This is a genomic window from Mycobacterium timonense, assembly GCF_025821985.1.
GTDB classification, from domain to species: Bacteria; Actinomycetota; Actinomycetes; order Mycobacteriales; family Mycobacteriaceae; genus Mycobacterium; species Mycobacterium avium.
In genome coordinates, this window is the sequence record NZ_JACKSY010000113.1 from 1 (window position 1) to 57,671 (window position 57,671).

Genomic DNA, 57,671 nt, shown 5'->3' on the forward strand with positions numbered 1-57,671 from the left:
TGTCGGTTCCGGTCGAAAAGTGAGCAGGTGATTCCGGTCGAAAAGTGAGCACCCTTCGATTGGAGAGTGATCACTGTGGAGGATTGGGCCGAGATTCGCCGGCTGCATCGGTCGGAGAAGCTGTCGCAAGCGGCGATCGCGCGACGGCTGGGCCTGTCGCGGAACACCGTGGCCAAGGCGCTGGATTCGGAGTCTCCGCCGCGCTATGAGCGGGCGCCGGTGATGACGTCGGCGTGGGCGCAGATCGAACCGGCGGTGCGGGCCGTGCTCAGCGAGTATCCGACGATGCCGGCGACGGTGATCGCCCAGCGTGTCGGGTGGGCCGGTGGGCATTCCTGGTTCAGTGAGAACGTCGCCCGTATCCGATCCGAGTATGCGCCGGTCGATCCGTGCGACCGGTTGGTGCATCTGCCCGGTGAGCAGGTGCAGTGCGATTTGTGGCTGCCGGGCCGGGTGGTGCCTGACCATGCGGGGGTGTTGCGGTCGTTTCCGGTGTTGGTGATGGTGGCCGCCTATTCGCGGTTTATCGCCGCGGTGATGCTTCCCTCGCGGGTCACTGGGGATCTGCTGGCCGGTATGTGGCTGCTGCTGTCGCAGTGCATCGGCGCGGTTCCGCGAACGCTGTTGTGGGACAACGAAGCTGGTATCGGTCAACGTGGCCGGCTGGCCGAGGGGGTGGCCGGGTTCTGCGGAGTGTTGGGCACCCGGCTCATCCAGGCCCGACCCTACGATCCCGAAACCAAGGGGCTGGTGGAGCGCGCCAACGGTTACCTGCGCTCGTCGTTTCTGCCCGGACGCCAGTTTGGCTCGCCCGCACAGTTCAATACCCAGCTCGCCGATTGGCTGGCCCAGGTGGCCAACCCGCGCACGCACGCCACTACCCGCATGATCCCGGCCCAGGCTCTGGGTGCTGATCGGGCGGCGATGGCGGGGCTGCCGCCGGTGGCGCCGAGTACGGGCACCACGATGACCACCCGGCTGGGTCGCGATTATTACGTCAGCATCGGCGGCAACGCCTACTCGGTGCATCCGGAGGCGATCGGCCGGATGATCAGCGTGAGCGCATCGCTGGATCGGGTGGTGGCCCGCTGCGGGGACCGTGTGGTAGCTGATCATCAACGGCTTTGGGGCACAGCAGGATTAGCGTCAGACCCCGAGCACCGGGCCGCGGCCTCAAGGATGCGGGAGACCTTCCGCAACCGCCCAGCAGTGGCTGCTCATCTCGACATCGAAGTCCAAGTCGCTGATCTGGGCACCTATGACGCGGTGTTCGGCACTGGGGAGGTCGCCTGATGGCCACCAAACGCGCCCCGGCCCCCGGTGAAGCCGACAAACTGATCGCCCATCAAGCCCGGCTGCTCAAAGCACCGCGNATCGCCGCCCACTACAGCCGCCTGGCTGAGCAGGGCCGCGCCGCGGGCTGGTCGCTGGAGGACTACCTGGCCGCCGTGCTGGCCGTCGAGTCCAACGCCCGCGCGGAATCCGGGGCCCGCCAACGCATCCGTTATGCCGGTTTCCCGGCGATCAAAACGATCACCGACTTCGACTTCACCGCCCAACCCCACGTCGATCGCGCCCAGATCGCCCGACTGGAAGCCGGCGGCTGGCTAGCCGAAGCCCGCAACATCGTGCTGCTCGGCCCACCAGGCACCGGCAAAACACACCTGGCCACCGCGCTGGCGATCGCGGCCGCCCAAGCCGGCCACCGCGTCGCATTCGCCCCGGCCACCGGCTGGATCACCCGCCTCGCCGAGGCCCACCGCATCGGACGATTGGATGCCGAGCTGCGCAAGATCTCGCGCATCGGGCTGATCGTCATCGACGAAGTCGGCTACATCCCCTTCGACACCGAAGCGGCCAACCTGTTCTTCCAACTGGTGTCGACCCGATACGAGAAGTCATCGATCATCTTGACCTCCAACCTGCCGTTTTCNCGCTGGGGCCAAGTATTTGGCGAGGCCACCATCGCCTCGGCGATGATCGACCGCATCGTGCACCACGCCGACGTCATCGCCCTCAAAGGCGCCAGCTACCGCATCAAACACACCGCAATCGAGTCCCTGCCCTCCGTCGAAGCCGACCGTCAGGCAGACTCAACCCCGTAACCCCTGCTCACTTTTCGACCGGAAGAAACTGCTCAGAATTCGACCGGAAGCGACAGGCACACCGCAATCGAGTCCCTGCCCTCCGTCGAAGCCGACCGTCAGGCAGACTCAACCCCGTAACCCCTGCTCACTTTTCGACCGGAAGAAACTGCTCAGAATTCGACCGGAAGCGACAGGCGCCCCGTTGGGTTAACGACGATTCGTGTTTCGGCGAGGCGCCGGAAACCGTCGAGCATGCCCGCGACGGGAAGCTTGAGCTGCGACGATGTGGTGCGCTTGTACCGATGCGGAGCCGGTGGCGACCCGATGGGGTCACGCGCGTCGCCGCTCCGCATCCGTCTGCGACGCGGGCCGGCACACGCGGGCGCCGGCCGCGCGTTCGGCAGCCGTCCAGCAAACTGTGCGCACGGCGCGGGCCCGGCGCCGGGCGGGCGACCGCCGAGCGACGAAGTGCCCGCCTTCTAGCGACAAACCGGCGGCCGGCGGGGCGGGCGAACGCGCCGCCGATGGGGCCCATCCTGGCACCGCTCACCGCATCGCCCGGGCACCCGGCCACTCCACTGTTGGCGAACGCTGAAAGCCTCATCACCTGCGTAGATTTGCCGCTGAGTTAATCGCTAGACCGCGCGTCGCGGCCGGGGAGCCGACGCATTGCGACACGGTCACGGATGCATACCTATCAGCTCATCACTGGTCACATTTGCCCCGCTGCTCACTATCGTCACAGGAGCCAACTATGGACGTCAACGCGGTGTCCAACCCCCTCGAAAGGTGTTACATGTCGGCGTTTCTGCGAAGTGTGTCGCTATCGATGGCGTCGGCGGCCGCTGTCGGATTCGTCCTCGTGGTGGGACCCGCGCCAACCGCGAACGCCACACCGTGTGGGGCTCCCGAAGCCAACGTGGACCCGCCCGCCGCGCCGCCGGCGATGCCCGCACCGCAGCCGGTTGTGCAGCCGCCGACCGGCCGCAGGCCCACCCACACCAACGACCAGGCGCCGCTGCCCAAGCTGGGTCCGCTGATCTCGTCCTTGCTCAAGCCGAGCGCACCGGGCCGGCAGTACTCCGCACCGGTGCACCCGCGGGCCGAGGGGCCCGGGCCCGACCCGTCCGCACCGATGTATCCGCAAGCCGAGGTGTTGCCGCCGGGACCCAACCCGCCCACACCCGGCGGGGCGGTACCGCCGAATGCCAACCAGCTGCGCCCGAACGCCGCCCCGATGCCGCAGCCGCAGCCCCAGCCGCAACCCGCGCCGGGTCCGCCGCCCCCGTCGATCGCGGGCGCCCCGACGTCGCTGGTCGACTGGGTGACCGGACCCAACGGCCCGAACAAGACCCTGCAACGTTTCAGTATCTCCGGCACCGACCTCGGGATCGCTTGGGACAACGGCGATCCCGCCAACCGCCAGGTGCTGATGGCCTTCGGCGACACCTTCGGCTACTGCAAGGTGCACGGCCAGCAATGGCGCTACAACACGCTGTTCCGCAGCAACGATCACGACCTTTCGCACGGAATCCACATCGCCGACGGCGTGCCCAACGACAGGTACTCCGGCTCACCGGTGTGGGCGCCCGGGCTTTCCAAACAGGTCGTCAACACCATCCACAAGGCGGCGCACGAAACCGGCATCATTCCCACGTCGGGCATGTCGATGGGCAGAACCCAATACATGAGCTACATGTCCATCCGCCAGTGGGGCCGTGACGGCGAATGGTCGACCAACTACTCGGCGATCGCGCGGTCCACCGACAACGGCCAGAACTGGGGGATCTTCCCGACCTCGATTCGCACGGCGTCGCCGGATGCCATTCCGGGAGCCGGGTTTACGCCCGGCAACGAGAACTTCCAGATGGGCGCGTTCCTCAAGGGCAACGACGGCTACATCTACCAGTTCGGGACGCCCTCGGGGCGCGGCGGGGCGGCATTCTTGTCCCGCGTTCCGCCGAACCAATTGCCCGACCTGACCAAGTACCAATACTGGAACGGCGACAACGGTGGGCACTGGGTGGCAAACAACCCCGGTGCGGCGACGCCGATCTTCCCCGGCCCGGTGGGCGAGATGTCGGCCCAGTACAACAGCTATCTCAAGCAATACCTGGTGCTCTACACCGACGGCGGCAGCAACGACGTCGTGGCGCGGACCGCGCCGACCCCGCAGGGGCCGTGGAGTCCCGAGCAGCCGTTGGTGTCCTCGTTCCAAATGCCCGGTGGCATCTACGCGCCGATGATCCATCCCTGGTCCTCGGGGCGAGACCTGTACTTCAACCTGTCGCTGTGGTCGGCATACGACGTGATGTTGATGCACACCGTTCTGCCGTAGAGCTGTCCCATCCGGTGGCCGAGTGAGAGGAGGGCGACGATGATCGCCTTGGAGTATCACGACGACAGTTGCGGCCTGGCCGACCCGCTCACTCCGCTCGCCGCGGCGGCGCTGCCCGACGACGTGCCCGCCTCGTCGGCGGCAGACGTCACCGGGCGCCGGGACGACGACGGTGCGGAGGGTCACACGGTGTTCGACGGTCACCGTCCGGATTTCTGGACTATAGGCAGGCCAGGGCTGCGCGACATCGAGGTGTGCATCGAGAGCACCCGCGCGGACGGCGCGATCAGCCTGGGCCTGGTGGTCAACGGCCTGGATTGCAGTGGTGTTCCGATTGACCAGGCGCTTTCGCTCGCAGACGCCCGGGGGGATGCGGGCGTCTGCGGCGTCAGCTGCCGGGGAGGCGGGCACCTCAAGGCCAGTTAGGCCGCGGCGGAACGCATTTGGTGCGACGTCGCCGTCACGGCGGGGGCAACGGGATCCACCGCTTGCCGTCCGTCGTCCATCCGCACGGCAGGTAGTTCCAGTGCGCGGGCGGGCCGAAATCGAAACTCAGACACTTCGGTGCCAGGGGTGGCGGGGTCGGCGACGGCGGTGCCGGCTGGTTCTCGGCGTGAGCGGTGGCCCCGCTGAGAGTCAAGGCCCCAACGGCGATCAGTGTCGCGACTAGCTTCCGCATCGCAGGCCCGGCAGGTGTTATGCCCCGACGAGGCGACGGCCGCTACGTTTCTTCCCGCACACGCACCTCACCGATGGTAGTCCTGTTTCCCGCGGTTGGTGGGACGTGAAGTGCTTCAGGCCCCCGGCTGTTGGGTGGCGGGCGGCCGGGCGAATTAACCACGTCCGCCGCCCGCAAACGATTTCTCGTGCTACTCAGCGTTGTCTGTGCGATGAGCGAGCCAGGCGGCTGCTCGTTGGGAGGCTCTCCGATAGGGTTCGGGTACGGTCACGAGGCGGCTTGCAATCACTTGCGGGTCAACGAGATCAGCAGCGATCAGTGCCTGAACGAAGTTCTGGTCTTTCTCCCGTAGTGCGCACAACTTCGCAACACACAAGTCTTCCTTGTCGAGGCACCATCCGATGTATTGAGGTTCGCCCGATGGGGCGGCGGTGTTCTCGTTCTGCACTTTGACCAGCCGATCGCGCCATCCGTCGGGCAGCGCCGAGGTCTGCAGGTCCACGCCGTCGATACTGAAACCGTGAAGTCGCTCAAAGGGGGAGAACTCGCCCGCGGCTCCCTCGAGTTCATCTGCAAGACGGGCGATTTCGCCCGTGTCGTCGGTGATGGGCAGGACGTCGACTTCCACCGACCTGGTGGCGTAGAAGGGCAGCTGGTCCTCGGTGTAGGTGCCGAGGATCGCTTGGGAGCCGACGATGATCACTTCAGTCAGTCCGGCGATTTGGCAGGCGGCCCGGATGGCGTGCTCAAGCTGGTCTCGCCGCATCAGCGCACCGTGCGCAGAACGCGGATGCGCTCCTCATCGGGGAGCAGTCCGCCCATCGGTGAGACTTCGCGCATTTCGATGCAATCGCGGCCGAGTCCGGTAAGGACGCGATGAAGGCCGGGGACGTCACCGTCTCTCACGAGCGATTCCCAGCGGTCGAGATTTCTCATGTGTGGTTGGCCGGTGACGCCGGACCTCAACCGTCGCAAGTTGCGCTCGATCACGGGTTTCCATTGGGTGAGGGTCGACCGTGTCAGGTGTCTGGCCAGCTCGCGGTGCAGTTTCCACGAGCGGCGTTCTGAGCGTGTGAGCGTGGGAGCGACTGGTTGGCGGGTGATTTCGAGTCGGTACCCCATACAGGACAGCAGTCGGTCGAGCTGCTCATCGCTGAGTTCGACCTTGTCCGAGAGGAACTGGCTGATGCTCGGCTGGTGCACACCGCTGAGCCGAGACAATTCGGACTGGGTGGTGCCGGTTTCGTGCATCACCGTCCGTAAGACGTCGCTCTGCCCGCTCATGCCAAACTATAGCATTTTTTACTATAGGTGCGGCGGGTCTTCCTTGGTGCGAGTGCCGCACGATGAGGCCCGCGCTTCGACGCACTTCCAGCTAGGGAATCCAAGATCGCTGCATTTGATGCTGTCGGTGAAGGTCAGGGGGTGTCACCGATCAGCCGAAACAACTGTCACGCATCAACCGAAACACTGTCAGGCATCACCCGACATAGATCCGTCAAGCATCAGCCGAAGTCATACAATCCCACCTGTGCCCCACCTGTGCCCCCGGCAGGATTCGAACCTGCGACACCGGCTTTAGGAGAGCCGTGCTCTATCCCCTGAGCTACGAGGGCGGACGGCCCGAGCTTACCGGGGCGGCGCGCCGAGAACCGAAATCCGCCGTCAGCGCAGTTCGGCGATGACCTTGGCGAAGTTGTCGATGTGGTTGTCCTGCACGGTGAAGGACGAGACGCCGTACTTGTCGCGGTAGGCCGACAAGGTGTCGGCGATGTCGCGCGGCGAACCGCTGAGCACCGACGGCATCGACAGGATCTGCTCGTCGGTCAGCTCGGGCGAGTAGCTGCGGGTCAGCTTGAGGTCGGGCTCGGTCTCACCGACGCGCGGCATGGCCGTGATGGCCAGATTCAACTCGAGCGAGTCGAACCGATCGCCGGCCGCGTTGCGGACGAACTCGACGCGCTCGGCGAACGGGTCCTCGACGTCGCGCACCTTGGCGCCGGTCAGCCCGATGATGTCGGCATTGCGGGCGGCGATGGTCAGCACCCGGTCCCCGTTGCCGGCGATGATCAGCGGTGTCGACGGGTGGTGTTCCTTGAGGTACTTCGTCATGTGTTCGAGGTAGTCGACCCGCTCGCGGGCGCTGGGATACGGGATCTCGGCGGCTTCGAACTCTTCGCGGACATACCCGGTGCCCAGCCCGATCTCGAGGCGGCCGTCGCTGAGCAGATCCAGGGCCTGCATGTCCCGGCTGAGCAGGGCCGGCTTGTAGAACGCGGAATTGAGCACGTACATGCTCAGCCGCAGCGTCGTGGTGACCATGGCGACCGCGGTCAGCGTCGGGAACGGCGCCGCGGCGCCCAAATGGTCAGGTACACAAAGGATGTCAAAGCCGGCGTCTTCGGCGCGCTTGGCCTTGTCGAGCAGCGCCTCCCGCGACTTGTAGAACCGCATGCTCATTCCAAAGCGAAAGTCCTTGGCCACCAACACTCTCCGTTCAATGATCCGACATTGACCAACAACGGGCGGCATCCGCCAACCCCTGGATCAGGGCGCCGGTCACCGGCGATAAGCCGTCGTCGCCGGGCAGCGGGCTGCGCGGGCTGAGCCCCCGGACCCGCGCCGAGAGCTCCAGCTGGACTCCGCCGTCACGCACCCGATTCACCGGGTTCGCCGGGTGCAGGCCGCGCAATTCGGCGGGGATGTCCTCGAGGTCGGTGATCACCCGGTAGCCGGCCAACCGGACGTGCCGGGCCAAATGATCGGCCAGCGCCCGGTTGCGGCCGCCGGCCAACAGTTGGGTGCTGCGACCGTCGCGGCCATACCCGTGCAGCGACACCGCAACGTCGACGTGGTCGAGGAACTCGGCCAGCCGCGGCGACTCGGCCGGGTCGAACCGGGCCGACGGCAGGTGATGCGGATAGGCGGCGGGATGGCGCACCACGTACACCGACGCGCCGGCGGCCGCGGCGGCGCGTTCGGCGATCACGTCGGTCATCTCTTCCAGCCCGCCGCCGTGAATGGCCAAAAACCCGAAGCCCGAACGCAATTGGCTGGACTCAGTCACGCCGGTAACACGCAGCAGTGCCGAAAGCGATTGCGGCCCAATCCCATTCGAAGGCGACGTGGCTCGCGGACTGGGCCAGCCGGCGGGGTCCCAGCGGCGCAAGAAGTCGATCCAGCGTTGCGGCAACCCGTGCTGGGTGGCGCCGTCGACGATCTTGGGCAGGTAGCCCGGCCGCGGCGGGCCCGGTGTCACCCGGTGGTCGATGTACACCCAGGCCGGCGCCGGCCCGTCATCGGTGTGCACGGTGAGCCGGTCGCGCCGGTAGCGCACCGGCACCCCCTCGGCGCTGTCCAGGGTCGCCAAGTCGCCGTCGGAGATCCGCCACACCACGCCGTGCACCTGGTTACCGGCCAGCGGTTCGACGGTGGCCACGCCGCGCTGATTGATCAGCCAATCGTGATCGGCCAGCACCGCGGGCCGCGGATCGGCCGCGTCGGGACAGCGCTGCGCCATCTGCCGTGCGCACAGGTTCGACCCGTATGCGAAGTAGAGGTGCCGGCGGGCCGGCATTCAGCCGGTCACCGTCAGCCAGATGAGCACCATGTTCAGCAGACTAATCAAGATGCCCACGCCCCAGCCAAGGATCGTCGTGATGCGGTGGTTGGCGTCGGACCCCATCAGCTCGCGGTCGCTGGTCAGCTTGATCAACGGCAGCACCGCGAACGGTATCCCGAACGACAGCACCACCTGGGACAGCACCAGGGCGCGGGTGGTGTCGTATCCGACCGCCAGGATCAGCAGCGCGGGGCACAGCGTGATCAACCGGCGCACCACCATCGGAATCGAGCGGTGCAGCAGCCCCTGCATGATCATGGCGCCGGCGTAGGCACCCACCGACGACGATGCCAGCCCGGAGGCGAGCAACCCCACGGCGAACATCACCGCGATGGTCGCGCCCAGCGTGTTGTGGATCGCGGTGTACGCGCCCTCGATCGAGGCGCTCACGTCGCGGTGCTGCAGGTTGGTGGCGGCGATCAGCAGCATCGCGGCGTTCACGGTGCCGGCCACCGCCATCGCCAGTACCACGTCCCAGCGGGTGACGCGCAGCAGCAGGCGGCGGTGCGGCCCCTCGTCGGGGTGCCCGTGCCGGTCCAGGACCAGCCCCGAATGCATGTACACCGCATGCGGCATGACGGTGGCGCCCAGGATGGCGGCGGCCAGCAGCACGCTCTCGGTGCCGCGGAACCTCGGGAGCAGCCCGGACAGCACCGCCTCCGGGGGCGCGGTCTTGACGAAGAAGCTGGCCGCGAACCCGATCGCGATGACCAGCAGCAGGCCGGTGATGACCCGTTCGAAGAGGATCTGGCCGCGCCGGTCCTGGATGCCCAACAGCAGCAGCGCCACCACGCCGGTGATCAGCCCACCGGCCAGCAGCGGCAACCCGAACAGGATGTGCAAGGCGATGGCCCCGCCGACCACCTCGGCCGCGTCGGTGGCGATGGCCACCAGCTCGGCCTGAACCCAATAGACCAGCCGCGCCGGACGGCTCATCCGCTTGCCGATGGTTGCGGGCAGGGAGCGCCCGGTCACCAGCCCGAGCTTGGCCGACAGGTACTGCACCAGGCCGGCCAGGACGTTGGCGGCCACGATCACCCACAGCAGCAGGTAGCCGTATTGCGAGCCGGCGCTGACGTTGGCCGCGACATTTCCCGGGTCGACGTAGGCGATGGCGGCGACGAACGCGGGCCCGAGCAGGTACCAGTTGCCCTTGAGCGAGCCCTGGGTGCGCTGCGCCAACGTCGACCTCGATTCCCATCAGGCGAATAAGAAAGTGAGGGTAGTCGAACATTGCCGCCGTGCCGTCGGCGGCCACGGCGTTTCCGTCGTCCCGGCTTACTCCGGGCGGTAGAGGCCGCGCCCGGTGATCAGCGGCAGGTCCAGCGTCGTGACGATGCCCGGCGGGGCCGCCACCACCGCGGGGATCGCGTTGACCACCCGCATCGCGGTGGCCACCAAGCCGGCGTGGTTGTGATCGCCCTTGCGGCTGCTCAGGCAGATGTCCATGGCATACGACGGTTCGCCGGTGACCTCGATGCGGTAGGAGCCGCCGTGCTGCGCGGGCTGCGGCCAGTCGGGGCACAGGTCCTCGCGCAGCCGGGTGACGTGTTCGAGAACGACGACGGGACGGCCGTCGACCATCCCGAACACCTCGAAGCGCAGCGCCGCGGCGGTGCCCTTGGCGATGTGACCCGCCGCGATGTCGAAGTCTTCGGGTGCGGGCACCCGCACGTGCTGCTGGGTGACCTCGTCGAGCGAAACACCCAGTCCCGCCGCCAATTGCCGCACCACCGATCCCCAGGCGAGGCTGAGCACGCCGGGCTGCAGCAGCATCGGGACGTCGTCCAGCGGCTTACCGAATCCCATCACGTCGAACATGACCGCGGCGCTGTCGTAGGTCGCGTAGTCAACGATCTCCATGCACCGGATCTGCTGGATGCTCTGGCAGGTGCCGGCGAGCGCCAGCGGCAGCAGGTCGTTGGCGAAGCCGGGATCGATACCGTTAACATACAGGCTCGAATTACCTTGCTGCGCAGCCTCTTCCAGCGGTTTGATCAGCTCGTCGGGGATGACCTGCCACGGATACTGCAAGAAGACCGGACCGCTGCCGACGATGTTGATGCCGGCGGCCAGGACGCGCCGGTAGTCGTCGAGCGCCTCGGGCAACCGATTGTCGGCCAGCGCGTTGTACACCGCGCAGCGCGGTCCGGTGGCCAGCACCGCGTCCAGGTCGGTGCTGGCGAGCACCCCCGTCGGCTGCGCCGGCCCGGCAAGTTCTGCCGCGTCTTTGCCGGCCTTGGCGTCCGAGGACACCCAGACGCCGGTCAGTTCGAATTGCGGATCCGTGATCAGCGCCCGCAGCGCATGGATACCGACGTTGCCGGTGCCGAGCTGGACGACGGGTATGGGCATGACATGCTCCTCAGCGGTCGGGGGTCACAGGTCCGGGACGGGGATGTCGAGGTTGGGGTAGGTCAACCCGCCGTCCACCTCCAGCGTCTTGCCGGTCAAAAACTCCCCGGCCGGGGACGCCAAATACACTGCGGCAGCGGCGATGTCGACGGGGTCGCCGAGACGGCGCAGCGGGGTGGCCTTCTCCATCGGCGCCCGCAGCTCGTCGTTGGAGGCCACCACGTCGAGCGCGGAGGTGAGGATCGAGCCCGGCGCGATCGCGTTGACCCGAATCCGCGGGCACAGATCCAGGGCGGTCAGCCGGGTGTAATGCGACAGCGCGGCCTTGGCCGTGCCGTAGGCCGCGAAACCCCGCCCGGCCAGCCGGCCCATGGTCGAGGTGATGTTGATGATGTTCCCGCCCCCGGAGTGCTCCAGCATCAGCGGCACGGCCGCCACGGTGAGTGCGTGGGCGGTGGCGACGTTGAAGGTGAAGGCGTCCTTGAGATCCTTCGTCGAGGTGGTCAGCAGCGTGTTGGGCATGGTGCCGCCGACGTTGTTGACGACGATGTCTAGTTTCCCGAAGGCCTCGACGGCCCGGCCGGCCAGCTCCGCGGTGGACTCGGGATGCGCCAGGTCGGCGGCCACCACCTGCGCCCGACGACCGGCGGCGCGGACCTGCTCGGCGACGGCTTCTAGTTGCGATTCGGTGCGCGAGGCGATCAGAACGTCCGCGCCGGCCTCGGCGAAGGCAACCGCGATGGCCGCCCCGAGGCCGCGGCCCGCACCCGTGATGACGGCGACTTTGTCGTCGAGGCGGAACCTGTCAAGGATCATGGCGGTCTCTTTTCTTTCGGTGTCAGCCGACACGGTAGCAAGCCACGCCGTCCCAGATCCGGGCATTTCTGGAACAGGTTCTACTTTTCCTCCGGCGCCGCTCACGCGCCGCCCGGCGCTACCGCCGGTCGCGCGCGGTGCGCACCGGCGACGGTGCCGCACCCGCGGCCTCGGGAAACGGCTTGAGGGTCAACCTGTTTGGTGCCAGGGCGCCGCGTGCGGCTCCGCTCGGCGAGCCGACCGACCGCCCGCGGCGGGCCGATCCGTAACACCCTCGCTTCGCTTTGCTGTCATGCCCCGGCGATTCGGCGTCGCCGCCTGGCTTCTGCCGACGTCGACGCGGCGTGTTGCGCCGTTCAGCGAAGGCCGCCGAACAGTTTGCTCATAGTTAACCTTGTTACTGTTAGCTTCGTGGCTGCGAGGCGGGCTGGTCGGCACGCGGTTGCCGGTGGACCGGCGGCGAACATGTTTCATCCCTACCGTGAGGAAGCGAATTGAAACTCAACCGATTTGGTGCCGTGCTGAGCGTCTTGAGCGCCGGCGCGCTGGTGTTGTCGGGATGCGGAAGCGATAACAACGGGGCTGGCGCCGGCGCCGGCGGCTCGTCGTCGAGCAAGGTGAGCTGCGGTGGCAAGAAGGCCCTCAAGGCCAGCGGCTCGACCGCCCAGGCCAACGCGATGACCCGATTCGTCAACGCCTTCGAACAGGCCTGTCCCGGCCAGACACTGAACTACACGGCCAACGGTTCCGGTGCCGGGATCAGCGAATTCAACGGCAAGCAAACCGATTTCGGTGGTTCCGACTCGCCGCTGGCGCCCAGTGAATACGCCGCGGCGCAGCAGCGTTGCGGCTCGCCGGCCTGGAATCTGCCGGTGGTTTTCGGCCCGATCGCCATCACCTACAACGTCGCCGGGCTGAACTCGCTGAACCTGGACGGCGCGACCGCCGCCAAAATCTTCAACGGCGCCATCACGACGTGGAATGACCCGGGGATCCAGGCGCTCAACCCCGGCGTTGCCCTGCCCGCCGAGCCGATTCACGTCGTCTTCCGCAACGACGAATCCGGCACCACCGACAATTTCCAGAAATATCTCGATGCCGCCGCCGACGGCGCTTGGGGCAAGGGCGCCGGCAAGACCTTCAAGGGCGGCGTCGGCGAGGGAGCCAAGGGCAACGACGGCACCTCGGCGGCGATCAAGGCCACCGAAGGGTCCATCACCTACAACGAGTGGTCGTTCGCTCAGGCGCAGAAGCTGAACATGGCCAAGATCATCACGTCGGCCGGTCCGGACGCGGTGGCGATCAGCGCCGACTCGGTGGGCAAGACGATCGCGGGAGCCAAGATCTCCGGCCAGGGCAACGATCTGGTGCTCGACACCCTGTCGTTCTACAAGCCCACCCAGGCCGGGTCGTACCCGATCGTGCTGGCCACCTACGAGATCGTCTGCTCGAAGTACCCCGACCCCCAGGTCGGCACGGCGGTCAAGGCGTTCCTGCAGAGCACCGTCGGCGCCGGCCAGAACGGTCTGGCCGACAACGGCTATATCCCGATCCCCGACGCCTTCAAGTCGAGACTGTCTGCTGCCATCAACGCGATCACCTAACCTGAGGTGGTCGTGACACGAGGAACAGCAACCGCGCAGCTGCCCGCACCGACGACGCTGAACGCGCGGGTATCGCGGCGGGGCGACCGGCTGTTCAAGGCGATCGCCGCCGCCGCCGGGTTCACGATCGTGGTCGCGATCGCGTTGATCGCGGTGTTCCTGTTGCTGCGTGCCGTTCCGTCGTTGCGCGTCAACCACGCGAACTTCTTCACCAGCGCCCAGTTCAGCACCAGCGACCCGCATCGGCTCGCGTTCGGCATCCGCGACCTGCTCATGGTCACGGTGCTCAGTTCGCTCAGCGCGCTGGTGCTGGCCGTCCCCATCGCGGTCGGTATCGCGGTGTTTCTCACCCAGTACGCGCCCAGACGACTGGCCCGCCCGTTCGGCGCGATCGTCGACCTGCTCGCCGCGGTGCCGTCGATCATCTTCGGGCTGTGGGGGATTTTCGTGCTGGCCCCCCAGCTCGAGCCGGTGGCGGCGTTCCTCAACCGCCACCTGGGATGGTTCTTCCTGTTCAAAACCGGCAACGTGTCGTTGGCCGGCGGCGGCACCATCTTCACCGCCGGCGTCGTGCTCTCGGTGATGATCTTGCCGATCGTCACGTCGGTGTCCCGCGAGGTCTTTCGGCAGACCCCGCACATCCAGATGGAAGCCGCACAGGCCCTGGGCGCCACCAAGTGGGAGGTGGTGCGGATGACGGTGTTGCCGTTCGGCCGCAGCGGCGTGATCGCGGCCTCGATGCTCGGGCTGGGCCGGGCCCTGGGCGAGACGGTGGCCGTGCTGATCATCTTGCGGTCGGCGGCCCGCCCGGGGCACTGGTCACTGTTCGACGGCGGCTACACCTTCGCCTCCAAGATCGCCTCGGCGGCCGCGGAGTTCAGCTCGCCGCTGCCCACCGGCGCCTACATCTCGGCGGGTTTCGCGCTGTTCGTTTTGACGTTCATCGTCAACGCGCTCGCGCGGGCGATCGCCGGCGGCAAGGTCAACGGATGACCCGGGCCGTCGACGCGCTCGACCGGCCGGTCAAGACCGAGGTGTTCCGGCCGCTGAGTGTGCGGCGCCGGATCACCAACAACGCCGCGACGATCTTCTTCCTCGGCTCGTTCGTCGTCGCGCTGGTGCCGTTGATCTGGGTGCTGTCGGTGGTGCTGGAACGGGGCTGGTACGCCGTCACCCGCTCGGGGTGGTGGACCCACTCGCTGCACGGCGTGCTGCCCGAGCAGTTCGCCGGCGGCGTCTACCACGCGCTGTACGGGACCGTGGTGCAAGCCGGGGTGGCCGCCGCGATGGCCGTGCCGCTGGGCCTGATGACCGCGGTCTTCCTGGTCGAATACGGGTCCGGCCGGCTGGTGCGGCTGACGACCTTCATGGTCGACGTGCTCGCCGGGGTGCCCTCGATCGTGGCGGCGCTGTTCATCTTCAGCCTCTGGATCGCCACGCTGGGCTTCCAGCAGAGCTCGTTCGCCGTCTCGCTGGCCCTGGTGTTGTTGATGCTGCCGGTGGTGGTGCGCTCGGCCGAGGAGATGCTGCGGTTGGTGCCCGACGACCTGCGCGAAGCCAGCTATGCGCTGGGCGTGCCGCAATGGAAGACCATCGTGCACATCGTGTTCCCCATCGCGATGCCCGGCATCGTGTCGGGCATCCTGTTGTCCATCGCGCGGGTGATCGGGGAAACCGCGCCGGTGCTGGTGCTGGTCGGCTACAGCCGATCGATCAACCTGGACATCTTCCACGGCAACATGGCCTCGCTGCCGTTGCTGATCTACACCGAACTGACCAACCCCGAACACGCCGGCTTCCTGCGGATCTGGGGTGCGGCGCTGACCCTGATCATCATTGTCGCGGTGATCAACGTCGTCGCCGCGGCCACCCGATTCCTGGCCGGTCGCCGGCGCTGACGGCGTCAGGACCTCGAAGCCGCCTTCTTGGCGGGCGCCTTCTTGGCCGCGCCCTTCTTCGCGGGTGCCTTCTTGGCGGCGGTCTTCTTGGCGGGCGACTTCCTCGCCGGCGCCTTGCCGTCCCCCGAGCGGGCCTTCACGCTGGCCTCCAGCTTGGCCAGCAGATCGGAGACGTCCTCGGTCTCGTCCAGCTGCTTGGGTTGCTCCTCGGTGGTAAACGCTTCTCCGCCTTCGAGTTTGGCCTGAACCAGCTCGTGCAGCTGTTCCTGGTAGTCGTCGTGGTAGCGGTCGGGGTTGAAGTCTTCGGCCATCGACTCCACCACCTGGCCGGCCATCTTCAGTTCGGCCGGCTTGATCTCGACCTTCTTGTCCAGGATGGGGAAGTCCGGGTCGCGGATCTCGTCGGGCCACAACAAGGTGTGGATCACCATCACGTCGCGCTTGCCGAAGTCCTTGACCCGCAAGGCCGCCAGCCGCGTCTTGTTGCGCAACGTGAAATGCACGATCGCCATCCGGTCCGTCTCCGCGAGCGTCTTGGCAAGCAGCACATACGATTTCGAGGACTTCGAATCCGGCTCCAGAAAATAGCTGCGGTCGAACAGCATCGGGTCCACCTCGTTGGCCGGGACGAACTCGAGCACCTCGATCTCGCGGCTGCGTTCTTCGGGCAAGGTGGCGATGTCGTCGTCGGTGATGATCACCATCTGGCCGTCGTCGGATTCGTAGGCCCGGGCGATGTCGCGGTACTCGACGACCTCCCCGTCCAGCTCGCACACCCGCTGGTACCGGATACGGCCGTTGTCCTTGGCGTGTACCTGGTGGAACTTGATGTCGTGGTCTTCGGTCGCGCTGTACACCTTGACCGGGACGTTCACCAGCCCGAACGCGATGGAACCCTTCCAGATGGAGCGCATGTAAGTCAGTATGCCCACACCACCCCCGGATAAGCGTCTAACGACGCAAAGCGGCCTGCACAGCGGCCCGATCCGGCAGGTCGGCCCCCGCGCGCGCGATGGTCAGCGCCGACGACAGGCTGGCAGCGTCGAGCGCCGAGGTCAGGGTGTCGATCCCGATGTCCCGCAGCGCGCCGCGCCGGTCGCCGCCCAGCAACCCCGCTTCCCACAGCGCGTCGAGCAGCCCGGCCATGAAGGAGTCGCCGGCGCCGACCGTGTCGACCACCCGCACCGCGCGCGTCGGCACCCGGGCGGTTCCGGCCGCGCAGTAGCCCACCGCGCCCCGGTCGGCCATCGTCACCGCCACGACGGCCGGACCCAGCCCCAGCCAGGTCTGCGCGAGTTGCTCGGGCGAGCGGTCGGGATCGATCCAGTGCAGATCCTCCGCGCTGACCTTCACGATGTCGCTGCGCTCGACGAGGTGCTCGATGCGCGACACTGCCAGTTCCCGGTCGGCGATCAGCGACGGCCGCACGTTCGGGTCGAACGTGACGGTGGCCGACACGCGGTAGGTGTCGATCAACGCCGCGACCGCCAGACAGCCCGGATCCCGCACCGCGGCAATGGATCCGGTGTGGACGAACAGCGGGGGTGCCACCGGCGGTGTCCCGGACAGCCGCCAGTCCAGATCGAACTCGTAGTCGGCCGAACCGTCGGCCGCGATGGTCGACCGCGCCGTCGCCGTGCGCTCGGCGGCCCGGCTTTCCGAAACCAGCTGCACCCCAGCGTCTTTCAGGTAGGCGGCGATGCGCCGGCCATGGTCGTCGTCGGCGAGGTAGGTGAGGAAGTCGACGTCGCGGCCCAGCCGGCCCAGTCCGACCGCGACGTTGAGCGGGCTGCCGCCGACATACTCGGCATCCTCGACGATGTCGATCAGCGACTCGCCGATCACCAGCCCGCGGGTCATCGCACCAACTCTTCGAGCGTCGCGCGAGCTCCCTTGCGGTGCAACGATTCCAGGGCCCAGCTGTAGGCCTGCACGAACCGGGGCTGGTGCGCCAGGTCCCCGAACACCCCCGCGATCTCGATGAACGCCGTGGGATTCTCGTACTGCGAGCGGGCGATCGGGATCAGCGAGTCCGCCAGCTGGTCCACCACCTCGAACGGCTTACCCCACTCGTCGGTGCCCTCGGCGTAGCGGGCCCAGCTGGCCACGGCCGCGGCCGCGATCCGCACCGAGCCGTCGTTGGCCAGGTTGTCGTTGATCACCGGCAGCAGCCATTTCGGGATGCGATCCGAGGAGAAGGCGCACAGCCGCGCGATGGTGTCGCGCACGCCCGGGTTGGTGAACCGCTCGATCAGCCGGTGACCGTAGTCGTACAGGTCGATCCCGGGCACCGGCGGCAGCGTCGGGATGGCCTCGGATTCGAAATAGGCCCACAGGTATTCGGCGAACAACGGGTCGCGCGCGGCTTCGTGGACGAACTCGAACCCGCACAGATGCGCGAAGTAGGCCAGGCACTGATGGCCCGCGTTGAGCATCCGCAGCTTCATCAGCTCGTAGGGCGCGACGTCGTCGACCAGCAGCACGCCGGCCCGCTCCAGCGGCGGCCTGCCGTCGGCGAACTTGTCTTCGAGCACCCAGGCGGTGAACGGCTCGGCCACCACCGGCCAGCGGTCGTTGACGCCGAAGTCCCGCCGCACCTCGGCGGCCATCTGCAAGGTGGTGGACGGCGTGATCCGGTCGACCATCGAACTCGGGAAGCACACGTGTTCGTCGACCCACTCGGCGAGTTCGGGGCTGCGGGCTTCCGCGTTCGCCAGCACGGCGCGCCGCGCGATCTCGCCGTTGTTCTCGATGTTGTCGCACGACGCGATGGTCGGTGCGGCGATCCCGCGGCGCCGGCGCCGGTCCAGGGCCTCGACGATGAACGCGAACGCCGGCCCCTCCGGGTCGCGGTAGCCGCCCTCGGTGATGGTCAGCGAGATGATCCGGGTGGTCGGCGCCGCAAGGACTTCCAGCGCCGACTCGGGGTCGTCGGGCGCGTAGCGGTAGTCGATGATCGAGCCGATCACGTGGGCGTCGCGGCTGCCGTCGGGCTTCTCCAGGATCAGCGTGTAGAGCCCGTCCTGGTCGTTGAGCACGTCGCGCATCGTCCAGTCGGCGGGCATCACGCCCACCCCGCAGATGCCCCACTCCCGGGCCAGGCCGGCCTGCAGCAATCGGTCGATATACATGGCCTGATGCGCGCGGTGGAAATGTCCGGCACCGATGTGCGCGATACCGACGGTGACGCTGCCGCGGTCGTAGTTGGGCGCCTCGATGGGCAGCGTGGGCAGCGTCGCGTTGTTCAGGTTTATCCCGTCAGCCTCCATTGGCCAACTCCTCCCGGGCCGCAGCGCGGATGGTTACCGGGCTCGCAGCACCTCTCGACGGTACGACGGCCGCGGGCCAAAAGCTAAATGCCCGGCGGCGAGGACCAGTTGAGGACCAGTCGATGTCCTAGGCGAGTGAAGATCCTGCCGCCGGCACGGCCGACGAGAGCAGGACATCGGCAAGGGCGCGCCACGAGTCGGTAATCGCGACCGCCCCGGCGTCGATCAATTCCGCACGGCGGCAATCCCGTTCGTCGGGCAGCACGAACATCAGGTTGCCGACGGTGGCGTAGCCGGCGGCGACCGCGGAGCTCACGCCGGCCACCGAGTCTTCGATGGCCAGCCCTTGTTCCGGCGCGACGCCCAGCACCTGCCCGGCGTGCAGATACACCGCGGGGTCGGGCTTGCTGGTCGGCACCGGAAGGGAATCCTCCGCGCTGAACCGCACCGACGCCGGGATCAGCGGATCCAGGCCGGTGGCCGAAAAGCAGCCGGCGAGGCGCTTGAGGGCGCTGGAGCTGACCGCTGCCAGCGCGTACCGCGACGCCAGATCCTGCAGTGGCGCAAGCACTTCGGGGTCCGGTCGCAGGGTGGCGGCCAGATGCGCGGTGACCTGCTCGCGCTCCTGCAGTACCCACTGCTCGAGTTCATCGGCGCACAACGCCCGATCCGCCGCCGTGTCGTCGGCCGACGCGACGACGGCCTCGGGCCGGCCCTGCGCCAGGGTCTGGTCGATCGGCACACCGGACGCCACCGCCAGGTCCAGGGCGGTGCTGCGGAAGTTCTTGCCGACCGCCTGCTTGCGCAGCTGCTCCGCGGTGAACGGGGCGGCCACGCCGAACCGGGCCAGGAAACGGTTGATCACCTCGACGGAGGCGGCGAAAGCCGGTCTCTCGGAAGGGAACAGGTTGTCGTCGGCGTCACAGAGCAGGGTGGTGATCGGTGCCGGGTCGAATTCCCGCACCAGCGTCAGTCCCTCGGGTTTCATCGCGCCACCAACTCCCGGGAATCGTCCTGCAACGATTGGCGCAGCGTGGCAATCACGCCGTGCTCGTCGATGCTGGCGACCATCTCGCCGAGGCGCTCGGAGAATCCGGGCACCAACCGGAGATCGGCCAGGATCTCGTGCCGCAGCAACGGATCCGGGTTGTTGCCGGCCATGTTCGCCAGCTTGGTCAGCAGATCCGCCTCCGGGTCGTCGATGCGGATCTTGCGACCGTTCAGGTCGTAGCCGCGCAGGTAGCGCGCCCAGCCGGCCAGCGCCAACATCAGCAGCGTGTGCGGTCGGTCCTGCGCGATCGCCTCGTGTAGCGACGGCAGCAGGAACGAGGCGATCTTCGTCGATCCCCGCCGCGCCAACCGGGACAACTGGTCGCTCATGCGGGGATTGCCCAGCCGGGTGAGCAACGTGTCGCGATAGTCGGGCGTGTTCATCCCGGGCACCGGGGGCAGCAGCGGCTGCACCTCGTCGCGCATGAGCCGCTCGACGTAGTCGAAGATGACCGGATCCTTCATCGCTTCGTCGGTGCGCCGGTAGCCGGCCAGCGTGGCCAGACAGGCCAGCGCGATATGGGTTCCGTTGAGCAGCCGGGTCTTGATCAGCTTGTGGTCGCTGACGTCCGTCACGAACTGGACGCCGACCTCGTCCAGCGGCGGGCGGCCGTCGCTGAAGCTGTCTTCGATGATCCACTGACTGTGCGGTTCGGTCAGCACCGGCCAGTTGTCGGCGACACCGAAGGTGCGCTCGACGAATTCGCGCTCCGAGTCCGACGTCTGCGGCGTGATGCGGTCGACCATGGTCGACGGGAACGCGACATGCCGGTCGATCCAGCGGGCCAGCCCCGGGTTCTTCAGCGCGGCGAACGACACCAGGGCGGTGCGCGCCGCCTGGGTGTTGTCGGGAATGTTGTCGCAGCACAGCACCGTGAACGGCGCGATGCCCGCGCGGCGACGCTGCTCGAGCGCCTCGGTCAGGTATCCCCACGCCGTGCCGTAGCAGCCCGACGCGACAAGGTCGGCGCGCACATCGGGGTGGTCGGCGTCGAACTCGCGGGTGACCGGATCCAGGAAGTACCCGTTGGGGGTGATGGTCAGGCTGACGATGCGGGTGCGCGGATCCGTCAGCGCCGCGCGGACCGCTGCGCCGTCATTCGGTGCGTAGTGGACAGAGCCGATCGAGCCGACGACGCGCGCGGTTTGGTGATCGTGGCCGCGCTGCACAACGGTGTAGAGACCGTCCTGGGCGGACAGCAGATCCTTCACGTCGTGCGAGCGAAGGCTGATCGCGCTGACACCCCACTGATCGGAAATGCCCGAGCAGGCAAGGTCATCGAAGTAGACGGCTTGGTGGGCACGGTGAAAATTGCCCGCTCCGATGTGCACCACACCACGTTGCAGTGCCGACCTGTCATAGGTCGGCACGTCGATTCGTTGCGAATGCAGGGGCAGGGTGGCGTTACTCAGCGGAAGAGCCCGCATGCGGCGCCGAGCGACGACTCGCGAAAAGCAGTCGATATAACTCATTGCGGGCCAAATGTACCGCCGATCAAGGGGGTCTGACCAAGTTCAGTATTCGGGGCCCGCGCCGCCGCGCGCGGCATCGCCGCCGTCAACAGCCGATTCACGGGCACAGTGAAATTCGCCACACCAGGGTGTTGGTCACCGGTACCTGCGTCGCCGCCCCGCACCTTGCGGCTCGCGTGTCGGCCGCCGATTGCACGCTGGCGTCGGCGGCACCGGCGCGTAGGTTTAGCAGCATGAACGCGCCGCGCGCTTGGCCCGCTGAGCCGACAGCGACGCCGCGGGTGAAACTGACCAACGCCGACAAGGTGCTCTATCCCGCGACGGGAACCACCAAAGCCGACGTCTTCGACTACTACACGCGGATCGCCGACGTGATGATCCCGCACATCGCCGGGCGTCCGGTCACCCGGAAGCGCTGGCCCAACGGCGTCGATCAGGAATCGTTCTTCGAGAAGCAGCTGGCCTCCTCGGCACCGGACTGGCTGCCGCGCGCCAGCGTGACCCACCGATCCGGCACGACGACCTATCCGATCATCGACAGCGCCACCGGCCTGGCCTGGATCGCCCAGCAGGCGGCGCTGGAGGTGCACGTGCCGCAGTGGCGGTTCGTCGCGGAGTGGACCCGAAGCCGGGCCGAAGAACTCAAACCCGGCCCGGCGACTCGACTGGTGTTCGACCTTGACCCGGGCGAAGGCGTGACGATGGCCCAGCTCGCCGAGGTGGCGCGCGCCGTCCGCGACCTGATCGATGGGATCGGGCTGCAGACGTTTCCGCTCACCAGCGGCAGCAAGGGACTGCACCTGTACACGCCGCTGACGGAGCCGGTGAGCAGCAAAGGCGCCACCGTGCTGGCCAAACGCGTTGCGCAGCAACTGGAAAAGACTATGCCGAAGCTGGTCACGTCGACCATGACCAAGAGCCTGCGGGCGGGAAAGATCTTTGTGGACTGGAGCCAGAACAACGGCTCCAAGACGACCATCGCGCCCTATTCGCTGCGCGGGCGCGACCACCCCACCGTCGCCGCGCCGCGCACCTGGGACGAACTCGACGACCCGGCGCTGCGTCACCTGCGCTACGACGAAGTGCTGACCCGGGTCGCCCGCGACGGTGACCTGCTCGCCGAGCTGGACGCCTCCGACAACCAGACACCGGTGCCGGACCGCCTGACCAAATACCGCAGCATGCGCGACGCCTCCAAAACGCCCGAGCCGGTTCCGGCCGCGAAACCTGCTGCGGGACGAGGCAATACCTTCGTCATCCAAGAGCACCACGCCCGGCGGCTGCACTACGACTTCCGGCTGGAGCGCGACGGGGTGCTGGTGTCCTGGGCGGTGCCGAAGAACCTGCCCGACACCCCCGCGGTGAATCACCTGGCCGTACACACCGAGGATCACCCGCTGGAATACGGCGGGTTCGAGGGCGTCATCCCCAAAGGCGAATACGGGGCGGGCAGGGTGGTCATCTGGGACTCCGGAACCTATGACGCCGAGAAGTTCCAGGACGACGAGGTGATCGTCAACCTGCACGGCCGCAAGATCTCCGGGCGCTACGCGCTGATCCAGACCGAGGGCGACCAATGGCTGGCGCACCGGATGAAGGACCAGAACGTCTTCGACTTCGACACGATCGCCCCGATGCTCGCCACCCACGGTTCGGTGTCGGCGCTCAAGGCGAGCCAGTGGGCGTTCGAGGGCAAATGGGACGGCTACCGGCTACTGGTCGAGGCCGACCACGGCACCCTGCGGGTGCGGTCCCGGCGCGGTCGCGAAGTCACCGGTGAGTACCGCGAATTACGCTCGCTGGCAAAGGCTCTCGAGGAGCACCACGCGGTGCTCGACGGCGAGGCCGTGGTGCTGGACAAGCGCGGCGTGCCCAACTTCCACGAGATGCAAAACCGCGGCAAGAGCGCGCGGGTCGAATTCTGGGCGTTCGACCTGCTCTACCTCGACGGCCGCTCGCTGCTGCGGGCCCGCTACCGCGATCGGCGAAAACTGTTGGAAATGCTGGCCTCCGGCGGTGATCTGACCGTTCCCGAGCTGCTGCCCGGCGACGGCGACCAAGCGCTGCGGCAGTCCGCCGAGCGCGGTTGGGAGGGCGTGATCGCCAAGCGGCGCGACTCCACCTATCAGCCGGGCCGGCGCTCGTCCTCCTGGATCAAGGACAAGCATTGGAACACCCAGGAAGTCGTGATCGGCGGCTGGAAGGCCGGGGAAGGCGGACGCAGCAGCGGCATCGGTTCCCTGCTGATGGGCATTCCGGGCCCGGGCGGCCTGCACTTCGCCGGCCGTGTCGGCACCGGGTTCACCGAACGCGACCTGGCCAACTTGAAGAAGACGCTGGCCCCGCTGCGCACCGACCAATCGCCCTTCGATGCGCCGCTTCCCCGCAGCGAGGCCAAGGGCGTCACGTTCGTCGAGCCGGTGCTGGTGGGCGAGGTGCGCTACAGCGAGTGGACACCGGATGACCGGCTGCGCCAATCGAGTTGGCGCGGGCTGCGGCCGGACAAGGAGGCAAGCGAGGTGGTACGCGAGTGAAATGGGTTACCTACCAAGGCGATGACGGCGAACGCGTCGGAGTGCTGCGCGACGACACCATCTACGCGATGGGTTCGGGAGTCACGCTGCTGGACCTGATTGCGCGCGGCGCCGAGGGATTGCGGCACGCGGGGGAGGAGGCGCAGCGTTCGCCGGCGGCGACGGTGCCGGCGGCCCGGGCGCGGTTGCTGGCGCCGATCCCGCGCCCGCCGTCGATCAGGGACTCGCTGTGCTTCCTCGACCACATGCGCAACTGCCAGGCCGCGCTGGGCGCCGGGCGGGTCCTCGCCGACACCTGGTATCGCGTACCGGCGTTCTACTTCGCCTGTCCGGCAACGGTTTTGGGCCCGTACGACGATGCGCCCACCGCACCCGGAAGTGCATGGCAGGACTTCGAATTGGAGATCGCCGCGGTGATCGGGACCGGCGGGAAGGATCTCTCCGTCGAGCAGGCCGAACAGGCCATCATCGGCTACACCATCTTCAACGACTGGTCCGCGCGCGATCTGCAGCAGCTGGACAGTCAACTCGGTATCGGGCAGGCCAAGGGTAAGGACAGCGGCGTCACGCTAGGGCCTTACCTGGTGACACCCGACGAGCTCGAACCCTACCGCCGGAACGGCAAACTGGACCTGCGGGTCACCGCCTCGGTCAACGACACCGTCATCGGTTCCGGGTCGACCGCCCAAATGGACTGGACCTTCGGCGAAGTCATCTCCTATGCGTCGCGCGGCGTCACCCTGGTACCCGGTGACGTCATCGGGTCCGGGACGGTGCCCACCTGCACACTGGTCGAGCACCTGGATCCCGCGGCGCTGGAATCGTTTCCGGGCTGGCTGCACGACGGCGACGTCGTCACGCTGCGGGTCGAAGGGCTGGGCGAGACCCGGCAAACTGTGCGCGCCAGCGGCGCGCCGCACCCGCTGGCCGCCCGGCCCAACCCGGACGCCCCGCCGGCCGCACCGCGGGTCAACCGGGCCGCGGCGCGGGTGCCCTACACCCGCGGGCTGCACCAGGTCGGCGACCGGGTGTGGGCATGGACGCTGCCCGACGGGGGCTACGGCTGGAGCAATGCCGGCCTGATCGCCGGCGACGGCGCCTCGCTGCTGGTGGACACCCTGTTCGACCTGGCGTTGACCCGCGAAATGCTCACGGCCATGCGGCCGATCACCGCGTCGGCGCCGATCACCGACGCGGTGATCACGCACTCCAACGGCGACCACACGCACGGCAACCAGCTGCTCGACCCTGCGGTGCGCATCATCGCCGCGCACGGCACCGCCGAGGAGATCGCGCACGGGATGGCGCCGGAGATGCTGGCCATGGCCCAAACCGCCAACCTGGGACCGGTGGCCACCCGCTACACGCGAGAACGCTTCGGGCACTTCGACTTCAGCAACATCACGCTGCGCAACGCCGACGAGACGTTCGACCGCAGCCTGGCCGTGGAGGTCGGTGGCCGGCGGGTCGACGTGCTGAATCTGGGGCCCGCGCACACCGCCGCCGACTCGGTGGTGCACGTCCCCGACGCGGGGGTGCTGTTCGGCGGTGACCTGTTGTTCATCGGCTGCACCCCCATCGTGTGGGCCGGCCCGATCGCCAACTGGGTCGCGGCCTGCGACGCGATGATCGCGCTGGACGCGCCGACCGTGGTGCCAGGCCACGGGCCGGTCACGGATCCGGACGGAATCCGCGCGGTGCGTGGGTATCTCGTGCACATCGCCGAACAGGCCGAGGCCGCCTACCGCAAGGGCCTGTCGTGGCCCGAGGCCGCGGACACCATCGACCTCGGCGAGTACGCGACCTGGCTGGACGCCGAGCGCGTCGTCGTCAACGTCTACCAGCGATACCGCGAACTCGACCCGCACACCCCGCAACTGGAAGTGATGGCCCTGCTGGTGATGCAGGCCGAATGGCTGGCCAAACGGTCCTGACCGGGTGCTCGCTGCGGTCAGGACTTGATCGCCCGCACGAAGCTGAGCGTGGCGGCCGGCCCCTGCTCGGCCTCGGTGAGTTCCGGCAGGCCCGCCGCGGCGAACAGGTCGGCCAGCCCGAACGTGGTCGTTGCCCAGCCGTCGGCGCCCAGGTGCGCGGCGACGTCGGTGTGCTTGCCCGGGTAGGTCAGGGCGGCGATGTCCATGTCCAGCCCACGCCGGCGCCAGCCCTCGGTCGTGCGCCGCGCCTGCTCCGTCGACGCCTGCGAGGCGTCGTTGAGCGACCCGTAGTCCGCGGCGAAGCGGCTGCCCTCGGCCGACAGGGGGGTGATCGAGTCGAGCAGCCGAACCTCGGCCTCCGGCGGCAGAAACCCGATGAGCACCCCCTCGGCCAGCCACGCGGTGGGCTGCGCGGCATCGAAGCCGGCGTCCTGCAGCGCCGCCGGCCAATCCTGGCGCAGGTCGATGCCGATGGTGCGCAGCTCGGCCGTCGGGGCCGCACCGATCCGCGACAGCGTCGCGGTCTTGAACGCGATCACCTCGGGCTGGTCGATCTCATACACCGTCGTCCCCGCCGGCCAGGAAAGCCGGTACGGCCGGGCGTCCAGCCCCGACGCCACGATGACCACCTGGCGTAGGCCTGCCTTGCCGGCCGCGGCGAAGTAGTCGTCGTAGAACCGGCCGCGGGCCGCGAATGTGTCGACCATGCGGGCGAATCCGACGTCGCGCTCGAGATCGTCGGGATCGAGCTCGCCGCTCGCCAACTTGGTGAACACGTCCAATCCGACGGCGCGGACCAACGGCTCGGCGTACTCGTCGGTGAGGACCGGCCGCGGACGCCGGGTCGCGGCCGCGCGCGCGGCGGCGACCATGGTCGCGGTGGCGCCGACGCTGCTGGCCAGGTTCCAGGTATCACCCTCGCTGCGTGTCATGCGTTTCTCCTATGTCAAGCCGCTGCCGTTTGGCAAGGCTGAGTTCGGTGTTGATGGTCGGTGTGGAGGTGGCCGAAGATGATGCGGGCCAGGCGGCGTTTGAGGCAGCGCAGGGCTTCGGGATTGGAGTCACCGGCTGCTAGCCGGTGACGGTAATAGGTCTGTCCGAGGCCCTCGAGGCGGATCTGGGTGATCGCGATGCGGTGCAGGGCGGCGTTGAGTTGTCGGTTGCCCGAGCGGGTCATTCGGACCCGGCCGGCGGTGTTGCCCGACCACACTGGGACAGGCGCTACGCCGGCATGCCGGGCGAAGGCGGCCTCGCTTTTGAATCGGGTCACTCCGGCGGTTTCCCCGACGAGCTTGGCTGCGGTCAGCTCGGCGCACCCGGGCATCGCCAACAACGCAGGGGCAACCGTGCGCACTCGCGAACCGATCCGCTTGGCCAGTGCGTTGATCGCTTCAGTTAGCCGGGTGATGTCGGCGAGCTCATCGCGGGCCAGCTCGGCGACCAGACCGGGAACGGTCGCCAACCAGGCGCCCAACAGGTGACGGTGTTTGCCACGATCCAATGAGGCCGGACCGGGGGCACGTTCGGGATCAAGTTCGTGAACTCGCCAACGCAGCCGATTGATCATCGCAGTCCGTTGTGCCACAAGCACTTCCCGCCGATCCACCAGCAGCTTAAGTTCGCGAGACACTTTGTCATGGGAAGCTACCGGCAGGTCGGGTTCTCGAAGGAATCCCCGCGCAACCGCTAGCGCATCGATCGGATCAGACTTGCCCCGCGTGCGCGCACTGGCCCGGGCCTGGGCCATCAACTTCGGTGGTACCCGCACCACCTGCTGGCCGGCCGTGAGCAGATCACGTTCCAACCGCGCCGACAGATGCCGGCAGTCCTCAATCGCCCACACCACCTGGGCTCCAAAGCGCTCCCGCGCCCACATCACCGCCTCGGCGTGGCCACTCGTCAGCGCTTTGACGGTCTTCTCGCCAAGCTTGCGCCCCACCTCGTCGACAGCAACAAAGGTATGGGTGTGCTTGTGGACATCGGCTCCAACAACAACCATGGTGGTTGCCTCCTTCACTGTGAGGTGACGGTTGGGCCGGTCGGCGGACAAACCTCAGTGGGGGCGGTACCACGCTCCTGACTTGTTGAATGACAGCCGGATGCCGCGAGGCTCTTGATCCTCGTAGCGTCCGAGGGTGCCGGATGGCACTGGCTCGCACTGCTCCTTGCCGCCCGATGGGCTGGCTCATTGATAGCGTGCCACCGCCGTCCGGCACCCTCGCGGTGTGGTTCGACAGAGGCATGCAAGTAGACCGACTTGAAGTCAGGATGCCCACCGCGCACGCCCCATCCCAACGAGCGCGAGGACGGCCTATGATCCTGATCGGCATCGATCCGCATAAATCCACTCACACTGCAGTGGCAATCGACAGTTCCGGCAACAAGATTGCCCACCGTCGATTCCCGGTCAATGCCGGCACTTTCGGCCAACTGATGGCCTGGTCCCAACGCTGGCCCGAGCGTCGATTCGCCGTAGAGGGCGCTCGCGGTTTGGGCCGCGGTATCGCTCAGCAGCTCGCTGCTGACGGTGAGCATGTCGTCGACGTACCCTCCACGCTCTCCGCACGGGCGCGGATGCTGGCCACCGGTGGGGGCCGAAAGACCGACGCCGCAGACGCACTTCATGTCGCGCACGTCGCGTTGTTCCGGCCAGATCTGCGCCAGGTGCGCTCCGAAGACCAGGCCACGATCCTGCGGTTGTTGACCGAACGCCGCGACGACCTCGTCAATGAGCGCACCCGGCTGCTCAATCGGCTCCACGTCCTGCTGCGCGATCTGGTTCCCGGAGGCGCCCCGATCGACCTCTCCGCCGAAAAGGCCGCCCAACTTCTTCGACGGGTCCGGCCAGTCACCGCCACTGACTGTTGCCGGCGAGACCTCGCCCGAGACCTCCTTGCCGACCTGCGCCGCCTCGATCGCGCCATCAAAGACAACGAACATCAGATGCGAGATGCCGTCGACGCCAGCAGAACCACGCTTACCAACCTGCCCGGGGTGGGCATCGTCCTCGCTGCGAAAATCCTCGGCCATGTCGGCAACATCGACCGGTTTCCTACCGAGCATCACTTCGCCAGCTACACCGGCAGCGCACCGTTGGAAGCCTCCAGCGGCAACAACACCCGGCATCGACTGAACACTGGCGGTAACCGATCCCTCAACTGCGTGCTCCACATCATCGCGACGTGCCAAATCCGAGACATCGGACCCGGGCAGGACTACTACCGGCGCAAGGTCTCCGAAGGAAAGACGCCCGCTGAAGCTCGCCGAGCCCTCAAGCGCAGGCTCTCGAACGTCATCTACCGCACAATGAGACGCGACCAACGGAACCTCCTTCCCGAGGCCGCTTGACACACAGAGGCGCTATCAAGTCACGCCGGCCGGTCCTTCACACCCGGTGCCGACAAAACGCATGAACGCCAACCCGAAGGCGGCAGGCAGGCTATGAGCCAGACACCAGGTGATCAGGATCCAACCACCGCAACCTCCTGCGGCACCTCACCCTGACACTGAGTGCATGCTATGCCGGGTCGTTGAACTGCCGCGGTGTCGCTTACGGTTCACCTATGCCCGCAGTGGAATTCGCGACCCTCGACGACGACATCGCCTGCATCACCCTGAACCGGCCGGAACGCCTCAACGCCATCGACGGCTCGCTGATCGACGGTGTCCACGAGGCCCTGGACGTGCTGGACACCGGTGACCACCGGGTGGCGGTCCTCACCGGCGCGGGCCGGGGATTCTGCGCCGGCGCCGATCTGAGCGGCACCGGCCGGCCGTGGACGCGGAACAAGCCGACCACCCCGGCGTTCAAGGTCAACTACGACGCCCAGGTCCGGCTGGCCAGCCTGTACACCCGGATCTACGAGCTCGATATCCCGGTGATCGCCGCGGTCAACGGCGTCGCCGTCGGCGGCGGGCTGGCGTTCGCGTTGGTCAGCGATATCCGGGTGGCCTCGGAGCAGGCCCGGTTCGGTTCGGTGTTCATCAAGGCCGGCTTCTCGTCGATGGACATGGGCACCAGCTATCTGCTGCCCAAAATCGTCGGCGCCGGCGTGGCCCGCGAGCTGATGCTCACCGGCCGCATCATCGACGCGGCCGAGGCCTATCGCATCAGGCTGGTGCACGAGGTCGTCGCGCCCGATCAGCTGATGCCCGCCGCGCTGCGGTTGGCCCGCTCGATCGCCGAGAACAACGCTTATGGCGTGTGGCAGACCAAGATCGGCCTCAACGCGGCGCTCGACGCGCCCAGCCTGCGCCACGCGATCGAGCTGGAGAACCGCACCCAGATCCTGTCCGGTTTCACCAACAACCCGGCCGAGGCCGCCCTGGCGCACCGGGAGAAGCGAGCGCCGAGGTGGGACCCCCTGTAAAGCGCTGTGACGCTTGGGGTTTGGCGACGTCCGGTCAGACCTTCGCGATCACGTTCTCGGCGAACATCTCCAGATTGCGGATCTTGGTGTCCAGCGGCTCGGTGTCTTTGCCCTTGATGTAGGGAATGCGGAAGCCCACGATCACGTCGGTGACGCCCTTGTCCTCGAGCCGTTTGATGCCGTCCGGGGTGTAGGCGTCGGCGGAGATGACGTGGATCTCGAACGGCCCGGTCTTGCCGGCTTCCTCGCGGAACCGCTTGAGCTTGGCAAGGAGGTGGTCGAGCTCCTCCGGGTCCCCGCCGCCGTGCATCCAGCCGTCCAGCCGTGCGGCACGCCGCAGCGCGGCGTCGGCGTGCCCGCCGACCAGGACCGGGATCGGCTTGGTGGGGGCCGGCGTCATCTTGGTCTTGGGAATGTCGTAGAACTCGCCGTGGAATTCGAAGTACTCACCGGTGGTGAGACCCTGGATGATCTCGATGCATTCGTCCATCCGCTTGCCGCGCCTGGCGAAGGGCACGCCCAGCAACTCGTAGTCCTCGGGCCACGGGCTGGTGCCGACGCCGAAACCCACTCGGTTGTCGGTCATGGCGGCCAGCGACCCAATCTGCTTGGCCACCAACGCCGGTGGCCGGATCGGCAGCTTCAGCACGAAGAAGTTGAACCGCAGCTTCGAGGTCACCGCGCCCAATGCCGATGTGAGAACGAAGGTTTCGATGAATTCCTTGCCGTCCAAGAACTCCCGGCTGCCGTCCGGGGTGTAGGGGTACTTCGAGTCGGATTCGAAGGGGTAGGCGATGCTGTCGGCGATCGTCATGGCGTGGTACCCGGCCGCCTCGGCGGCCTTGGCCAGCGGGATGTAGTACCTAAAGTCCGTCATCGCCTCTGCGTAGGTAAACCGCACGTCATCTGCCTTCCTGAAGGGGTCGTCACACGACATTAGAACGTGTTCTAGTTTCAGCACAACCGGCAGATCGGCGCGCCGGCTTCCCGGGAGGCCGCCGGCTAGAGCTGGTTCTCGGGGCCGATGATCGCCCACACCGTCTTGCCGGACGCCGTGGGCGTGCTGCCCCATGCGCGCGACAAGGCGTCGACGATCGCCAGCCCGGACACGTCGATGCCCTTCACCGGCGACGGCAGCCGCACGGCGGGCGTGTTGCTGGCGTCGGAGACGGCGATGGTGGCCGTGGTGCCCTGCGCCTCGACCCGCATCACCGGCACGCTCGCGGTGTGTTCCAGCACGTTCTCCACGAACACGTTGACGACCACCAGGGCGACCGGAATGAGCTTGGACTGCGACCACGTGGTGAGCCACTCGCGCACCAGGCGCCGTGACTCGCGCAGGCTGGTCAGATCGGCGGGCAGCTGGGCATCGGCGCGCCGCACGATGCGACGACTGTTGGGGCCCAGTGCCTTCAAGGCCGCCTTCTGGCTCGAGTACACCGGCATGAAGTGGGTGATGCCGCTGCGGGCGATCGCCTCGCGGGCAGCCTTCTTGGCGCACACCAACACGAGCGGAACATGCGGCGTGTTTCCCAGCTGCCAGTAGGTGGCCATGAAGGTCGACCAGGTGGATTCGGCGTTCACCTTCAGCGCGGAGACGTCGATGACCACGGCGGGCGTCTGGTCCAGCGTGGCCTTGATGATCCGGTCGCGAAGGAGGGTGGAGCTGGCGGGATCGAGCACGCCGTCGACGGTCAGCACGGTGGCCGCATCATCCGTCCGCGTCGAAACGGCCAATGAGCCGGCCGACTCAGCAACCCGGCTCATCCCGGCTCGGTCCGGACGTCCGGTGTCATTTCCCGCTCCTCGTGTTCTGCCGGGTCGACTGCTTGAGTATCCGCCTTCAGGAGCAAAAGTCTAGTTCGCGATCGGCTGGCCTCAAGGCGGCGCGGAACCGCAGGTTGCGATCGGCGTCCCCGCGGGCCCGCGCCGCCGGCCCGCAACGCAAGGATCATGCGCCCCCTCCCCGCCCGCGCGGCGTCGATGCGCACTTCCCCCGAACGCGCCGTGATCCGGTGTCCAGCACGAGCTTGCCTGGGGTTACCACGCGGGTCCGGCCGTCAAACTCCCCGCGAGTCCGCAAGGCGGGAGCGCGACCAGCGCAACGGCGACGGCCGCTCAGCGGTGGCCAGGGTAGGGCGGGGCGCCGACGCCGGCGACCGTGTGCGTGCCCCACGGTGTGCGTTCGACGATGCGGGCCGGCGCGCTGCGCTGGCCCACGGTCAGGGTGGCGGCGCGGGCCTGGCCGAGCAGGTCGCCGGGCAGCGGCTGCGACGGCGACCCGAATACCGTTCCCTGCCAGTGGTATCGGCCGTCGATGGGGTCCAGGTGGCCCGTCAGCCGCACCCGCACCGGATGCCGGTCACCGGCGATCTCGAGCGTGGCGGCGCCGTCGTAGGTGTCGTCGCCGGCGGGCGTGCTGGCCGAAAGGTCGAAGGCGGACGCCACCGGGGGCGGCTCGACCGGGCGTAGCTGGGCGCGTTCGTTGAACACCTGCTGGCTGCTGGCGCGCACCTCGATGCGGCGGCTGCCGGTGCGCTGCATGAGCTTCAGGCACTCGACGATGTAGCGCGCCTGCGGGCCGGGATCCGGTCCGCAGGCGAAGAAGTAGTTGGGAAAGCCGCGGACCGCGACGCCGCAGAACGGTTCCGTGCCGTCGGGCCAGGCCCGCCGGAGGGGCAGGCCGCCGGCGCCGGTGATCGTGTCGTCGGCGACGTGCGCGGGGATGACGAAGCCGGTGCCGTAGATGATGGCGTCGACGTGGTGGTGGGCGCCGTCGGCGGTCTGCACGCCCGAGCGGGTCACCGCCCGGATCGGCGACGGCACGATCACCGGCCCGGGCCGTCGCGGTGTCCGCAGCAGCCGGCGTCGGGCGCGGGTGGGCCAACGCGGTATCTCGGGCACCACCCGGCGGGGAGCATGAGCGAACACCAGGACCGACGCAGCGGTGTGCGCCAGCCGGCCGAGGTGGTGCGCGGCGGCGGCGTCGGTGCCGATCACCGCGATGCGTTTGCCGGACGGGTCGAAGCCGGGATCCCACGCCGCGGCGTGAAACGACGCGCCGCCGAACTCGTCGCGCCCGGCGATGTCGGGCAGCCAGGGCACCTGCGCCGGCCGGTATGCGGCGACGACGACATCGGCGCACCAGAGTTCGCCGCCGGTCGTGGTCAGCCGCCAGGCATCGGCGTCGTCGTCGAACCGGGACCGGCGGACTTCATGGTAGGGCCGATCCAGGGTGACCAGGTCGGTGAATCCGGCGGCGCGCAGGGCGGATCGGACGCACCGCCCGGCGGCTCCCGCGCCCACGACCGCGATGTGGCAGCGGCCCCCGGCGCCCTCGGGCGGCGCCGTCACAGAAACCTGCTGCGCTTCCAGCCGCGACGCGCGAGCGGGCCCATCAGGCCCACCTCGGTCAGGAACGCCGCCAGGGGAGCGAACCCCGCGATCTGGATCTCGCGGCGATGGGCGCTGGTGCGCGCGGTCTTTCGGGCCCGCTTGGGGTCCAGGCCGGCACGCGCATAGGGGACCGGGTTGCTGAACAGATAGTTGAAGAAGTAGCCGCCCAGCCCGTTGATGTTGGCCATGAACCAGCGGTTCAGCCGGGGCATCTCGGCGACCCGTTTGCGCGCCCCGTCGCGCGCGAACTGGATGTGGCGGGCCTCCTCGGTGACGTGAATCCGCATGAGCCGCTGGATGATCGGCTGCAGCTCGGGGTCGTCCATCATCTGCCGCTGCAGCGAGTCGAAGATCTCCTCACCGATCAGCGCGGCCACCCACAGCATCGATCCGCGTTGGAAGGCCAGCGGCAGCGCGTTGATGATGTAGCGGTGAAAACGCTTCGGCTGCACCGGTTTTGCTCCCACACGTTCGATGGCCTTGCCGAACATGACCATGTGGCGGGTCTCGTCACCCAGCTCGGTCAGCTTGTAGTGGGTGGACCGGCTGGTCGGGTCCTCGTGCAGGATGGTGCGCAGCAGCGACTGGTTGAGCATGTTCTCGAACCAGATGCCGGCCGACAGCGTGTTGACCAATTCCTGGCGGGACAGCTCGATTTGTTGTTCGCGGGTCATCTCGTCCCACATCGGCGTGCCGTACAGCGACACCAGTCGGGGCGGCAGGAAGAACTTGTCCGGGTCGAGCGGGGCGTCCCAGTCGATGTCGACGACGGGTTCGTAGGACTTCTTGACCGAGCCCTTCAGCAGCCGCTCGGAGAACTCTTCGCGACTCGGTCCGGTGGGCCTCGCGTCGCTTCGGATCGTCTCGGCGCGCGTCATGGTCGGGTCCTCCTGATCGCTTGGCATCGTCGCCTCGGGCGCTTCAGACGGTACCCATGGTACTGGGTACTTGCGGTCCCGACTAGGCCCTTGCGGTATCGATTCGGCAATGTGGGCGACAGAAGCAAGTCAGGAGGGTCGATTGGGGCGGCACATCCACGTCATCGGCATCGGCGCCGGCGACCCCGACTACCTGACCGTGCAGGCGATCGAGGCGCTCAACGACACCCAGGTGTTTTTCGCGATGGACAAGGGCGAGCAGAAGAGCGACCTGGTGGCGCTGCGACGCGAGATCTGCTCCCGGTTCATCCGTCAGCCCGGCTACCGCTTCGTCGAGCTGCCCGACCCGAAGCGGTCCGACCGCGCCGACTACCGCGACGCGGTAGCGGAATGGCATGCCGCACGCGCGCAGATCTGGGCCGACGCCATCGCCGCCGAACTCGGCCCGCACGGCGTCGGCGGCTTTCTGGCCTGGGGCGATCCGTCGCTCTACGACAGCACGTTGCGCATCCTGGACACCGTCGCCGGGCACGTCGAATTCACCTTCGACGTGATCCCCGGCATCACCGCCGTGCAAGCGCTGACCGCCCGGCATCGTATCCCGCTCAACGAGGTGGGCGAGCCCGTGCTCGTCACCACCGGTCGCCAGCTGCGCGCCCACGGCATATCCGGCTCGGCGGTGGTGATGCTCGACGCCGACTGCTCGTTCCAGCGGTGTGCGCCCGAGACCCGCATCTGGTGGGGTGCCTACCTGGGCACCGCCGACGAACTGCTGGTCGCCGGCACCGTCGGCGAGGTGGGGCCCCGCATCGCCGCGCTGCGCGCGCAGGCCCGCGCCCGGCACGGCTGGATCATGGACACCTATTTGCTGCGACCGGCACACTGAAACCGTGCCCGAACTGCCCGAGATCGAAGCGCTGGCCGACCACCTGCGGCGCCATGCCGTCGGGCTGCCGATCGGCCGGGTCGACGTCGCCGCCCTGTCCGTGCTCAAGACGTTCGACCCGCCGATCAGCGCGCTGCACGGGCAGACCGTGGTGGGCGCCGAGCGCTGGGGCAAATATCTGGGCCTGCGGACCGAGGGCCTTTTCCTGATCGCCCATCTGTCCCGGGCGGGGTGGTTGCGCTGGTCGGACCGGCTGACCGCGGCGCCGCTGCGGCCCGGCAAGGGCCCGATCGCACTGCGGGTGCATCTGGGCTCACCCGGCGCGGCCCCCGGCTTCGACCTGACCGAGGCCGGCACCCAGAAGCGGCTGGCGGTGTGGCTCGTCGACGACCCGGCGCGGGTGCCTGGGATCGCCGCCCTGGGCCCGGACGCCCTGGACCTGGACGTCGACGCGCTGGCCGACCTGCTGGCCGGCAACACCGGCCGGATCAAGACGGTGATCACCGACCAGAAGGTGATCGCCGGCATCGGCAACGCCTACAGCGACGAGATCCTGCACGTCGCGAAGATCTCCCCGTTCGCCACGGCCGGCAAGTTGTCTGACAAACAGCTGGCCACCCTGCATGACGCCATGGTCACGGTGCTCACCGACGCGGTGAGCCGGTCCGTCGGCCAGGGGGCGGCCATGCTCAAGGGCGAGAAGCGTTCCGGATTGCGGGTGCATGCCCGGACCGGGTTGCCGTGCCCGGTGTGTGGCGACACCGTGCGCGAAGTGTCGTTCGCGGACAAGTCTTTTCAGTATTGCCCGACGTGCCAGACCGGCGGCAAGATCCTGGCCGACCGGCGGATGTCGCGTTTGCTGAAGTAGCCGCCGGCCGCGGACTTGACACCTGTCGATATGCTGCCGGAGATGACTCGCCAGAAGATCCTCATCACCGGCGCCAGCTCGGGCCTGGGCGCCGGGATGGCGCGCGCGTTCGCCGCCAAGGGCCGCGACCTCGCGCTGTGCGCGCGCCGCGCCGACCGGCTCGACGAGCTCAAAGCCGAACTGTCGCAACGGTATCCGGGAATCACGGTCGCGGTCGCCGCGCTGGACGTCAACGACCACGAGCAGGTGCCCAAGGTCTTCGCCGAACTCAGCGACGAACTCGGCGGCATCGACCGCGTCATCGTCAACGCCGGCATCGGCAAGGGCGCCAAGCTCGGCTCCGGCAAACTGTGGGCCAACAAGGCGACCATCGAGACCAACCTGGTGTCCGCGCTGGTGCAGATCGAGACCGCGCTGGAGATGTTCCACAAGAACGGGTCGGGCCACCTGGTGCTGATCTCGTCGGTGCTCGGCAACAAGGGAGTGCCCGGCGTCAAGGCGGCGTACGCGGCGAGCAAGGCCGGCCTGAGCTCGCTGGGTGAATCGTTGCGCGCCGAATACGCCAAGGGGCCGATCAAGGTTTCGGTGCTCGAGCCCGGCTACATCGAGTCGGAGATGACGGCCAAATCCAACAGCACAATGTTGATGGTGGACAACGAAACCGGGGTCAAGGCGTTGGTCGCCGCCATGGAGCGGGAGCCCGGCCGCGCGGCGGTGCCGTGGTGGCCGTGGGCGCCGCTGGTGCAGTTGATGCGGGTGCTGCCGCCGCGGCTGACGAAGATGTTCGCCTGAGTCAGCTGGTGCGGCCGCGTTCGCTGCGGTAGCGGCGCACCAGGGCGTCGGTGGAGCTGTCCGACTGCGGCGCCGGCGAGTTGTCCGCGGTGATCACCGGAAGCAGCGCCTTTGCCTGGGTCTTACCCAGCTCCACCCCCCATTGGTCGAAAGAGTCGATGCCCCAGATCACGCCCTCGGTGAAGACCTGGTGCTCGTAGAGCGCGATCAACTGGCCCAGCACCGACGGCGTGAGCCGGTTGGCCAGGATCGAGGTCGACGGGCGGTTGCCGGGCATCACCTTGTGCGGCACGATGTCGGCCGGAGTGCCTTCGGCCGCAATCTCTTCGGCGGTCTTGCCGAACGCCAGCACCTGGGTCTGGGCGAAGAAGTTGCTCATCAACAGGTCGTGCATGCTGCCGCTGCCTTCGGCGGTGGGCAGGTCGTCGATCGGTTGACTGAAACCGATGAAGTCGGCCGGCACCAACCGGGTGCCCTGGTGCAGCAACTGATAGAAGGCGTGCTGACCGTTGGTTCCCGGTTCGCCCCAGAAGATTTCGCCGGTGTCGGTGGTGACCGGGCTGCCGTCCGCGCGGGTGGACTTGCCGTTGGATTCCATCGTCAGCTGCTGCAGATAGGCCGCGAACCGGGCCAGGTCGTTGGAATACGGCAGCACCGCACGCGACTGCGCGCCCATGAAGTTGGAGTACCACAAGCCGATAAGCCCAAGCAGCACAGGGGCATTGGATTCCAGCGGCGCGGTCTGGAAATGCCGGTCGACGATATGGAACCCGGACAGGAAATCCGCGAAGGCCTCCCGGCCGATGACGGCCATCACCGAAAGGCCGATCGCCGAGTCCACCGAGTAACGGCCGCCCACCCAGTCCCAGAACCCGAACATGTTGTCGGTGTTGATGCCGAAGTCGTCGACCAGGCGTTTGTTGGTGGAGACGGCGACGAAATGGTGCGCCACGGCGGCGTCGCCGAGGGCGTCGGTGATCCAGCGGCGGGCGGCCGTGGCGTTGGTGAGGGTTTCCAGCGTCGAGAACGTCTTGGACGCGACGATGAAAAGTGTTGTGGCGGGGTCCAAGTCGGCCAGGGTGGCGATCAGGTCGGCCGGGTCGACGTTGGACACGAAGCGCGCCGAGATTCCCGCGTCGGCGTAGTGGCGCAACGCCTGGTACACCATGACCGGGCCGAGGTCGGATCCGCCGATGCCGATGTTGACGACGGTGCTGATCCGCTTGCCGGTCGCTCCGGTCCATTCACCGCTGCGCAACCGGTCGGTGAACTCGCCCATGGCGTCGAGCACCTCGTGCACGTCCGCGACGACGTTGCGGCCGTCCACGATCAGTTCCGCGTCCCGGGGCAGTCGCAGCGCGGTGTGCAGCACCGCGCGATCCTCCGAGGTGTTGATGTGCACCCCGGCGAACATCTGGTCGCGGCGCTCTTCGAGTTTGGCCGTGCGGGCCAGATCGACCAAGAGCCGCAAGGTTTCTCGGGTGACGCGGTGCTTGCTGTAGTCGATGTAGAGGTCACCGACGGTCACTGTCAGCTCGCGGCCACGGTCGGGATCTTCCTCGAAGAACTGGCGAAGGTGGGTGTCGCCGATGCGGTCGTGATGTTTGCGCAGGGCGTCCCACGCCGGGGTGGCGGTGATGTCGGGCAGGGTGTGCACGGATGTCATGGGCGCCGCTCCTCCTCATCGCTTCGCGTCGCCGACGCGGCTCATGGTTCAGACCCTATGGGTTGCGACGGAACGGAGCCAGGTCGCGCGGCGTGCGCGGCGCCGCCGACGTCAGTGCCCGAGCCGGCCTCGACCCAGCCGCAGCAGCAGCATGGCCAGGTCTTTGCCGTCGGGACCCAGCTCGCTGTAGCGCTCGATGACTTTCATCTCCCGGCTGTGGACCAGTCGGGTGCCGCCCGATGCCATGCGCGCCCTGCCGATCGCCTGCGACACCTCGGTGCGCCGCTTCACCGCGGCCAGGATCTCCGCGTCCAACCGGTCGATCTCCCGGCGCAACTGGTCGATGTCGGTGGCCTCACGGGGATCCACCGTTTCCGTGTTCATCTCTGCTGACTCCGCGTCGTCGTCGTCATCTGGGGATTGGGGTCTCATGCAGTATCAGGCCTCAGGAGAAGACGAGCCCCGCGCGGGGCTCTGCGGAAGCAGTCAGACCACGGCCGCCGCGGACCGGTGTCCGTGGGCGGATCGACGGCGCCATTTTGGGCTGGACAACCGCCGGTAACACTGCACGGTGAGCACCAACTGAGTGTGCCACTAGATCCGGTACGTGCGCAAAAAACCGCAGTTGAGCTGCGTCTTTTTGACTCGGGTGTAATTGTGCCGGCGGGCCGGTCGGCGGGCCGCGTCAACCGTCGCGACACGCCGTCGCTCCCGGCGGCCCGGTTGGCCCGGCGGCGGGCGGCCGGGACACTAACCTGGTTGGACGACTGGGCGCTGTGCGTCGGTGGGCGGCGGTAAGTTTGGACTGACATGAGTGTGCACGTAACAGATGCCAAGCCGGTCTCCGAAGCCGAGCAATTGCTCGAGGGGCTCAATCCGCAACAGCGCCAGGCCGTGGTGCACGAGGGTTCGCCGCTGCTGATCGTCGCCGGGGCGGGTTCGGGGAAGACGGCGGTGCTGACCCGCCGCGTCGCCTACCTGATCGCGGCCCGGGGGGTCGGGGTGGGCCAGGTGCTGGCCATCACCTTCACCAACAAGGCCGCCGCGGAGATGCGGGAACGGGTGGTGCGGCTGGTGGGCAACCGGGCCCGCGCCATGTGGGTGTCCACCTTTCATTCGACCTGCGTGCGCATCCTGCGCAACCAGGCGTCGCTGATCGAGGGCCTCAATTCCAACTTCTCGATCTACGACGCCGACGACTCGCGGCGGCTGCTGCAGATGATCGGCCGCGACATGGGCCTGGACATCAAGCGCTACTCGCCGCGGCTGTTGGCCAACGCGATCTCCAACCTGAAGAACGAGCTGATCGACCCCGCCGCGGCGGTCGCCAACCTCACCGACGACTCCGACGAGTTGTCCCGCACCGTGGCAAGCGTCTACGGCGAATACCAGCGCCGGCTGCGGGCGGCCAACGCGCTGGACTTCGACGACCTGATCGGCGAGACGGTGGCGGTGCTGCGCGCCTTCCCGCAGATCGCCCAGCACTACCGGCGGCGGTTCCGGCACGTGCTCGTCGACGAGTACCAGGACACCAACCACGCGCAGTACGTGCTGGTGCGCGAATTGGTGGGCACCGACACCGAGGACGGCGTTCCCCCCGGCGAGCTGTGCGTGGTCGGCGACGCCGACCAGTCGATTTATGCCTTCCGCGGCGCCACCATCCGCAACATCGAGGACTTCGAACGCGACTACCCGGACGCGACAACCATTCTGCTGGAACAGAATTACCGCTCGACACAGAACATCCTGTCGGCGGCCAACTCGGTGATCGCGCGTAACTCCGGTCGCCGCGACAAGCGGCTGTGGACCGACGCCGGCGCCGGCGAGCTGATCGTCGGCTACGTCGCCGACAACGAGCACGACGAGGCCCGCTTCGTCGCCGAGGAGATCGACGCGCTCGCGCAGAAGGGCGAGATCACCTACAACGACGTCGCCGTCTTCTACCGCACCAACAACTCGTCGCGGTCCTTCGAGGAGGTGTTCATCCGCGCCGGGATCCCCTACAAAGTCGTTGGGGGGGTGCGCTTTTACGAGCGCAAGGAGATCCGCGACATCATTGCCTACCTGCGGGTGCTGGACAACCCCGGCGACGCGGTGAGCATGCGGCGCATCCTCAACACCCCGCGCCGGGGGATCGGTGATCGGGCCGAGGCCTGCGTGGCGGTGTACGCCGAGAACACCGGTGCCAGTTTCGCCGACGCGCTGGTGGCCGCGGCCGAAGGCAAAGTGCCGATGCTGAATTCGCGCGCGGAGAAGGCGATCGCGGGTTTCGTCGAGTTGCTGGACGACCTGCGCGGCCGGCTGGACGACGATCTCGGCGACCTGGTCGAGTCGGTGCTCGAACGCACCGGCTACCGCCGGGAGCTGGAATCGTCCACCGATCCCCAAGAGCTGGCGCGTCTGGACAACCTCAACGAACTCGTCAGCGTCGCACACGAATTCAGCACCGACCGGGCGAACGCCGCCGCGCTGGACGAGTCGCTGGACGCCGCGGACGACGAAGACGTGCCCGACACCGGTGTGCTGGCCGAGTTCTTGGAACGGGTCTCGCTGGTCTCCGACAGCGACGAGATCCCCGAGGACGGCGCCGGGATGGTCACGCTGATGACCCTGCACACCGCGAAGGGCCTGGAGTTCCCGGTGGTGTTCGTCACCGGTTGGGAGGACGGGATGTTCCCGCACATGCGGTCGCTGGACGATCCGGTCGAACTCTCCGAGGAGCGGCGGCTGGCCTACGTGGGCATCACCCGGGCCCGGCAGCGGCTCTACCTGAGCCGGGCCATCGTCCGCTCGTCGTGGGGCCAGCCCATGCTCAACCCGGAATCTCGCTTCCTGCGGGAGATTCCGCAGGAACTGATCGAGTGGCGGCGCACCGCGCCGGCGCCGTCGTTCAGCGCACCGGTCAGCGGCGCCGGCCGGTTCGGCACCCCGCGGGCGGCCCCGACCCGCGCCGCAATGAGCAAACGGCCGCTGCTGGTGCTGGCGCCGGGCGACCGGGTGACGCACGACAAGTACGGGCTGGGCCGAGTCGAGGAGGTGTCCGGCGCCGGCGAGTCGGCGATGTCACTGATCGACTTCGGCAGCTCCGGGCGGGTGAAGCTGATGCACAACCACGCCCCGATCAGCAAGCTCTAACCGCGCCGAGCGTGCATTCAGTGCGAGAAAATCGCCCGCGAAATCTTCGCCGTCAGTGCACGTTCGGCGACGCTCAGGCGTCCAGCCAGCGTTTGGTCTGGGGCAACAGCACCAGCACCACCGTGGCGATGGGCAATACCGGCAGCAGGTGCACCACCCAGGCCACCCGGGCGCCGGCGATGAACACGCCGATATAGGTGAGAAAAGCGACCAGCGCGCCGGCCAGCAGCAGGTAGCGGCTGACCGAGCGGCGCTGCAGCAGCCCGATCACCCCCGACACCGTGGTGGCGGCGAATACCAGGGCGAGGAACCCGACTGCGATGCAGAACAGCCGGTCCGACCGCCACCACCCGGCGATCAGGTCGGTGGCCACCACCGAGGTGGCCCAGCCGCTGACGATTGCGACCGCGCAGGCGGCGACGGCCGTCCGGTCGCTGGGCTCGAGTGCCGGCAGCCCGGAGTAGCCGGTTCGTCCCGCGCGGGGGCCGCCGCGATACGACGGCGGTTGCGGAGCGAAGTGAGTGGTCGGTGAATCCGGCGTGACGGGAATCGGCCCGGTCGGCGCGCGGCGGATGATCCGGGTCCGGGTGTCGGAGGGCGGTGACGGCTCCGCAGCGGGCTCGGAGGGACGCGGACCGGAAGGTGGATCGTTCGGCGCGGTCACCTCAACCAGCGTAGTTGCCGACCATAAGGCCACGCTTAGCCAGCCACGGCACCGGGTCGATGCGCTCGGTGCCGCCCTGCAGCACCTCGAAGTGCAGGTGCGGGCCGGTGGAGTTGCCCCGGTTGCCCATGGTGGCGATCTGGTCGCCGGCCATCACCCGCTCGCCGACGCTGACCAGCGCGGTGTTGATGTGGCCGTAGAGCGTGACGGTGCCGTCGGCGTGCCGCAGCTTGACCAGCATCCCGTACCCGCCCGCCGGCCCGGCCTCGATGACGACGCCGTCGGACACCGCGTAGATCGGGGTGCCGATCGAGTTGGCCAGGTCGATGCCGGCGTGCAGCACCCCCCAGCGGTAGCCGAAGTTGGAGGTGAAGATGCCCTTGGTCGGCATCACGTAGAGCGGTTGCTGCAGGCGTGCCTCGCGCTGCGCGCGGTCGTTGGCGAAGGCGACGCCCTTGGCCAGCTCCTGGTTGTGCAGGGCGGCGGTGGCCGCCGGCTCCGCCGCGATCACCTGGGGGCCGCGGACGGTGTTGCTGCCGCCCGCCCCGCCGGTGAGCGAGGACGCGTTGGCGGTCAGCACCGCGTCGGTCTTCGGGGTGTCGGCGTGGCTGGTGGCGGTGTGGGCGGCGGCCGCGGCGGCGCCCGCGGCCATCGCCGAGATCAGCAGCCGGCCGCGGGCCGCGCTGGTCGGTTGCTTGCGATGCTGCCCGCCGCGGCGGGCCACCCCCACCACGTCGGCGCCGCGGGGGCGCTCCGGCCGCCGCTCGGTGCGGGCCGCGACGGTGGTCCGGGGCAGCACCTCGGTGACCGGAGCGGCCAGCCACAGCGGCCGCAGGTCGTCGGTCTCGTTCAGATCGTCGAGCTCGGGCGCCAGCAAGACCTGCGCCTCATTGTCGAAGGGGGAGTCGGTGCTGAAGTCCAGGTCGCCGTGATCGCCGGCGTCGTCACAGAAATCAAGGTCGTCGAAGTCGAATCCGTCCAGCGGGAGAATCTCGGTGACTTCGGTTCGATGGGGTTCCGCCGACCGGGCGCCTGGCGCGCGACCTACCCTCACGACGCCTGTTGTTACGGCAGAAGAGCGGGCAAAACGGTGCTGGGACAACCTGAAATGTCCTCGTATCGTGACCATAACGTTATCTGGCCCCTAGGAAGGTATCTGCTGACGCGCGGGACTGGCAACCTCGTCGCACAAACCCGACGGAATTGTGATTTGGATCACCTGGCCGGTCTATCCGGGTCCCGTGAGCTGTGCCACATCGGCGGACGCGGCGGTAGCAGCGGTTTGGCGGGTGGATACAGTTCGTCCGTGCGAGTTGCCGAATGCGGCACCGCCCACCAAGAGGCCTAGTAGTTGAGTCGAGCGAAGACAGAGAGTCCATGGACCTTTTCGAGTATCAAGCAAAAGAATTGTTCGCCAAGCACAACGTACCGACCACGCCGGGACGGGTGACCGACACCGCCGAGGGTGCTCGGGACATCGCCGCCGAGATCGGCCGTCCTGTCATGGTCAAGGCGCAGGTCAAGACCGGTGGCCGCGGCAAGGCGGGCGGCGTGAAATATGCCGCCACGCCCGAGGACGCCTACACCCACGCCAAGAACATCCTCGGCCTGGACATCAAGGGCCACGTCGTCAAGAAGCTGCTGGTGTCCGAGGCCAGCGACATCGCCGAGGAGTACTACATCTCCTTCCTGCTGGACCGGGCCAACCGCACCTACCTGGCCATGTGCTCCGTCGAGGGCGGCATGGAGATCGAAGAGGTGGCCGCCACCAAGCCCGAGCGGCTGGCCAAGGTTCCGGTGGACGCCGTCACCGGCGTGGACCTGGCGACCGCGCGGTCCATCGCCGAGAAGGGCCACCTGCCCGCCGAGGTGCTCGACGCGGCCGCGGTCACCATCAACAAGCTGTGGGAGCTCTTCGTCGCCGAGGACGCCACCCTGGTCGAGGTCAACCCGCTGGTGCGCACCCCCGACAACCAGATCCTGGCGCTGGACGGCAAGGTCACCCTGGACGCCAACGCCGACTTCCGGCAGCCCGGCCATGCCGCGTTCGAGGACCGCGACGCCACCGACCCGCTGGAGCTCAAGGCCAAGGAACACGACCTCAACTACGTAAAGCTGGACGGCCAGGTCGGCATCATCGGTAACGGCGCGGGCCTGGTGATGTCCACCCTGGACGTCGTCGCGTACGCGGGCGAGAAACACGGCGGGGTCAAGCCGGCCAACTTCCTCGACATCGGCGGCGGCGCGTCGGCGGAGGTGATGGCGGCGGGCCTGGACGTCATCCTGCACGACAAGCAGGTCAAGAGCGTGTTCGTGAACGTGTTCGGCGGCATCACCTCGTGCGACGCCGTCGCCAACGGCATCGTGACCGCCCTGAACATGCTCGGTGACGAGGCGAACAAGCCGCTGGTGGTTCGGCTCGACGGCAACAACGTCGACCAGGGTCGCCGCATCCTCGCCGAAGCCAACCACCCGCTGGTGATCCAGGCCGAGACCATGGACTCCGGCGCCGACAAAGCCGCCGAGCTGGCGAACAAGTAAGGGAGCCAAGCCATGTCGATCTTTTTGAACAAGGACTCCAAGGTCATCGTCCAGGGCATCACCGGCGGCGAGGGCACCAAGCACACCGCGCTGATGCTCAAGGCCGGCACCCAGGTGGTGGGCGGGGTGAACGCCCGCAAGGCCGGGACCACGGTTTCGCACGTGGACCCGGTCGGCAAGGACGTCGAGCTGCCGGTGTTCGGCACGGTGTCCGAGGCGATGAAGGAGACCGGCGCCAACGTGTCGGTGGTGTTCGTGCCGCCGAAGTTCGCCAAGGACGCGATCATCGAGGCCATCGACGCCGAGATCCCGCTGCTGGTCGTCATCACCGAGGGAATTCCGGTGCAGGACAGCGCATATGCGTGGGCCTACAACGTGGACAAGGGTCAGAAGACCCGCATCATCGGACCCAACTGCCCGGGCATCATCACGCCCGGCGAGGCGCTGGCCGGCATCACCCCGGCCAACATCAGCGGTCCCGGACCGGTCGGGCTGGTGTCCAAGTCCGGCACCCTGACCTACCAGATGATGTACGAGCTGCGCGATTTCGGGTTCTCCACCTCGATCGGCATCGGCGGTGACCCGATCATCGGCACCACCCACATCGACGCCATCGAGGCGTTCGAGAAGGACCCCGACACCAAGATCATCGTGATGATCGGCGAGATCGGCGGCGACGCCGAGGAGCGCGCGGCCGACTACATCAAGGCCCACGTGTCCAAGCCGGTCGTCGGCTATGTCGCGGGATTCACTGCGCCGGAAGGCAAGACGATGGGTCACGCCGGCGCCATCGTGTCCGGCTCGTCGGGCACCGCGGCCGCCAAGAAGGAGGCCCTGGAGGCCGCCGGCGTCAAGGTCGGCAAGACGCCGTCGGAGACGGCCGCGCTGGCCCGAGAGATCCTGCAGAGCCTGTAGCGGCCCGCGGTTGGGGCCCCGGATTTTGCCGGGGCCCGGCCCGCGGTAGATAGTGGGTCTATGAATCTCGACCCGAACACCCCCGTCATCGTCGGGGTGGGGCAGTTCACCGAGCGCATCGAGGACTCCGGGTACCGCGGCATGTCGTCGGTGAAGCTGGCGACGGAAGCGGCGCGGGCGGCGCTGCACGACTGCGGGGCCGACGCCACCGCCGTCGCCGCGGCCGTCGACACCGTCGGCGCGATCCGGCAATTCGAGCTGTCCGGGCGCACGCCCGCGCCCATGGGTAAGTCCAACAACTACCCGCGGTCGGTCGCGCGGCGCATCGGCGCCGCCCCGGCCCGCGCCGTCCTCGAACCCATCGGCGGCCAGGGCCCCCAGCATCTGGTCACCGAGTTCGCCGGCGTCATCGCCGCGGGGGACGCCGAGGTCGTGATGATCTTCGGCTCCGAAAACACTTCCAGCATCCGGTATTTCGCCGACCGGGAGAAGCCGGACCACTCCGAGACGGTCGAGGGTTCCCTCGAGGACCGGGGTTTCGGCTACGAAGGCCTGTTCGACGACTACACCGTCGCCCACGGCCTGATCGGCGCGCCGGCCCAGTACGGGCTGCTGGAGAACGCGCGCCGCGCCCGGCTGGGCTTGAGCGTGGCCGACTACCGGCGCCGGATGGGCGAGCTGTTCGCCCCGTTCACCAAGGTGGCGGCCAAGAACCCGTTCGCGTCCGCCCCGGTGGAACGCAGCGTCGACGAGCTCATCACGGTGACCCCGTCCAACCGGATGATCTGCGATCCCTACCCCCGGCTGCTGGTGGCCCGCGACCAGGTCAACCAGGGCGCGGCCGCGCTGTTGATGTCGGTGGCCGCCGCGCGGCGGTTCCGCGTGCCCGAGGAGCGCTGGGTGTTCCTGCACGGACACGCGGACATGGTGGACCAGCCGCTGCTGGACCGCCTCGACCTGACCTACAACTCGGCGTCGGTGCTGGCGGTCCAGGAGGCGCTGGTCGGGGCGGGCATCGGCATCGACGACGTCTCGACGTTCGATCTGTACAGCTGCTTCCCGGTGCCGGTGTTCAACTTCTGCGACGGCACGAGCCTGGCCACCGACGATCCGCGCGGCCTGACGCTCACCGGCGGCCTGCCGTACTTCGGCGGACCGGGCAACAACTACTCGCTGCACGGCATCGCCGAGACGGTCAGCGAAATGCGGGACCGGCCAGGCCAGTTCGGCTTGGTCGCCGCCAACGGCGGGATCATGAGCAAGTACTCCGTCGGGGTGTACTCGACCACGCCGGTGAACTGGAAACCCGACAACAGCGCCGCGCTGCGCGCCGAGGTCGCCGCCCGTCCCACGGTTCCGGTGACCGTCAGGGCGGACGGTCGCGCGACCATCGAGACCTACACCGTGCGCTACGACTGGCCGGTGCGCACCGGCATCATCATCGGCCGCCTCGACGACGACGGCAGCCGCTTTTTGGCCTTGACCGAGGATCCCGAGCTGGTCGGCCTGCTCAGCGACGGCGAGCCGCTCGGCGCGTCGATCGTGGTCACGGCGACCGAGAAGGACAACCGGGCCACGCTGGCCTGATTCCGCGGCGCGTGCCTGGCCTGGGCGTCACGTCCGTGGCCTGGGTCGTTGTCACACCAGGGCGGCGAGCTTGCCGGCCAGCCGCTCGACGTAGGCGGCGACCTCGTCCTCGGACTTGTCCGGCAGGCCGAACAGCACCTCGGTCACCCCGAGCTCGGCCCATCGGGCCAGCTTCTCGGCGTCCGGCTTGAAGTCGAGCGCCACGATCTGCGGGGCGCCGTCGCGGCCGGCGGCCGCCCAGGTGTCCTGCAGCAGCTTGACCGGTTCGTCGATGTCGAAATCGCGCGGCGTGGTGATCCAGCCGTCGGCGCTGCGCGCGATCCATTTGAAGTTCTTCTCGTTGCCGGCCGCGCCCACCAGCACCGGGATGTGCGGCTGCACCGGCTTGGGCCAGGCCCAGCTGGGCCCGAACTTGACGAACTCGCCGTCGTAGGCCGCTTCTTCCTGCGTCCACAGGGCGCGCATCGCTTCCAGGTATTCGCGCAGCATGGTGCGGCGCCGGCCCGCCGGCACGCCGTGGTCGGCGAGTTCGTCGGTGTTCCAACCGAATCCGACCCCGAGGCTGACCCGGCCGCCGGACAGATGGTCCAGGGTGGCAATGCTCTTGGCCAGCGTGATCGGGTCGTGTTCGACGGGCAGCGCCACGGCGGTGGACAGTCGCACCCGCGAGGTGACGGCACAGGCCGCGCCCAGACTGACCCACGGGTCCAGGGTGCGCATGTAGCGGTCGTCGGGCAGCGACGCGTCGCCGGTGGTCGGGTGCGCGGCCTCCCGCTTGATCGGGATATGCGTGTGTTCCGGCACGTAGAAGGTCGCAAACCCGTGGTCGTCGGCAAGCTTCGCGGCCGCAGCCGGAGAGATGCCACGGTCGCTGGTGAAAAGCACAAGCCCGTAATCCATGCAGTGAATTAGAACGTGTTCTACCTCTGCGGGGCAAGCTGTCGTGATACGGACCGTCTCGCCGCGCGGTCGTCTCCGAAGCCCGCGGGCAAGCCAATGGCGACGGCACCGGCCGTCGCACGTGCGCTAGCGTGGGTGATCGACCGTGTCGCTCGCGCAGTGACGCGCCTGCAAGCACCGCGTCGCATCGCAACCGTGGCGCCCGCTCGGCACTAAAAGGCAGTGGAAGCAACAGGAGGAGCCATGACCTACTCTCCCGGCAGCCCCGGATATCCACCGGCGCAGTCTGGCGGCACCTATGCAGGCGCCACACCATCTTTCGCCAAAGACGACGACGGCAAGAGCAAACTCCCGCTCTACCTCAACATCGCCGTGGTCGCCCTGGGTTTCGCGGCCTACCTGCTGAATTTCGGCCCCACCTTCACCATCGGCGCCGACCTCGGCCCGGGTATCGGCGGCCGCGCGGGTGACGCCGGCACCGCCGTCGTGGTGGCGCTGCTGGCCGCGCTGCTCGCCGGGCTGGGCCTGCTGCCCAAGGCCAAGAGTTATGTGGGCGTGGTGGCGGTCGTCGCGGTGCTCGGCGCGCTGCTGGCCATCACCGAGACGATCAACCTGCCCGCCGGTTTCGCGATCGGCTGGGCGATGTGGCCGCTGGTGGCGTGCGTGGTGCTGCAGGCGATCGCCGCGGTGGTCGTGGTCCTGCTGGACGCCGGGGTGATCACGGCGCCGGCGCCGCGGCCCAAGTACGACCCCTACGCGCAGTACGGCCAGTACGGGCAATACGGCCAGTACGGGCAACAGCCCTACTACGGTCAGCCGGGCGGTCAGCCCGGGGGCCAGCCGGGTGGTCAGCAGCACGGTCAGCAGCATTCGCCGCAGGGCTACGGGTCGCAGTACGGCGGTTACGGCCAAGGCGGCGCTCCGACCGGCGGTTTCGGTGCCCAGCCGTCGCCGCAGTCCGGCCCGCAACAGTCCGCGCAGCAGCAGGGCCCGTCCACACCGCCCACCGGCTTCCCCAGCTTCAGCCCGCCGCCCAACGTCGGCGGGGGGTCGGACTCCGGTTCGGCGACCGCCAATTACTCCGAGCAGGCCGGTGGCCAGCAGTCCTACGGCCAGGAGCCTTCTTCACCGTCTGGGCCGACGCCCGCCTAACGTGCCCTGTCGCGCCTAGTCGGGAACGTGCCCCAGAGTGACACGGGTGGAGGACAACCGGGCAGCGGGCGCTCGCCAGGCGCGTGACCTCGTCAGGGTCGCGTTCGCCCCGGCGGTGGTGGCACTGGTCATCATCGCCGCGGTCACGCTGATCCAGTTGTTGATCGCCAACAGCGACATGACCGGCGCGTTGGGCGCCATCGCCAGCATGTGGCTGGGCGTGCACCAGGTGCCGGTGTCGATCGGCGGCCGCGAACTGGGTGTGCTGCCGCTGCTGCCGGTGTTGCTGATGGTGTGGGCCACGGCGCGCAACACCGCGCGGGCCACCTCGCCGCACTCGTCGTGGTTGGTCATTCGCTGGGTGGTTGCCTCGGCGCTGGGTGGTCCGTTGTTGATGACGGCGGTCGCGCTGGCCGTCATCCACGACGCGTCGTCGGTGATCACCGAGTTGCAGACGCCCAGCGCGCTGCGGGCATTTCTGAGCGTGCTCGTGGTGCATGCCATCGGCGCCGGGATCGGGGTGTGGTCGCAGGTGGGGCCGCGCGCGCTGGCGGCGTCGTCGCTGCCCTATTGGCTGGGTGATTCGTTGCGCGCCGCGACCGCCGGCGTCCTGGCGCTGCTCGGGCTGTCCGGCTTCGTGACCGCCGGGTCGCTGGTGGTGCATTGGGCGACCATGCAGGAGCTCTACGGGATCACCGATTCGATCTTCGGCGAGTTCAGCCTCACCGTGTTGTCAATGCTGTACGCCCCCAACGTCATTGTGGGCACCGCGGCGGTGGCCGTCGGGTCCAGCGCGCACATCGGTTTCGCGACGTTCAGTTCGTTCACCGTGTTCGGCGGGGACATCCCGGCCCTGCCGGTGCTCGCCGCCGTGCCCCGGCCGCCGCTGGGACCGGTGTGGGTTGCGCTGCTCATCATCGGGGCGTCGTCGGGCGTGGCGGTCGGGCAGCAGTGCGCGCGGCGCCCGCTGCCGCCCGTTGCCGCGATGGTCAAACTGCTGGCCGCCTCGGTGGCCGGGGCGTTGGTGATGTCGCTGCTCGCCTACGCCGGCAGCGGCCAGCTGGGCAACTTCGGGCACGTCGGCGTGGACCAGGGTGCGCTGCTGGTCGGGGTCTTCTTCTGGTTCGCGGTGGTCGGCGGGGCCACGGTGGTGATGAGCGGCGGGATCCGGCGCCCCACCCGACGGCTCAAGCCGCGCCCCGCGCCCGCGGCGCCGGTGGCCGAGGAGCACGATTCCGTCTTCGGCGAGGCGGTCGGGCCCGTTGGTGACGTTGCGGGCCTCGACGAGATTGCGGCGGAAGGTGTCGACGAGGTTGCGGCGGAGGGTGTCGACGAATCCCCGGGCGATGCGGGCGAGCGTGAGGGTGACGAGGGTGATCCCGGGGAGCGTGGGTCCGGTGACGCGGGTGCTGCGGGCGAGCGCCGGCCCGGGGAATAGGAACTTTGCCCGCCTCTGAGCGACAACGACGCGTCGGGGGATCGGACTTCGGTGATTGTCGCTCAGAGGCGGGCACTTCCCATGTGCCCCGCCGGCCCGGCGCGCCGGATTGTCGGGCTCCTCAGCGTGCCGTGACGGCACGCATCGTCGCCCACGGTGTCGGATTGTCGGGCTCCTCAGCGTGCCGTGACGGCACGCATCGTCGCCCGACTAGGCTCGCCGATGTGGTCGAACCGCTGCATGTGCCCCCCAATGCGCCGGCGCGGGTGGTGGTGCTGGCTTCGGGTACCGGATCGCTGCTCAGCTCGCTGATCGACGCCGCCGTGGGCGACTACCCGGCCCGGGTGGTCGCGGTCGGCGCCGACCGCGACTGCCTGGCCACCCAGATCGCCGCGGCCGCCTCCCTGCCCTCCTTCACCGTCCGGCTCGGCGACCACCCCGACCGCGCCGCCTGGGACGCCGCGATCACCGAGGCCACCGCCGCCCACTCGCCCGACCTGGTGGTATCCGCAGGGTTTATGAAAATCCTTGGGCCGCAATTTCTTTCACGCTTCTACGGGCGGGTCATCAACACGCATCCGGCGCTGCTGCCGGCCTTCCCGGGCGCACATGGCGTGGCCGAAGCGTTGGCCTACGGCGTGAAAGTCACAGGCTGTACGGTGCACCTGGTGGACGCCGGGACGGACACCGGGCCGATTCTGGCTCAGCAATCCGTTCCGGTGCTCGACGGCGACGACGAACAGACGTTGCACGAACGCATCAAAGTCACCGAACGCAAGCTGCTGGTGGATGTGGTGGCTGCGATCGCGACCGGCGGCCTGACCCTGGTCGGGAGAAAAGCGACGATCGGATGAAAGGCGACCAACCGATGAGCACCGACGACTGGCGGGAAAACGCCAAAAGGCCGATCCGTCGCGCCTTGATCAGCGTGTACGACAAGACCGGTCTGGTCGAGCTCGCCCAGGGACTGACCGAGGCGGGCATCGAGATCGTCTCGACCGGTTCCACCGCGAAGGTCATTGCCGAGAAAGGCATTCCGGTGACCCGGGTCGAGGAGCTGACCGGTTTCCCCGAAGTGCTCGACGGCCGGGTCAAGACACTGCACCCGCGCGTGCACGCCGGACTGCTGGCGGATCTGCGCAAACCCGAACACGCCGCGGCGCTCGAGCAACTCGGCATCGCCGCCTTCGAGCTCGTCGTCGTCAACCTGTATCCGTTCACCGAAACCGTCGACTCCGGCGCCGGCATCGACGAATGCGTCGAACAGATCGACATCGGCGGCCCGTCGATGGTGCGGGCCGCCGCCAAGAACCACCCCAGCGTGGCGGTGGTCGTCGACCCACTCGGCTACGACGGGGTGCTCGCGGCGGTGCGCCACGGCGGATTCACCCTCGCCGAGCGTAAAAGGCTGGCGGCGTTGGCGTTTCAGCACACCGCCGACTACGACATCGCGGTGGCGACGTGGATGGAGTCGACGCTGGCCCCCGAACATCCGCCGACCACCTTCCCGAAGTGGCTGGGCCGCAGCTGGCGCCGCTCGGCGATGCTGCGCTACGGCGAGAACCCGCACCAGCAGGCGTCGCTGTACAGCGACCCGGGTGCCTGGCCGGGCCTGGCGCAAGCCGAGCAGCTGCACGGAAAAGAGATGTCCTACAACAACTTCACCGATGCGGACGCGGCCTGGCGGGCGGCCTTCGACCATGAACAAACGTGTGTGGCAATCATCAAGCACGCCAACCCATGTGGGATCGCGATCTCGTCGACATCGGTCGCCGACGCGCATCGCAAGGCCCACGAATGCGATCCGCTGAGCGCGTTCGGCGGCGTCATCGCCGCCAACACCGAAGTCAGCGTCGAGATGGCCGAATACGTCAGCACCATCTTCACCGAGGTGATCATCGCCCCCGCGTATCAGCCGGCCGCCCTGGACATCCTGACCCGCAAGAAGAACATCCGGGTGCTGGTGGCGTCCGAGCCGCTGACCGGCGGCACCGAACTGCGCCCGATCAGCGGCGGGCTGCTGGTGCAGCAGCGCGACGAACTCGACGCGCACGGCGACAACCCGGCCAATTGGACGCTGGCCACCGGGGCACCCGCCGACCCGGCCACGCTGGCGGACCTGGTGTTCGCGTGGCGGGTGTGCCGCGCCGTCAAATCGAATGCCATCGTGATCGCCGCCGGCGGCGCCACCATCGGCGTCGGCATGGGCCAGGTGAACCGGGTCGACGCCGCCCGGCTGGCCGTCGAACGAGGCGGGGACCGGGTGCGCGGCGCGGTCGCGGCCTCGGATGCGTTCTTCCCGTTCCCCGACGGGCTCGAGACGCTCACCGGCGCCGGGGTGAAGGCCGTCGTGCACCCCGGGGGATCGGTGCGCGACGACGAGGTGACCGCGGCCGCCGCCAACGCCGGCATCACGCTGTATCTCACCGGGGCGCGTCACTTCGCCCACTAGCGATTGGCCGCGATGCCGGTGATGGGGGTCACAAACGCGTCGATTCTCAGTACGATGCGTTCGGGGGAGGACCCGACGGCCCCTGCGAGTTTCCTCCTTTCCTTTCGGGCGGTCGCGGATCGACCTACCTTCCCTTTTCGATACACGGACGGCTGGTCCCGTCCATTTTCGAGAGGAATTGAAATGCGCGAGATTACGAAACGAACGGCTGCTTTCTCCGTTGCGCTTGCGGCCTTCGCGCTGATCGGTGGGGCGTGCAGCAAGTCGAACAACGCCGGGCAGACAACCAGCCCGGCGAGTTCGTCGGCGACCTCCTCGGCGACCTCGGGAACCTCGGGAACCTCGGCGAGCGCGGCACCGTCGGAAAGCACGGGCACCAGCGGCGCCCCGAGTTCGACGCAGATCAACGGCGCCAACGGCACCCCGTACACCGTCGAGGGGCCGATCCTGGCCAAGTACAACGCCCTCGACGACAAGGCGCGCAAGGACTTGGGCGCCCCGACGGGCAACGAGCAGAAGAACCCGGACGGCGGCGTCTACCAGCAATTCGACGGCGGCGTGATCGTTTCCAAGACACAGGCTTATGTGGTGTGGGGCAAGATCCGCGACAAGTGGAACCAGCTGGGCGGGTCGCAGGGCCAGTTGGGCTACCCGACCAGCGACGAGGTGGACACCCCCGACGGCGCGAAGAAGTCGACGTTCGAGCACGGCACCATCACCTGGAAGCCGGGTGACGCCGAGGCCACCGTCACCACCGGTTAGGTACGCCGCGAAGGCCGGGCGTCCCCACGATGCCCGGCCTTCGTGTCGGCACGCAGTGAACGCCCTTCGGATGACGCGTCTGGGCGCTCGTCGTAGCGTGGAGTGGTGACGTCACCGAGCAACCTGCCCCGCACCGTCGGCGAATTGCGTGCCGCCGGACATCGTGAACGGGGAGTCAAGCAGGAAATCCGCGAGAATCTGCTGGCCCGCCTCGCCGAAGGCGGCGACGGTGAGGCCATCTGGCCGGGCATCCTGGGATTCGACGACACCGTCCTGCCTCAGCTGGAGCGGGCGCTGATCGCCGGCCACGACTTCGTGCTGCTCGGTGAGCGCGGCCAGGGCAAGACCCGGCTGCTGCGCGCGCTGGTCGGCCTGCTCGACGAGTGGACGCCCGTGATCGCCGGGGCCGAACTGGGCGAGCACCCGTATTCGCCGATCACGCCGGAGTCCATCCGCAAGGCCGCCACGCTGGGTGACGACCTCCCGGTGGAGTGGAAGCACCGCAGCGAGCGCTACACCGAAAAACTGGCCACCCCGGACACCAGCGTCGCCGACCTGGTCGGCGACATCGACCCGATCAAGGTCGCCGAGGGCCGCAGCCTCGGGGACCCGGAGACCATCGCCTACGGGCTGATCCCGCGGGCACACCGCGGCATCGTCGCCGTCAACGAGCTCCCCGACCTCGCCGAGCGCATCCAGGTGTCGATGCTCAACGTGATGGAGGAACGCGACATCCAGGTCCGCGGCTACACGCTGCGGCTGCCGCTGGACGTGCTGGTGGTGGCCAGCGCCAACCCGGAGGACTACACCAACCGGGGCCGCATCATCACCCCGCTCAAGGACCGCTTCGGCGCCGAGATCCGCACCCACTACCCGCTCGAGTTGTCCGCGGAAGTCGGCGTGATCGCGCAGGAAGCGCACCTGTCCGCCCACGTCCCCGACTACCTGATGCAGATCATCGCGCGGTTCGCGCGTTACCTGCGCGAGTCCAACTCCGTTGACCAGCGGTCCGGAGTGTCGGCGCGGTTCGCGATCGCGGCCGCCGAAACCGTCGCGGCCGCGGCCCGGCACCGCGGCGCCGTGCTGGGCGAGACGGATCCGGTGGCCCGGGTCGTCGACCTGGGCACGGTGATCGACGTGCTGCGCGGCAAGCTGGAATTCGAGTCCGGCGAGGAAGGCCGCGAACAGGCAGTGCTCGAGCACTTGCTGCGCCGCGCGACCGCCGACACCGCGTCGCGGGTGCTGGGCGGCATCGACGTCGGGTCGCTGGTGGCCGCCGTCGAGGGCGGCTCGGCGGTGACGACGGGTGAGCGGGTGTCGGCCAAGGATGTGCTGGCGGCGATCCCCAGCCTGCCGGTGGTGGACAAGATCGCCGACAAGCTGCACGCCCGCTCGGAGGGCGAACGCGCCGCGGCGCTCGAACTTGCGCTGGAGGCACTGTATTTGGCCAAGCGAATCGACAAGGTGTCCGGGGAGGGCCAGACCGTCTATGGCTAACAGGGGCCACTCGTCGCGATACTCGGCGTACACCGGCGGACCCGATCCGCTGGCGCCGCCGGTGGATCTGCGGGAGGCGCTCGAACAGATCGGCCAGGACGTGATGGCCGGCACCTCGCCGCGGCGTGCCCTCTCCGAGCTGCTGCGGCGCGGCACCAAGAACATGCCCGGCGCCGACCGGCTGGCCGCCGAGGCCAACCGGCGGCGACGGGAATTGTTGCGCCGCAACAATTTAGACGGCACCCTGCAGGAGATCAAGAAGCTGCTGGACGAGGCCGTGCTGGCCGAACGCAAGGAGCTGGCCCGCGCGCTCGACGATGACGCCCGGTTCGGTGAACTGCAGCTCGATGCGCTGCCGGCGTCGCCGGCCAAGGCCGTGCAGGAGCTTTCCGAATACAACTGGCGCAGCAGCGAGGCGCGTGAAAAGTACGACCAGATCAAGGATCTACTCGGGCGCGAGATGCTCGACCAACGCTTCGCGGGCATGAAGCAGGCGCTGCAGGGCGCCACCGACGAGGACCGTCAGCGGGTCAGCGACATGCTGAACGACCTCAACGACCTGCTGGACAAGCACGCCAAAGGCCAAGACTCCCAGCAGGACTTCGACGACTTCATGGCCAAGCACGGCGAGTTCTTCCCGGAGAGCCCGCGCAATGTCGAGGAGCTGCTGGATTCGTTGGCCAAGCGCGCCGCCGCCGCGCAGCGGTTCCGCAACAGCCTGTCCGCCGAGCAGCGCGCCGAGCTGGATGCCTTGGCGCAGCAGGCTTTCGGCTCGCCCGACCTGATGCAGGCGCTGAACCGGCTCGACGCGCATCTGCAGGCGGCGCGGCCCGGGGAGGACTGGGGCGGGTCCGAGCAGTTCTCCGGCGACAACCCGTTCGGCATGGGCGAGGGCACCCAGGCGCTGGCCGACATCGCCGAGCTGGAGCAACTGGCCGAGCAGCTGTCGCAAAGCTATCCGGGCGCCACCATGGATGACGTCGATCTGGACGCGCTGGCACGCCAACTCGGCGACCAGGCGGCCGTCGACGCCCGCACGCTCGCCGAGCTGGAACGGGCGCTGGTCAATCAGGGCTTTTTGGACCGCGGGTCCGACGGCCAATGGCGGCTATCGCCGAAGGCCATGCGCCGCCTGGGTGAGACGGCATTACGCGATGTGGCACAACAGCTTTCCGGCCGCCGCGGTGAACGTGACCACCGGCGCGCGGGGGCGGCCGGCGAACTCACCGGCGCCACCCGGCCCTGGCAGTTCGGTGACACCGAGCCGTGGAACATCTCCCGCACCCTGACCAACGCCGTGCTGCGCCAAGCCGGGACGGCCACTCTGGACGGACCGGACGGGCGGTTGAAGATCACCGTCGACGACGTCGAGGTCTCCGAAACCGAGACGCGCACGCAGGCCGCGGTCGCGCTGCTGGTGGACACGTCGTTCTCGATGGTGATGGAGAACCGCTGGCTGCCGATGAAGCAGACGGCGCTGGCGCTCAACCATCTGGTGTGCACCCGGTTTCGTTCGGATGCCTTGCAGATCATTGCTTTTGGCCGCTACGCCCGGACGGTGACCGCCGCCGAGCTGACCGGGCTGGAGGGTGTGTACGAGCAGGGCACCAATCTGCATCACGCGCTGGCGCTGGCGGGCCGGCATCTGCGCCGCCACCCCAACGCGCAGCCCGTGGTGCTGGTGGTCACCGACGGTGAACCGACCGCGCACCTGGAGGACTTCGAGGGCGAGGGCACGACCGTGTTCTTCGACTACCCCCCGCACCCGCGGACCATCGCGCACACCGTGCGCGGCTTCGACGAGATGGCACGGCTGGGGGCGCAGATCACCATCTTCCGGCTGGGCAGCGACCCTGGCCTGGCTCGGTTCATCGACCAGGTGGCCCGGCGCGTCGAGGGGCGCGTGGTGGTGCCCGACCTCGACGGATTGGGAGCGGCCGTGGTGGGCGACTACCTGCGGTCCCGGCGGCGTCGATAGCGACACCGGTCGCGCGACTGAGTTTGACTGTGAAGGAGGAAAACCCGGGTGAGCAAGGTTCCGACGATCGAACTCAACGACGGTGCGCGCATCCCGCAGCTCGGCTTCGGCGTGTATCAGATCAAGCCCGACGAG

Annotated in this window: 50 protein-coding genes, 1 tRNA gene and 1 pseudogene (1 of these 52 running past the window's edge); 27 read left to right on the forward strand and 25 right to left on the reverse strand. The window is 68.2% G+C overall.

What is annotated here, in order from left to right:
- Positions 1 to 75 precede the first annotated feature (75 nt).
- The 4 genes from istA to H7I87_RS26555 all read left to right on the forward strand — a co-directional run bounded on the left by istA (position 76) and on the right by H7I87_RS26555 (position 4,851).
- The gene (gene istA / locus H7I87_RS26540; RefSeq protein ID WP_023870547.1) at positions 76 to 1,293 is read left to right on the forward strand and encodes an IS21 family transposase; all 1,218 of its coding nucleotides are present in this window, start codon (positions 76 to 78) and stop codon (positions 1,291 to 1,293) included.
- The gene (istB, locus tag H7I87_RS26545) at positions 1,293 to 2,105 is read left to right on the forward strand and encodes an IS21-like element ISMyma9 family helper ATPase IstB (RefSeq protein WP_023861565.1); all 813 of its coding nucleotides are present in this window, start codon (positions 1,293 to 1,295) and stop codon (positions 2,103 to 2,105) included. Before istA ends, istB begins: the two co-directional genes overlap by 1 nt.
- Before the next feature lie 736 nt (positions 2,106 to 2,841).
- Entirely contained in the window at positions 2,842 to 4,425 is a 1,584-nt protein-coding gene (locus tag H7I87_RS26550) for a glycoside hydrolase family 183 protein (protein ID WP_003872878.1), read from the forward strand.
- Positions 4,426 to 4,464: 39 nt separating this feature from the next.
- The gene (locus tag H7I87_RS26555) at positions 4,465 to 4,851 is read left to right on the forward strand and encodes a hypothetical protein (RefSeq protein ID WP_003872877.1); all 387 of its coding nucleotides are present in this window, start codon (positions 4,465 to 4,467) and stop codon (positions 4,849 to 4,851) included.
- A 34-nt stretch (positions 4,852 to 4,885) separates the two neighbouring features.
- On the opposite strand, the gene H7I87_RS26560 is transcribed toward H7I87_RS26555, so the two are convergent.
- The 9 genes from H7I87_RS26560 to H7I87_RS26600 all read right to left on the reverse strand — a co-directional run bounded on the left by H7I87_RS26560 (position 4,886) and on the right by H7I87_RS26600 (position 11,897).
- On the reverse strand, positions 4,886 to 5,104 hold the full coding sequence (locus tag H7I87_RS26560; protein ID WP_016705560.1) for a hypothetical protein: 219 nt from the start codon (positions 5,102 to 5,104) through the stop codon (positions 4,886 to 4,888).
- A gap of 190 nt (positions 5,105 to 5,294) precedes the next feature.
- On the reverse strand, positions 5,295 to 5,870 hold the full coding sequence (locus tag H7I87_RS26565) for a DUF6036 family nucleotidyltransferase (protein WP_033713172.1): 576 nt from the start codon (positions 5,868 to 5,870) through the stop codon (positions 5,295 to 5,297).
- Positions 5,870 to 6,388, reverse strand: coding sequence for a helix-turn-helix domain-containing protein (locus tag H7I87_RS26570; protein WP_224111441.1), 519 nt, complete (start codon positions 6,386 to 6,388; stop codon positions 5,870 to 5,872). The genes H7I87_RS26565 and H7I87_RS26570 overlap by 1 nt, the downstream gene beginning before the upstream one ends.
- A gap of 259 nt (positions 6,389 to 6,647) precedes the next feature.
- A tRNA-Arg gene (locus tag H7I87_RS26575) sits at positions 6,648 to 6,720 on the reverse strand.
- Between the two features lie 49 nt (positions 6,721 to 6,769).
- Entirely contained in the window at positions 6,770 to 7,594 is an 825-nt protein-coding gene (locus tag H7I87_RS26580) for an LLM class F420-dependent oxidoreductase (RefSeq protein ID WP_016705553.1), read from the reverse strand.
- A gap of 7 nt (positions 7,595 to 7,601) precedes the next feature.
- Positions 7,602 to 8,681, reverse strand: coding sequence for a poly-gamma-glutamate hydrolase family protein (locus H7I87_RS26585; RefSeq protein WP_023871370.1), 1,080 nt, complete (start codon positions 8,679 to 8,681; stop codon positions 7,602 to 7,604).
- Complete coding sequence (locus tag H7I87_RS26590; RefSeq protein WP_023871369.1) at positions 8,682 to 9,908, reverse strand: Nramp family divalent metal transporter; 1,227 nt, start codon at positions 9,906 to 9,908, stop codon at positions 8,682 to 8,684.
- A gap of 96 nt (positions 9,909 to 10,004) precedes the next feature.
- Positions 10,005 to 11,081, reverse strand: a complete 1,077-nt coding sequence (locus H7I87_RS26595; protein ID WP_023871368.1) for an NAD(P)H-dependent amine dehydrogenase family protein — start codon at positions 11,079 to 11,081, stop codon at positions 10,005 to 10,007.
- A gap of 24 nt (positions 11,082 to 11,105) precedes the next feature.
- A complete protein-coding gene (locus H7I87_RS26600) occupies positions 11,106 to 11,897 on the reverse strand; it encodes an SDR family oxidoreductase (RefSeq protein ID WP_023871367.1) in 792 nt (263 codons plus the stop codon).
- A gap of 494 nt (positions 11,898 to 12,391) precedes the next feature.
- Between H7I87_RS26600 and pstS the strand changes: the two genes are divergently transcribed.
- From pstS to pstA, 3 genes are read left to right on the forward strand one after another with little or no spacing between them, the layout of a single operon-like run.
- On the forward strand, positions 12,392 to 13,501 hold the full coding sequence (pstS, locus tag H7I87_RS26605) for a phosphate ABC transporter substrate-binding protein PstS (RefSeq protein ID WP_010949005.1): 1,110 nt from the start codon (positions 12,392 to 12,394) through the stop codon (positions 13,499 to 13,501).
- Between the two features lie 39 nt (positions 13,502 to 13,540).
- The gene (gene pstC, locus H7I87_RS26610; protein WP_029248391.1) at positions 13,541 to 14,494 is read left to right on the forward strand and encodes a phosphate ABC transporter permease subunit PstC; all 954 of its coding nucleotides are present in this window, start codon (positions 13,541 to 13,543) and stop codon (positions 14,492 to 14,494) included.
- A complete protein-coding gene (gene pstA, locus H7I87_RS26615; protein WP_011723908.1) occupies positions 14,491 to 15,399 on the forward strand; it encodes a phosphate ABC transporter permease PstA in 909 nt (302 codons plus the stop codon). Before pstC ends, pstA begins: the two co-directional genes overlap by 4 nt.
- A 5-nt stretch (positions 15,400 to 15,404) precedes the next feature.
- Here pstA and ku read toward each other — a convergent pair whose 3' ends face one another.
- The 5 genes from ku to H7I87_RS26640 form a co-directional block, all read right to left on the reverse strand.
- Positions 15,405 to 16,313, reverse strand: coding sequence for a non-homologous end joining protein Ku (gene ku / locus H7I87_RS26620; RefSeq protein WP_009975180.1), 909 nt, complete (start codon positions 16,311 to 16,313; stop codon positions 15,405 to 15,407).
- 37 nt (positions 16,314 to 16,350) lie between these two features.
- On the reverse strand, positions 16,351 to 17,259 hold the full coding sequence (locus H7I87_RS26625; protein ID WP_023869651.1) for a carbohydrate kinase family protein: 909 nt from the start codon (positions 17,257 to 17,259) through the stop codon (positions 16,351 to 16,353).
- A complete protein-coding gene (locus tag H7I87_RS26630) occupies positions 17,256 to 18,668 on the reverse strand; it encodes a mannitol dehydrogenase family protein (protein WP_003877478.1) in 1,413 nt (470 codons plus the stop codon). The genes H7I87_RS26625 and H7I87_RS26630 overlap by 4 nt, the downstream gene beginning before the upstream one ends.
- Before the next feature lie 127 nt (positions 18,669 to 18,795).
- Positions 18,796 to 19,656, reverse strand: a complete 861-nt coding sequence (locus H7I87_RS26635) for an HAD family hydrolase (protein ID WP_009975185.1) — start codon at positions 19,654 to 19,656, stop codon at positions 18,796 to 18,798.
- Positions 19,653 to 21,146: a mannitol dehydrogenase family protein gene (locus H7I87_RS26640; RefSeq protein WP_009975186.1), complete on the reverse strand. Its 1,494-nt coding sequence runs from the start codon at positions 21,144 to 21,146 to the stop codon at positions 19,653 to 19,655. The genes H7I87_RS26635 and H7I87_RS26640 overlap by 4 nt, the downstream gene beginning before the upstream one ends.
- A gap of 278 nt (positions 21,147 to 21,424) precedes the next feature.
- Between H7I87_RS26640 and H7I87_RS26645 the strand changes: the two genes are divergently transcribed.
- Complete coding sequence (locus H7I87_RS26645; RefSeq protein WP_011723912.1) at positions 21,425 to 23,725, forward strand: ATP-dependent DNA ligase; 2,301 nt, start codon at positions 21,425 to 21,427, stop codon at positions 23,723 to 23,725.
- Positions 23,722 to 25,659, forward strand: coding sequence for a fumarylacetoacetate hydrolase family protein (locus H7I87_RS26650; protein ID WP_009975191.1), 1,938 nt, complete (start codon positions 23,722 to 23,724; stop codon positions 25,657 to 25,659). The genes H7I87_RS26645 and H7I87_RS26650 overlap by 4 nt, the downstream gene beginning before the upstream one ends.
- A 17-nt stretch (positions 25,660 to 25,676) precedes the next feature.
- Here H7I87_RS26650 and H7I87_RS26655 read toward each other — a convergent pair whose 3' ends face one another.
- Both H7I87_RS26655 and H7I87_RS26660 read right to left on the reverse strand, forming a co-directional pair.
- Positions 25,677 to 26,591, reverse strand: coding sequence for an SAM-dependent methyltransferase (locus tag H7I87_RS26655; protein ID WP_011723913.1), 915 nt, complete (start codon positions 26,589 to 26,591; stop codon positions 25,677 to 25,679).
- A 14-nt stretch (positions 26,592 to 26,605) separates the two neighbouring features.
- Positions 26,606 to 27,676 (reverse strand): IS110 family RNA-guided transposase, encoded by a 1,071-nt coding sequence (locus H7I87_RS26660; protein WP_023863965.1) that lies wholly within the window; start codon positions 27,674 to 27,676, stop codon positions 26,606 to 26,608.
- A 296-nt stretch (positions 27,677 to 27,972) separates the two neighbouring features.
- On the opposite strand from H7I87_RS26660, the gene H7I87_RS26665 reads away from it, so the two are divergent.
- Both H7I87_RS26665 and H7I87_RS26670 read left to right on the forward strand, forming a co-directional pair.
- On the forward strand, positions 27,973 to 29,007 hold the full coding sequence (locus H7I87_RS26665) for an IS110 family RNA-guided transposase (protein ID WP_033724787.1): 1,035 nt from the start codon (positions 27,973 to 27,975) through the stop codon (positions 29,005 to 29,007).
- A gap of 224 nt (positions 29,008 to 29,231) precedes the next feature.
- Positions 29,232 to 30,029, forward strand: a complete 798-nt coding sequence (locus H7I87_RS26670; RefSeq protein WP_011723915.1) for an enoyl-CoA hydratase/isomerase family protein — start codon at positions 29,232 to 29,234, stop codon at positions 30,027 to 30,029.
- Between the two features lie 34 nt (positions 30,030 to 30,063).
- Here H7I87_RS26670 and H7I87_RS26675 read toward each other — a convergent pair whose 3' ends face one another.
- The 4 genes from H7I87_RS26675 to H7I87_RS26690 all read right to left on the reverse strand — a co-directional run bounded on the left by H7I87_RS26675 (position 30,064) and on the right by H7I87_RS26690 (position 34,330).
- Positions 30,064 to 30,930 carry an LLM class flavin-dependent oxidoreductase gene (locus H7I87_RS26675; RefSeq protein ID WP_011723916.1) on the reverse strand — a complete coding sequence of 289 codons (867 nt, stop codon included), beginning with the start codon at positions 30,928 to 30,930 and terminating at the stop codon, positions 30,064 to 30,066.
- A 101-nt stretch (positions 30,931 to 31,031) separates the two neighbouring features.
- Positions 31,032 to 31,796 carry an STAS domain-containing protein gene (locus H7I87_RS26680; protein ID WP_023861842.1) on the reverse strand — a complete coding sequence of 255 codons (765 nt, stop codon included), beginning with the start codon at positions 31,794 to 31,796 and terminating at the stop codon, positions 31,032 to 31,034.
- Between the two features lie 351 nt (positions 31,797 to 32,147).
- Positions 32,148 to 33,134 (reverse strand): DUF4873 domain-containing protein, encoded by a 987-nt coding sequence (locus H7I87_RS26685; protein ID WP_224111101.1) that lies wholly within the window; start codon positions 33,132 to 33,134, stop codon positions 32,148 to 32,150.
- Between the two features lie 245 nt (positions 33,135 to 33,379).
- On the reverse strand, positions 33,380 to 34,330 hold the full coding sequence (locus tag H7I87_RS26690) for an AurF N-oxygenase family protein (RefSeq protein WP_011723918.1): 951 nt from the start codon (positions 34,328 to 34,330) through the stop codon (positions 33,380 to 33,382).
- Between the two features lie 115 nt (positions 34,331 to 34,445).
- On the opposite strand from H7I87_RS26690, the gene cobF reads away from it, so the two are divergent.
- The 4 genes and pseudogenes from cobF to H7I87_RS26710 all read left to right on the forward strand — a co-directional run bounded on the left by cobF (position 34,446) and on the right by H7I87_RS26710 (position 36,849).
- Positions 34,446 to 35,189 carry a precorrin-6A synthase (deacetylating) gene (gene cobF, locus H7I87_RS26695; RefSeq protein ID WP_009975202.1) on the forward strand — a complete coding sequence of 248 codons (744 nt, stop codon included), beginning with the start codon at positions 34,446 to 34,448 and terminating at the stop codon, positions 35,187 to 35,189.
- A 4-nt stretch (positions 35,190 to 35,193) separates the two neighbouring features.
- A pseudogene (locus H7I87_RS26700) lies at positions 35,194 to 35,436 on the forward strand (DNA-formamidopyrimidine glycosylase family protein); the annotation flags it as partial.
- A 153-nt stretch (positions 35,437 to 35,589) separates the two neighbouring features.
- Positions 35,590 to 36,057 (forward strand): zinc finger domain-containing protein, encoded by a 468-nt coding sequence (locus tag H7I87_RS26705; protein ID WP_033722008.1) that lies wholly within the window; start codon positions 35,590 to 35,592, stop codon positions 36,055 to 36,057.
- Between the two features lie 42 nt (positions 36,058 to 36,099).
- Positions 36,100 to 36,849: an SDR family oxidoreductase gene (locus H7I87_RS26710; RefSeq protein ID WP_033715738.1), complete on the forward strand. Its 750-nt coding sequence runs from the start codon at positions 36,100 to 36,102 to the stop codon at positions 36,847 to 36,849.
- A gap of 1 nt (position 36,850) precedes the next feature.
- On the opposite strand, the gene pgi is transcribed toward H7I87_RS26710, so the two are convergent.
- Both pgi and H7I87_RS26720 read right to left on the reverse strand, forming a co-directional pair.
- Positions 36,851 to 38,515 (reverse strand): glucose-6-phosphate isomerase, encoded by a 1,665-nt coding sequence (pgi, locus tag H7I87_RS26715; protein ID WP_011723919.1) that lies wholly within the window; start codon positions 38,513 to 38,515, stop codon positions 36,851 to 36,853.
- A 111-nt stretch (positions 38,516 to 38,626) separates the two neighbouring features.
- Positions 38,627 to 38,947 carry a chorismate mutase gene (locus tag H7I87_RS26720; RefSeq protein ID WP_010949011.1) on the reverse strand — a complete coding sequence of 107 codons (321 nt, stop codon included), beginning with the start codon at positions 38,945 to 38,947 and terminating at the stop codon, positions 38,627 to 38,629.
- A gap of 378 nt (positions 38,948 to 39,325) precedes the next feature.
- On the opposite strand from H7I87_RS26720, the gene pcrA reads away from it, so the two are divergent.
- Positions 39,326 to 41,650: a DNA helicase PcrA gene (gene pcrA / locus H7I87_RS26725; protein WP_011723921.1), complete on the forward strand. Its 2,325-nt coding sequence runs from the start codon at positions 39,326 to 39,328 to the stop codon at positions 41,648 to 41,650.
- Between the two features lie 73 nt (positions 41,651 to 41,723).
- On the opposite strand, the gene H7I87_RS26730 is transcribed toward pcrA, so the two are convergent.
- On the reverse strand, positions 41,724 to 42,314 hold the full coding sequence (locus tag H7I87_RS26730; protein WP_003872834.1) for a hypothetical protein: 591 nt from the start codon (positions 42,312 to 42,314) through the stop codon (positions 41,724 to 41,726).
- Between the two features lies 1 nt (position 42,315).
- Positions 42,316 to 43,368, reverse strand: a complete 1,053-nt coding sequence (locus tag H7I87_RS26735; RefSeq protein WP_011723922.1) for a M23 family metallopeptidase — start codon at positions 43,366 to 43,368, stop codon at positions 42,316 to 42,318.
- Between the two features lie 323 nt (positions 43,369 to 43,691).
- On the opposite strand from H7I87_RS26735, the gene sucC reads away from it, so the two are divergent.
- The 3 genes from sucC to H7I87_RS26750 are packed head-to-tail and all read left to right on the forward strand — an operon-like array spanning position 43,692 to position 47,357.
- On the forward strand, positions 43,692 to 44,855 hold the full coding sequence (sucC, locus tag H7I87_RS26740) for an ADP-forming succinate--CoA ligase subunit beta (protein ID WP_003872832.1): 1,164 nt from the start codon (positions 43,692 to 43,694) through the stop codon (positions 44,853 to 44,855).
- 12 nt (positions 44,856 to 44,867) lie between these two features.
- Entirely contained in the window at positions 44,868 to 45,770 is a 903-nt protein-coding gene (gene sucD, locus H7I87_RS26745) for a succinate--CoA ligase subunit alpha (RefSeq protein ID WP_011723923.1), read from the forward strand.
- A gap of 60 nt (positions 45,771 to 45,830) precedes the next feature.
- Entirely contained in the window at positions 45,831 to 47,357 is a 1,527-nt protein-coding gene (locus tag H7I87_RS26750) for an acetyl-CoA acetyltransferase (protein WP_011723924.1), read from the forward strand.
- 51 nt (positions 47,358 to 47,408) lie between these two features.
- On the opposite strand, the gene H7I87_RS26755 is transcribed toward H7I87_RS26750, so the two are convergent.
- Entirely contained in the window at positions 47,409 to 48,257 is an 849-nt protein-coding gene (locus tag H7I87_RS26755) for an LLM class F420-dependent oxidoreductase (RefSeq protein ID WP_019732630.1), read from the reverse strand.
- A gap of 243 nt (positions 48,258 to 48,500) precedes the next feature.
- On the opposite strand from H7I87_RS26755, the gene H7I87_RS26760 reads away from it, so the two are divergent.
- The 8 genes from H7I87_RS26760 to H7I87_RS26795 all read left to right on the forward strand — a co-directional run.
- Positions 48,501 to 49,409 carry a DUF5336 domain-containing protein gene (locus H7I87_RS26760; protein WP_011723926.1) on the forward strand — a complete coding sequence of 303 codons (909 nt, stop codon included), beginning with the start codon at positions 48,501 to 48,503 and terminating at the stop codon, positions 49,407 to 49,409.
- A gap of 46 nt (positions 49,410 to 49,455) precedes the next feature.
- A complete protein-coding gene (locus H7I87_RS26765; protein ID WP_011723927.1) occupies positions 49,456 to 50,847 on the forward strand; it encodes a cell division protein PerM in 1,392 nt (463 codons plus the stop codon).
- A 224-nt stretch (positions 50,848 to 51,071) separates the two neighbouring features.
- Positions 51,072 to 51,701: a phosphoribosylglycinamide formyltransferase gene (purN, locus tag H7I87_RS26770; RefSeq protein ID WP_003872825.1), complete on the forward strand. Its 630-nt coding sequence runs from the start codon at positions 51,072 to 51,074 to the stop codon at positions 51,699 to 51,701.
- A 14-nt stretch (positions 51,702 to 51,715) separates the two neighbouring features.
- Positions 51,716 to 53,299 (forward strand): bifunctional phosphoribosylaminoimidazolecarboxamide formyltransferase/IMP cyclohydrolase, encoded by a 1,584-nt coding sequence (gene purH / locus H7I87_RS26775; protein WP_024636987.1) that lies wholly within the window; start codon positions 51,716 to 51,718, stop codon positions 53,297 to 53,299.
- A gap of 183 nt (positions 53,300 to 53,482) precedes the next feature.
- On the forward strand, positions 53,483 to 54,061 hold the full coding sequence (locus tag H7I87_RS26780) for an LGFP repeat-containing protein (protein WP_011723929.1): 579 nt from the start codon (positions 53,483 to 53,485) through the stop codon (positions 54,059 to 54,061).
- Positions 54,062 to 54,163: 102 nt separating this feature from the next.
- Entirely contained in the window at positions 54,164 to 55,558 is a 1,395-nt protein-coding gene (locus H7I87_RS26785) for a sigma 54-interacting transcriptional regulator (RefSeq protein ID WP_003872822.1), read from the forward strand.
- Entirely contained in the window at positions 55,551 to 57,536 is a 1,986-nt protein-coding gene (locus H7I87_RS26790; RefSeq protein ID WP_019733868.1) for a vWA domain-containing protein, read from the forward strand. Before H7I87_RS26785 ends, H7I87_RS26790 begins: the two co-directional genes overlap by 8 nt.
- 48 nt (positions 57,537 to 57,584) lie before the next feature.
- Positions 57,585 to 57,671: the 5' end (the start) of an aldo/keto reductase gene (locus H7I87_RS26795; protein WP_011723931.1), read on the forward strand. Its footprint extends 762 nt past the window's final position; 87 of the gene's 849 nt are visible here — the first part of the coding sequence; it begins with the start codon at positions 57,585 to 57,587; its stop codon lies off the right edge, out of view.

What these genes read in the sequence shown, in the direction of transcription:
- H7I87_RS26755 (WP_019732630.1), bottom strand. Translation starts at nt 48,257, where the DNA reads ATGGATTACGGGCTTGTGCTTTTCACCAGCGACCGTGGCATCTCTCCG.
- sucD (WP_011723923.1), top strand. Translation starts at nt 44,868, where the DNA reads ATGTCGATCTTTTTGAACAAGGACTCCAAGGTCATCGTCCAGGGCATC.
- H7I87_RS26680 (WP_023861842.1), bottom strand. Translation starts at nt 31,796, where the DNA reads ATGAGCCGGGTTGCTGAGTCGGCCGGCTCATTGGCCGTTTCGACGCGG.
- H7I87_RS26630 (WP_003877478.1), bottom strand. Translation starts at nt 18,668, where the DNA reads ATGGAGGCTGACGGGATAAACCTGAACAACGCGACGCTGCCCACGCTG.
- H7I87_RS26790 (WP_019733868.1), top strand. Translation starts at nt 55,551, where the DNA reads ATGGCTAACAGGGGCCACTCGTCGCGATACTCGGCGTACACCGGCGGA.
- H7I87_RS26760 (WP_011723926.1), top strand. Translation starts at nt 48,501, where the DNA reads ATGACCTACTCTCCCGGCAGCCCCGGATATCCACCGGCGCAGTCTGGC.
- H7I87_RS26600 (WP_023871367.1), bottom strand. Translation starts at nt 11,897, where the DNA reads ATGATCCTTGACAGGTTCCGCCTCGACGACAAAGTCGCCGTCATCACG.
- H7I87_RS26570 (WP_224111441.1), bottom strand. Translation starts at nt 6,388, where the DNA reads ATGAGCGGGCAGAGCGACGTCTTACGGACGGTGATGCACGAAACCGGC.
- H7I87_RS26565 (WP_033713172.1), bottom strand. Translation starts at nt 5,870, where the DNA reads ATGCGGCGAGACCAGCTTGAGCACGCCATCCGGGCCGCCTGCCAAATC.
- H7I87_RS26585 (WP_023871370.1), bottom strand. Translation starts at nt 8,681, where the DNA reads ATGCCGGCCCGCCGGCACCTCTACTTCGCATACGGGTCGAACCTGTGC.
- H7I87_RS26780 (WP_011723929.1), top strand. Translation starts at nt 53,483, where the DNA reads ATGCGCGAGATTACGAAACGAACGGCTGCTTTCTCCGTTGCGCTTGCG.
- H7I87_RS26710 (WP_033715738.1), top strand. Translation starts at nt 36,100, where the DNA reads ATGACTCGCCAGAAGATCCTCATCACCGGCGCCAGCTCGGGCCTGGGC.
- H7I87_RS26750 (WP_011723924.1), top strand. Translation starts at nt 45,831, where the DNA reads ATGAATCTCGACCCGAACACCCCCGTCATCGTCGGGGTGGGGCAGTTC.
- H7I87_RS26635 (WP_009975185.1), bottom strand. Translation starts at nt 19,656, where the DNA reads ATGAAACCCGAGGGACTGACGCTGGTGCGGGAATTCGACCCGGCACCG.
- sucC (WP_003872832.1), top strand. Translation starts at nt 43,692, where the DNA reads ATGGACCTTTTCGAGTATCAAGCAAAAGAATTGTTCGCCAAGCACAAC.
- H7I87_RS26640 (WP_009975186.1), bottom strand. Translation starts at nt 21,146, where the DNA reads ATGCGGGCTCTTCCGCTGAGTAACGCCACCCTGCCCCTGCATTCGCAA.
- purH (WP_024636987.1), top strand. Translation starts at nt 51,716, where the DNA reads ATGAGCACCGACGACTGGCGGGAAAACGCCAAAAGGCCGATCCGTCGC.
- H7I87_RS26550 (WP_003872878.1), top strand. Translation starts at nt 2,842, where the DNA reads ATGGACGTCAACGCGGTGTCCAACCCCCTCGAAAGGTGTTACATGTCG.
- H7I87_RS26625 (WP_023869651.1), bottom strand. Translation starts at nt 17,259, where the DNA reads ATGACCCGCGGGCTGGTGATCGGCGAGTCGCTGATCGACATCGTCGAG.
- H7I87_RS26560 (WP_016705560.1), bottom strand. Translation starts at nt 5,104, where the DNA reads ATGCGGAAGCTAGTCGCGACACTGATCGCCGTTGGGGCCTTGACTCTC.
- ku (WP_009975180.1), bottom strand. Translation starts at nt 16,313, where the DNA reads ATGCGCTCCATCTGGAAGGGTTCCATCGCGTTCGGGCTGGTGAACGTC.
- H7I87_RS26655 (WP_011723913.1), bottom strand. Translation starts at nt 26,591, where the DNA reads ATGACACGCAGCGAGGGTGATACCTGGAACCTGGCCAGCAGCGTCGGC.
- H7I87_RS26690 (WP_011723918.1), bottom strand. Translation starts at nt 34,330, where the DNA reads ATGCCAAGCGATCAGGAGGACCCGACCATGACGCGCGCCGAGACGATC.
- H7I87_RS26595 (WP_023871368.1), bottom strand. Translation starts at nt 11,081, where the DNA reads ATGCCCATACCCGTCGTCCAGCTCGGCACCGGCAACGTCGGTATCCAT.
- H7I87_RS26555 (WP_003872877.1), top strand. Translation starts at nt 4,465, where the DNA reads ATGATCGCCTTGGAGTATCACGACGACAGTTGCGGCCTGGCCGACCCG.
- H7I87_RS26665 (WP_033724787.1), top strand. Translation starts at nt 27,973, where the DNA reads ATGATCCTGATCGGCATCGATCCGCATAAATCCACTCACACTGCAGTG.
- H7I87_RS26720 (WP_010949011.1), bottom strand. Translation starts at nt 38,947, where the DNA reads ATGAGACCCCAATCCCCAGATGACGACGACGACGCGGAGTCAGCAGAG.
- pcrA (WP_011723921.1), top strand. Translation starts at nt 39,326, where the DNA reads ATGAGTGTGCACGTAACAGATGCCAAGCCGGTCTCCGAAGCCGAGCAA.
- H7I87_RS26645 (WP_011723912.1), top strand. Translation starts at nt 21,425, where the DNA reads ATGAACGCGCCGCGCGCTTGGCCCGCTGAGCCGACAGCGACGCCGCGG.
- pgi (WP_011723919.1), bottom strand. Translation starts at nt 38,515, where the DNA reads ATGACATCCGTGCACACCCTGCCCGACATCACCGCCACCCCGGCGTGG.
- pstA (WP_011723908.1), top strand. Translation starts at nt 14,491, where the DNA reads ATGACCCGGGCCGTCGACGCGCTCGACCGGCCGGTCAAGACCGAGGTG.